The sequence below is a fragment of the Paraoerskovia marina DSM 21750 genome, assembly GCF_000701465.1.
In the GTDB taxonomy this organism is placed as follows: Bacteria; Actinomycetota; Actinomycetes; order Actinomycetales; family Cellulomonadaceae; genus Paraoerskovia; species Paraoerskovia marina.
Genome location: NZ_JNIY01000004.1, coordinates 167,833 through 225,503, shown reverse-complemented (window position 1 = coordinate 225,503; position 57,671 = coordinate 167,833). Strand labels below are relative to the sequence as shown.

The 57,671-nt window shown below is 72.3% G+C and carries 51 protein-coding genes (2 of these 51 only partly in view); 10 read left to right on the top strand and 41 right to left on the bottom strand.

The features are described from left to right. The 5 genes from pstA to Q343_RS0107155 form a co-directional block, all read right to left on the bottom strand. On the bottom strand, positions 1 to 421 hold the 5' end (the start) of the coding sequence (pstA, locus tag Q343_RS0107175; RefSeq protein WP_029252910.1) for a phosphate ABC transporter permease PstA. It extends 539 nt beyond the left edge of the window; 421 of the gene's 960 nt are visible here — the first part of the coding sequence; it begins with the start codon at positions 419 to 421; its stop codon lies beyond the left edge, outside the window. Between the two features lies 1 nt (position 422). Next, entirely contained in the window at positions 423 to 1,421 is a 999-nt protein-coding gene (gene pstC / locus Q343_RS0107170; RefSeq protein ID WP_052366977.1) for a phosphate ABC transporter permease subunit PstC, read from the bottom strand. A 123-nt stretch (positions 1,422 to 1,544) separates the two neighbouring features. Continuing rightward, positions 1,545 to 2,672: a phosphate ABC transporter substrate-binding protein PstS gene (gene pstS / locus Q343_RS0107165; RefSeq protein ID WP_081829691.1), complete on the bottom strand. Its 1,128-nt coding sequence runs from the start codon at positions 2,670 to 2,672 to the stop codon at positions 1,545 to 1,547. A 171-nt stretch (positions 2,673 to 2,843) separates the two neighbouring features. After that, positions 2,844 to 3,548, bottom strand: a complete 705-nt coding sequence (locus Q343_RS0107160; protein WP_029252907.1) for a response regulator transcription factor — start codon at positions 3,546 to 3,548, stop codon at positions 2,844 to 2,846. After that, positions 3,545 to 4,732, bottom strand: a complete 1,188-nt coding sequence (locus Q343_RS0107155) for a sensor histidine kinase (RefSeq protein ID WP_052366976.1) — start codon at positions 4,730 to 4,732, stop codon at positions 3,545 to 3,547. Before Q343_RS0107155 ends, Q343_RS0107160 begins: the two co-directional genes overlap by 4 nt. 214 nt (positions 4,733 to 4,946) lie before the next feature. Here Q343_RS0107155 and phoU point away from each other — a divergent pair, with 214 nt between their 5' ends. Beyond that, positions 4,947 to 5,612 (top strand): phosphate signaling complex protein PhoU, encoded by a 666-nt coding sequence (gene phoU / locus Q343_RS0107150; protein WP_029252905.1) that lies wholly within the window; start codon positions 4,947 to 4,949, stop codon positions 5,610 to 5,612. An 82-nt stretch (positions 5,613 to 5,694) separates the two neighbouring features. On the opposite strand, the gene Q343_RS0107145 is transcribed toward phoU, so the two are convergent. Then, positions 5,695 to 6,432: a phosphoglyceromutase gene (locus Q343_RS0107145; RefSeq protein WP_029252904.1), complete on the bottom strand. Its 738-nt coding sequence runs from the start codon at positions 6,430 to 6,432 to the stop codon at positions 5,695 to 5,697. A gap of 137 nt (positions 6,433 to 6,569) precedes the next feature. Here Q343_RS0107145 and Q343_RS0107140 point away from each other — a divergent pair, with 137 nt between their 5' ends. Then, positions 6,570 to 7,004: a nitroreductase family deazaflavin-dependent oxidoreductase gene (locus Q343_RS0107140; protein ID WP_029252903.1), complete on the top strand. Its 435-nt coding sequence runs from the start codon at positions 6,570 to 6,572 to the stop codon at positions 7,002 to 7,004. 134 nt (positions 7,005 to 7,138) lie between these two features. Here Q343_RS0107140 and mshA read toward each other — a convergent pair whose 3' ends face one another. The 21 genes from mshA to dacB form a co-directional block, all read right to left on the bottom strand. Continuing rightward, a complete protein-coding gene (gene mshA / locus Q343_RS0107135) occupies positions 7,139 to 8,428 on the bottom strand; it encodes a D-inositol-3-phosphate glycosyltransferase (protein ID WP_029252902.1) in 1,290 nt (429 codons plus the stop codon). A gap of 10 nt (positions 8,429 to 8,438) precedes the next feature. Beyond that, positions 8,439 to 9,554: a lactonase family protein gene (locus tag Q343_RS0107130; RefSeq protein ID WP_052366975.1), complete on the bottom strand. Its 1,116-nt coding sequence runs from the start codon at positions 9,552 to 9,554 to the stop codon at positions 8,439 to 8,441. Between the two features lie 91 nt (positions 9,555 to 9,645). Continuing rightward, positions 9,646 to 9,978 (bottom strand): histone-like nucleoid-structuring protein Lsr2, encoded by a 333-nt coding sequence (locus tag Q343_RS0107125; protein ID WP_029252900.1) that lies wholly within the window; start codon positions 9,976 to 9,978, stop codon positions 9,646 to 9,648. Positions 9,979 to 10,065: 87 nt separating this feature from the next. Continuing rightward, a complete protein-coding gene (locus Q343_RS15335; protein ID WP_169738965.1) occupies positions 10,066 to 10,242 on the bottom strand; it encodes a hypothetical protein in 177 nt (58 codons plus the stop codon). Positions 10,243 to 10,259: 17 nt separating this feature from the next. Next, positions 10,260 to 11,798: a lysine--tRNA ligase gene (gene lysS / locus Q343_RS0107120; protein WP_052366974.1), complete on the bottom strand. Its 1,539-nt coding sequence runs from the start codon at positions 11,796 to 11,798 to the stop codon at positions 10,260 to 10,262. Between the two features lie 65 nt (positions 11,799 to 11,863). Continuing rightward, positions 11,864 to 12,793: a carboxylating nicotinate-nucleotide diphosphorylase gene (gene nadC, locus Q343_RS0107115; RefSeq protein ID WP_029252898.1), complete on the bottom strand. Its 930-nt coding sequence runs from the start codon at positions 12,791 to 12,793 to the stop codon at positions 11,864 to 11,866. After that, complete coding sequence (locus tag Q343_RS0107110; protein ID WP_248616773.1) at positions 12,790 to 14,526, bottom strand: L-aspartate oxidase; 1,737 nt, start codon at positions 14,524 to 14,526, stop codon at positions 12,790 to 12,792. The genes nadC and Q343_RS0107110 overlap by 4 nt, the downstream gene beginning before the upstream one ends. Next, the gene (gene panD / locus Q343_RS0107105; protein ID WP_029252896.1) at positions 14,523 to 14,939 is read right to left on the bottom strand and encodes an aspartate 1-decarboxylase; all 417 of its coding nucleotides are present in this window, start codon (positions 14,937 to 14,939) and stop codon (positions 14,523 to 14,525) included. The genes Q343_RS0107110 and panD overlap by 4 nt, the downstream gene beginning before the upstream one ends. A gap of 32 nt (positions 14,940 to 14,971) precedes the next feature. Then, positions 14,972 to 15,850 carry a pantoate--beta-alanine ligase gene (gene panC, locus Q343_RS0107100; RefSeq protein WP_029252895.1) on the bottom strand — a complete coding sequence of 293 codons (879 nt, stop codon included), beginning with the start codon at positions 15,848 to 15,850 and terminating at the stop codon, positions 14,972 to 14,974. Further along, entirely contained in the window at positions 15,847 to 16,860 is a 1,014-nt protein-coding gene (locus Q343_RS0107095; protein WP_029252894.1) for a Rossmann-like and DUF2520 domain-containing protein, read from the bottom strand. The genes panC and Q343_RS0107095 overlap by 4 nt, the downstream gene beginning before the upstream one ends. Further along, complete coding sequence (locus tag Q343_RS0107090; protein ID WP_043109750.1) at positions 16,857 to 18,443, bottom strand: PH domain-containing protein; 1,587 nt, start codon at positions 18,441 to 18,443, stop codon at positions 16,857 to 16,859. Before Q343_RS0107090 ends, Q343_RS0107095 begins: the two co-directional genes overlap by 4 nt. Next, complete coding sequence (locus Q343_RS0107085; RefSeq protein ID WP_029252892.1) at positions 18,440 to 18,928, bottom strand: PH domain-containing protein; 489 nt, start codon at positions 18,926 to 18,928, stop codon at positions 18,440 to 18,442. Before Q343_RS0107085 ends, Q343_RS0107090 begins: the two co-directional genes overlap by 4 nt. Positions 18,929 to 18,946: 18 nt before the next feature. Then, on the bottom strand, positions 18,947 to 19,450 hold the full coding sequence (locus tag Q343_RS0107080; protein WP_043109748.1) for a DUF3180 domain-containing protein: 504 nt from the start codon (positions 19,448 to 19,450) through the stop codon (positions 18,947 to 18,949). Between the two features lie 8 nt (positions 19,451 to 19,458). After that, positions 19,459 to 21,273, bottom strand: coding sequence for a 2-amino-4-hydroxy-6-hydroxymethyldihydropteridine diphosphokinase (folK, locus tag Q343_RS14860; protein WP_248616772.1), 1,815 nt, complete (start codon positions 21,271 to 21,273; stop codon positions 19,459 to 19,461). Positions 21,274 to 21,381: 108 nt separating this feature from the next. Continuing rightward, positions 21,382 to 22,191 (bottom strand): dihydropteroate synthase, encoded by an 810-nt coding sequence (folP, locus tag Q343_RS0107070; RefSeq protein ID WP_052367047.1) that lies wholly within the window; start codon positions 22,189 to 22,191, stop codon positions 21,382 to 21,384. Positions 22,192 to 22,236: 45 nt separating this feature from the next. Continuing rightward, the gene (gene folE, locus Q343_RS0107065) at positions 22,237 to 22,854 is read right to left on the bottom strand and encodes a GTP cyclohydrolase I FolE (protein ID WP_052366972.1); all 618 of its coding nucleotides are present in this window, start codon (positions 22,852 to 22,854) and stop codon (positions 22,237 to 22,239) included. A 1-nt stretch (position 22,855) separates the two neighbouring features. Further along, entirely contained in the window at positions 22,856 to 24,943 is a 2,088-nt protein-coding gene (ftsH, locus tag Q343_RS0107060) for an ATP-dependent zinc metalloprotease FtsH (RefSeq protein ID WP_029252887.1), read from the bottom strand. 106 nt (positions 24,944 to 25,049) lie between these two features. Then, positions 25,050 to 25,604, bottom strand: coding sequence for a hypoxanthine phosphoribosyltransferase (gene hpt, locus Q343_RS0107055; RefSeq protein ID WP_029252886.1), 555 nt, complete (start codon positions 25,602 to 25,604; stop codon positions 25,050 to 25,052). Positions 25,605 to 25,633: 29 nt separating this feature from the next. Beyond that, positions 25,634 to 26,647, bottom strand: a complete 1,014-nt coding sequence (gene tilS, locus Q343_RS0107050; protein ID WP_029252885.1) for a tRNA lysidine(34) synthetase TilS — start codon at positions 26,645 to 26,647, stop codon at positions 25,634 to 25,636. Between the two features lies 1 nt (position 26,648). Further along, complete coding sequence (locus Q343_RS0107045; RefSeq protein WP_248616771.1) at positions 26,649 to 27,725, bottom strand: zinc-dependent metalloprotease; 1,077 nt, start codon at positions 27,723 to 27,725, stop codon at positions 26,649 to 26,651. Continuing rightward, complete coding sequence (gene dacB / locus Q343_RS0107040; RefSeq protein ID WP_248616770.1) at positions 27,722 to 29,155, bottom strand: D-alanyl-D-alanine carboxypeptidase/D-alanyl-D-alanine endopeptidase; 1,434 nt, start codon at positions 29,153 to 29,155, stop codon at positions 27,722 to 27,724. The genes Q343_RS0107045 and dacB overlap by 4 nt, the downstream gene beginning before the upstream one ends. A 180-nt stretch (positions 29,156 to 29,335) precedes the next feature. On the opposite strand from dacB, the gene Q343_RS0107035 reads away from it, so the two are divergent. Continuing rightward, on the top strand, positions 29,336 to 29,830 hold the full coding sequence (locus tag Q343_RS0107035; RefSeq protein WP_029252882.1) for an inorganic diphosphatase: 495 nt from the start codon (positions 29,336 to 29,338) through the stop codon (positions 29,828 to 29,830). Between the two features lie 165 nt (positions 29,831 to 29,995). On the opposite strand, the gene Q343_RS15690 is transcribed toward Q343_RS0107035, so the two are convergent. After that, a complete protein-coding gene (locus Q343_RS15690) occupies positions 29,996 to 30,124 on the bottom strand; it encodes a hypothetical protein (RefSeq protein WP_282706018.1) in 129 nt (42 codons plus the stop codon). Here Q343_RS15690 and Q343_RS0107030 point away from each other — a divergent pair. The 5 genes from Q343_RS0107030 (at position 30,123) to Q343_RS0107010 (ending at position 35,510) form a co-directional block, all read left to right on the top strand. Further along, positions 30,123 to 31,448: a bifunctional o-acetylhomoserine/o-acetylserine sulfhydrylase gene (locus Q343_RS0107030; protein ID WP_029252881.1), complete on the top strand. Its 1,326-nt coding sequence runs from the start codon at positions 30,123 to 30,125 to the stop codon at positions 31,446 to 31,448. The two genes, Q343_RS15690 and Q343_RS0107030, sit on opposite strands and share 2 nt — an antisense overlap. 106 nt (positions 31,449 to 31,554) lie before the next feature. Further along, entirely contained in the window at positions 31,555 to 32,775 is a 1,221-nt protein-coding gene (gene metX, locus Q343_RS0107025; RefSeq protein WP_248616769.1) for a homoserine O-acetyltransferase MetX, read from the top strand. Then, positions 32,772 to 33,476 carry a maleylpyruvate isomerase N-terminal domain-containing protein gene (locus Q343_RS0107020; protein WP_029252879.1) on the top strand — a complete coding sequence of 235 codons (705 nt, stop codon included), beginning with the start codon at positions 32,772 to 32,774 and terminating at the stop codon, positions 33,474 to 33,476. Before metX ends, Q343_RS0107020 begins: the two co-directional genes overlap by 4 nt. Before the next feature lie 37 nt (positions 33,477 to 33,513). Continuing rightward, on the top strand, positions 33,514 to 34,482 hold the full coding sequence (locus tag Q343_RS0107015) for a zinc-binding dehydrogenase (RefSeq protein ID WP_029252878.1): 969 nt from the start codon (positions 33,514 to 33,516) through the stop codon (positions 34,480 to 34,482). Continuing rightward, positions 34,479 to 35,510 carry an alpha/beta hydrolase gene (locus Q343_RS0107010; RefSeq protein WP_081829688.1) on the top strand — a complete coding sequence of 344 codons (1,032 nt, stop codon included), beginning with the start codon at positions 34,479 to 34,481 and terminating at the stop codon, positions 35,508 to 35,510. Before Q343_RS0107015 ends, Q343_RS0107010 begins: the two co-directional genes overlap by 4 nt. On the opposite strand, the gene Q343_RS14490 is transcribed toward Q343_RS0107010, so the two are convergent. The 6 genes from Q343_RS14490 to Q343_RS13910 form a co-directional block, all read right to left on the bottom strand. Next, positions 35,507 to 37,105, bottom strand: a complete 1,599-nt coding sequence (locus tag Q343_RS14490) for a restriction system modified-DNA reader domain-containing protein (RefSeq protein WP_029252876.1) — start codon at positions 37,103 to 37,105, stop codon at positions 35,507 to 35,509. The two genes, Q343_RS0107010 and Q343_RS14490, sit on opposite strands and share 4 nt — an antisense overlap. Positions 37,106 to 37,294: 189 nt before the next feature. Then, positions 37,295 to 37,597 carry a thiamine-binding protein gene (locus tag Q343_RS0107000; protein WP_029252875.1) on the bottom strand — a complete coding sequence of 101 codons (303 nt, stop codon included), beginning with the start codon at positions 37,595 to 37,597 and terminating at the stop codon, positions 37,295 to 37,297. Positions 37,598 to 37,607: 10 nt separating this feature from the next. After that, positions 37,608 to 38,246 (bottom strand): nitroreductase family protein, encoded by a 639-nt coding sequence (locus Q343_RS0106995; protein ID WP_052366970.1) that lies wholly within the window; start codon positions 38,244 to 38,246, stop codon positions 37,608 to 37,610. 23 nt (positions 38,247 to 38,269) lie between these two features. Continuing rightward, complete coding sequence (locus tag Q343_RS0106990; protein WP_029253246.1) at positions 38,270 to 41,155, bottom strand: FAD-binding and (Fe-S)-binding domain-containing protein; 2,886 nt, start codon at positions 41,153 to 41,155, stop codon at positions 38,270 to 38,272. A 210-nt stretch (positions 41,156 to 41,365) separates the two neighbouring features. Continuing rightward, positions 41,366 to 43,570 carry a YhgE/Pip domain-containing protein gene (locus tag Q343_RS0106980; RefSeq protein WP_029252873.1) on the bottom strand — a complete coding sequence of 735 codons (2,205 nt, stop codon included), beginning with the start codon at positions 43,568 to 43,570 and terminating at the stop codon, positions 41,366 to 41,368. Then, positions 43,567 to 44,277 carry an ABC transporter ATP-binding protein gene (locus Q343_RS13910; protein ID WP_155990668.1) on the bottom strand — a complete coding sequence of 237 codons (711 nt, stop codon included), beginning with the start codon at positions 44,275 to 44,277 and terminating at the stop codon, positions 43,567 to 43,569. Before Q343_RS13910 ends, Q343_RS0106980 begins: the two co-directional genes overlap by 4 nt. A gap of 81 nt (positions 44,278 to 44,358) precedes the next feature. On the opposite strand from Q343_RS13910, the gene Q343_RS0106970 reads away from it, so the two are divergent. Both Q343_RS0106970 and Q343_RS0106965 read left to right on the top strand, forming a co-directional pair. Further along, positions 44,359 to 45,030 (top strand): TetR/AcrR family transcriptional regulator, encoded by a 672-nt coding sequence (locus tag Q343_RS0106970; RefSeq protein WP_029252872.1) that lies wholly within the window; start codon positions 44,359 to 44,361, stop codon positions 45,028 to 45,030. A gap of 31 nt (positions 45,031 to 45,061) precedes the next feature. Continuing rightward, positions 45,062 to 46,174 carry an NAD-dependent epimerase/dehydratase family protein gene (locus Q343_RS0106965; protein ID WP_029252871.1) on the top strand — a complete coding sequence of 371 codons (1,113 nt, stop codon included), beginning with the start codon at positions 45,062 to 45,064 and terminating at the stop codon, positions 46,172 to 46,174. Positions 46,175 to 46,258: 84 nt separating this feature from the next. On the opposite strand, the gene Q343_RS0106960 is transcribed toward Q343_RS0106965, so the two are convergent. The 7 genes from Q343_RS0106960 to Q343_RS0106930 all read right to left on the bottom strand — a co-directional run. Next, positions 46,259 to 46,699: an OsmC family peroxiredoxin gene (locus tag Q343_RS0106960; protein WP_029252870.1), complete on the bottom strand. Its 441-nt coding sequence runs from the start codon at positions 46,697 to 46,699 to the stop codon at positions 46,259 to 46,261. A 66-nt stretch (positions 46,700 to 46,765) separates the two neighbouring features. After that, positions 46,766 to 47,362 (bottom strand): hypothetical protein, encoded by a 597-nt coding sequence (locus Q343_RS13905; protein ID WP_043109745.1) that lies wholly within the window; start codon positions 47,360 to 47,362, stop codon positions 46,766 to 46,768. Between the two features lie 67 nt (positions 47,363 to 47,429). Continuing rightward, the gene (locus Q343_RS0106950) at positions 47,430 to 47,996 is read right to left on the bottom strand and encodes a hypothetical protein (RefSeq protein ID WP_043109743.1); all 567 of its coding nucleotides are present in this window, start codon (positions 47,994 to 47,996) and stop codon (positions 47,430 to 47,432) included. Continuing rightward, complete coding sequence (locus tag Q343_RS0106945; protein ID WP_081829685.1) at positions 47,990 to 49,921, bottom strand: glycosyl hydrolase family 18 protein; 1,932 nt, start codon at positions 49,919 to 49,921, stop codon at positions 47,990 to 47,992. The genes Q343_RS0106950 and Q343_RS0106945 overlap by 7 nt, the downstream gene beginning before the upstream one ends. Positions 49,922 to 50,073: 152 nt before the next feature. Then, positions 50,074 to 52,788 (bottom strand): glycosyl hydrolase family 18 protein, encoded by a 2,715-nt coding sequence (locus Q343_RS0106940; RefSeq protein ID WP_248616768.1) that lies wholly within the window; start codon positions 52,786 to 52,788, stop codon positions 50,074 to 50,076. Positions 52,789 to 53,034: 246 nt separating this feature from the next. Next, entirely contained in the window at positions 53,035 to 55,665 is a 2,631-nt protein-coding gene (locus tag Q343_RS0106935; RefSeq protein WP_081829684.1) for a glycosyl hydrolase family 18 protein, read from the bottom strand. Between the two features lie 149 nt (positions 55,666 to 55,814). Then, positions 55,815 to 57,671 carry the 3' portion of a helix-turn-helix transcriptional regulator gene (locus Q343_RS0106930; RefSeq protein ID WP_029252865.1) on the bottom strand. The gene runs 918 nt beyond the window's last position, so only the last 1,857 of its 2,775 coding nucleotides appear in the window; its start codon lies off the right edge, out of view; the stop codon is at positions 55,815 to 55,817.

Sequence of the window (57,671 nt, the reverse complement as noted above, 5' to 3'; positions counted from 1 at the left end):
CCACGATCGACGGGATGCCCGTCATCACGTCGACGAAGAAGGTCACCCACTTCGCCAGCATCCCACCCCCGTACTCGACGAGGTAGATCGCCGTCAGGATCCCGATCGGCACCGAGATCAGGGTGGCGCCGAGGGTGATCTCGACCGTCCCGATGATCGCGTGGTAGATGCCGCCGGCGTCCATCCCGCCGAACACCCCGCGCATCGAGACGGTGAGGAAGTACCAGTCGAAGCGCTCGAGGCCGTTGGCGAGCACCGTCCAGATCAGCGAGACGAGCGGGATCATCGCGAGGACGAACGCGCCGTAGATGATCACGGTCATCACGCGGTCCTTGCGGTGCCGCCCGGGGTCGGCCTGGGCGAGCGCCGTGCGCACCGCGTCGGTGCGCTGCTCGGCGGTCAGGTCAGGAGTCGTCGTCATGTCAGTTGGCTCCCGAGAAGTCCTTGCGCCGTGCGACGACGGCGCGGGCGGCCATGTTCACGGCCATGGTGATCACGAAGAGGGCAAGACCCGTGGCGATCAGGGCACTGACGCCGAGCGGCGGTGCCTCTGGCTGCTGGGCCGCGATGTTGGCGGCGATCGTCTGCTGCTGACCGGCCTGGAAGATCGCGAACGAGTAGAGGAACCCGGGCGAGAGGATCATCAGGACGGCCATCGTCTCGCCGAGCGCTCGACCGAGGCCGAGCATCGCGCCGGAGATGATGCCGGAGCGGGCGAACGGCAGGACCGCGGTCTTGACGAGCTCCCAGCGCGTGGCACCCAGGGCCAGGGCGGCCTCCTCGTGCAGCTTGGGCGTCTGGAGGAAGACCTCGCGGCAGACCGCGGTGATGATCGGCAGGATCATCACCGCCAGCACGACGGCGACTGTCGCCATGACCCGGGGCGGGTCCGCGGCCGGGCCCTCGAACAGCGGGAACCAGCCGAGCGTCTCGGCGATGCCGTTCCAGACGGGGTACACGATCGGCGCGAACGCGAGGATGCCCCAGAGCCCGTAGACGACCGACGGGATCGCGGCGAGCAGGTCCACGAGGTATCCGAGGGCCTGGGCGAGCCGGCGCGGCGCGTAGTGGGAGATGAACAGGGCGACCCCGACGGCGAGCGGCGTCGCGAGAATCAGCGCCAGGAACGCGGCGAGCAACGTCCCGAAGATCAGGGGCCCGACGAACGTGATAATGCTCGTGTCCTCGGGGAACCAGCTGATCTGCTCGCCCAGCTCCTCGCCCCCGAGACTGATGGCGGGCCACGCCTCCAGCACGAGGAAGATCGCGACGGCCGCGAGCGTGGCGAGGATCAAGGCCCCCGACCACGTCGAGACGAGGCGGAAGATCCGGTTCATGCCCCGGTCACCGGCGCGGCCCGAGGCGCTGCGGCTCCGGGCCTTGCCGGTCGGCGGTGCGGTGGTACTCACGTGTGCTCCCATGCGGTGGGGTCGGGCGGTCGTCCGTCGTGCACTGCTCTGATCATGCCGCTGCCGGTGGGAGGACCGCGACTGCAGTCCTGCCACCGGCGGCGGTCGCGACCCCTGCCCGGGGCCGCGCGGGGGTCAGCCCTGGGCGCTGATCGCGTCGATCGCCTCGGTGGCGTCGGCGCGCAGGCTGTCCGAGATCGGCGCGGATCCGGCGGCCGAGGACGAGATCTCCTGGCCCTCCTCGCTCGCGACGTAGCCGAGGAACGCCTTGACGAGGTCGGCCGTCTCCTGGTCCTCGTACGTGGCGCACGCCAGGTGGTAGGAGACGAGGACGATCGGGTAGGCACCCGACTCGGTCGTGTCGCGCGCCAGCTCGAGCGCGTGGTCGTACGGACCGCGCCCCTCGATCTGCTCCGAGGCGTCGACGATCTTGGCCGCGGCCTCGGGCGAGTACGGCACGTACTCCTCGCCGACCTTGACCTCGGCGGTGCCGAGGCTGCCGGCCTGGGACGCGTCGGCGTAGCCGATCGTCCCGGACCCGCCCTGGACCGTCTGCACGACGCCCGAGGTGCCCTGCGCCGACTGGCCACCCTCGGTGGGCCAGTCGCCGGACGCCTCGTGCGGCCAGGCGTCGCCGCCCGCGGCCTCGAGGTACTCGGTGAAGTTCTCGGTGGTGCCCGACTCGTCGGAGCGGTGGACCGGGGTGATCGCCTCGGACGGCAGCTCGACGTCCGGGTTCTGGTCGACGATCGCGGGGTCGTCCCACGAGGTGATCTCGTCGTTGAAGATCCCGGCGATGGTGGCCGGGTCCAGCTTGAGCTGGTCGACGCCCTCGACGTTGAAGATCACGGCGATCGGGCTGATGTACATCGGCAGCTCGATCACCTCGCCGTCGAGGCAGCGCGCCTGTGCGTCGACGAGCTCCTCGTCGTCGAGCGCGGCGTCGGAGCCGGCGAAGGCAGTGCCGCCCTCGATGAAGTTGGTGCGTCCACCACCGGACCCGATCGGGTCGTAGTTGACGGTGACGTCGGGGTTCTCACCCTGGAAGCCGGCTCGCCACGCGTTCATCGCGGCTTCCTGCGAGCTGGCCCCGGCCCCGTTGAGCTGGCCGGAGAGATCGGACATCTCGGTGGTCGCAGAGTCCCCGTCGGCGGCCTGCGCCTCACCCACGGGGTCGTCGGATCCACATGCGGTGAGCGTGACGGCGAGCGCGCCAGCGGCCAGAGTGGCTGCACCTGCGCGGGAGAATCGGCTGAGCTTCACGTCCTGGTTCCATCCTTGTCCACGTCGTGGCCACCGACGAGATCGCCGGTGTCGAGGACGACGTTAAGGAGCCCGGGTGAAGGCGATGGACTTCTGCGGTGAACACGGGGTGAACGCTCACGGACCGTTTGCCACCGTGTCGTCCACCCCGTCGCACGTCACCCTCCGGGATCACGCACCGTCGTCGGAGATCTTGTACCCCAGGCCACGCACCGTCAGGAGGAAGCACGGTGAGGAAGGATCCTCCTCGATCTTCGCCCGGACCCGCTTGACGTGCACGTCAAGCGTCTTGGTGTCCCCCACGTAGTCCGACCCCCAGACGCGGTCGATCAGCTGCCCCCGGGTCAGCACCCGGCCGGCGTGGCGCAGCAGGTACTCGAGCAGGTCGAACTCCTTCAGGGGGAACGGGACGAGCTCGCCGTTCACGGTCACGGTGTGCCGGTCGACGTCCATCTGGACGCGCCCGACGGAGAGCAGCTCGTTCTCGGACTCCTCCGCCACCGGAGCATCCCCCGCCCCACGGCGACGCAGGACGGCGCGGACGCGGGCGAGCAGCTCGCGGAACGAGTACGGCTTGGTGACGTAGTCGTCGGCGCCGAGCTCGAGGCCGACCACCTTGTCGATCTCGGAGTCCTTGGCCGTCAGCATGATGACGGGGACGTCACCGCGCTGACGGAGCTCGCGGCAGACCTCCATCCCGCTGAGGCCGGGCAGCATCAGGTCGAGCAGGACGATGTCCGCCCCGCCCGCGTCGTACGCGGCGAGGCCCTCGTTCCCGTCGGCCGCGGCGACGACGTCGTACCCCTCCCGGGTGAGCTGGTACGTCAGCGGGTCGCGATACGACTCCTCGTCCTCAACTACCAGGATGCGCGTCACGCATCCACCTCCTCGTTGTCGGTCGAACCGTCGCTGTCCGCGACGGACGTGCGTGCCACGGGGATCCGCAGCGTGAAGGTCGAGCCCCGGCCCGGCTCGGACCACATGGTGACCTCGCCGCCGTGGTCGGCCGCGATGTGCTTGACGATGCTCAGCCCGAGGCCCGTGCCCCCGGTGTCGCGCGACCGCGCGGGGTCCACCCGGTAGAAGCGCTCGAACACCCGGTCCTGGGCGTCCGGGGCGATCCCGATGCCCTGGTCGACGACCGCGATCTCCACCAGGCCTGCCCCCTCCGCGATGCTCACGCCGACCCCCACCCGCGTCCCGCCGGGCGAGTACGAGACGGCGTTGTCGACGAGGTTGCGCAGCGCGGTCACGAGCAGGTTGTGGTCGCCGTAGACGGTCGCGTCCTGCGTCCCACCGGCGGTGATCGTGATCCCCTTCGCCGCCGCCGTGGTGCGGGCGCGGTCGATCGCCTCGCCGACGACGTCGCCGACCGGGACCACCCGGACCTCCTGGAGCGCCCCGGCCACCTGGAGGCGGGAGAGCTCGATGATCTCGTGGACGAGCGCGGACAGGCGCGTGGCCTCCGACTGCATGCGTCCGGCGAAGCGTCGGACGGCCACCGGGTCGTCCGCGGCGTCCTGCACGGTCTCGGCCAGCAGGGACAGCGCCCCGACAGGGGTCTTGAGCTCGTGGGAGACGTTGACGACGAAGTCGCGACGGATCGCCTCGACGCGTGCGGACTCGGTGCGGTCCTCGGCGAGGACGAGCAGGTGGTCGGGGCCGATCGCAGCCACCCGCACCTGGAGCAGAACCGTCCCGCGCCCGACCGGCCCGCGGGCGACCTCGAGCTCCTCGTCCCGGATCACCCCGTCCCGCCGGACCGCGTCGACGAGCTCGCGGATGGCCGGGTGCGCGATCACGTCGTCGCGCACCACGCCGAGCGCGTACGCCGGCGGACTCGCCCGCAGCACGTCGCCGTCGGTGTCGAGGACGACCGCCGCAGAGCGCAGCACCGCGAGCACGCGGACCAGCCCGTCCTGCAGCTCGGGCGGCTGCTCCGGCGGCGCATGGCGGTGCTCACGCTCGCTCCATCGGAACGCGAGAGCGGCGACCACACCGACCACGACGCCGATGACGCCCGCCACGAGCACTGTCGCCCCGTCGATTGCTCCGTCCACGACGCCAGCGTACGGGGCAGGGGTGCGCCGGGAGCGGCAACGGCGCACCCGGGCCGCCAGGACGTCGACTATTCACGCGGCCGTCGAGGGTTGTTCACCCTATCGACTGGTCTGGTGCGAGTGCCCGTGGAATGGTGAAGACTCACGAACCACACGTGTGCGCCCTTCGGCGCACCGAACGACGGGCCCCAGTGTGCCCGAGGAGAGGGCAGCCATGCGGGAGATCTTTGAGGCGGAGCTGCAGCAGGTCGGGGACGACCTGCAGGAGATGAGCGCGCTGGTCGCCGAGGCGATCGACCGCGCCGGCCGCGCCCTGATCGACGCCGACCACCAGCTCGCGCAGGAAGTGATCGTCGACGACCTGGCGATCGACACGATCGAGCGCGCGCTCGACGAGCGCTGCCTCTACATCCTGGCCCAGCAGGCACCGGTCGCCACGGACCTCCGGATCGTCGTCACCGCGCTGCGGATGAGCTCGACACTGGAGCGGATGGGCGACCTCGCCCGGCACATCGCGCAGATCGCCCGAGGCCGCTACCCCGACCGGGCCGTCCCCGTGCTCGAGCCGACCCTGCGCGAGATGCACGAGGCCGCCACGCGTGCGGCTCGGCGTGTCCAGGGCCTCCTCGAGAACCGCGACCTCGAGCTCGCCGCGCAGGTCAAGGCCGACGACGCGATCCTCGACCAGCTCCACCGCCAGACGTTCACCACGATGCTGGACGAGGGGTGGACCGAGGACGCGCAGCAGACCATCGACGCGACGCTCCTGAGCCGCTTCTACGAGCGGTTCGGCGACCACGCGGTGTCGATCGCGCGCCGCATCGAGTTCCTCGTGACCGGCGAGCTGGAAAGCGCGGCCCACAGCCACCACGACAACTGACGCACGCCGGGTCCGCCCGGACCGACGACGACGGCGCCGCACCCTGCGAGGGTGCGGCGCCGTCGTCGTACGGCTTGGGAGGTCAGCGACCCTGGTTCGCCACGGCCGCGATCGCGTCCTTGGCCGCCTCGGGGTCGAGGTAGGTCCCGCCCGGCGTGACAGGCTTGAAGTCCTCGTCCAGCTCGTAGAGGAGCGGGATGCCCGTCGGGACGTTCAGACCCGCGATGTCCTCGTCCGAGATGCCGTCGAGGTGCTTGATGATGGCGCGCAGGGAGTTGCCGTGCGCGGCAACGAGGACCGTCTTGCCGGCCTTGAGGTCGGGGATAATCTCACCCTCCCAGTACGGGAGTGCGCGCTCGAGGACGTCCTTGAGGCACTCGGTCCGCACCACCGGGGCGTCCGCGTAGCGCGGGTCCTGGTCCTGGGAGAACTCCGAGCCCAGCTCGATCTCCGGCGGCGGGGTGTCGTACGAGCGGCGCCACAGCATGAACTGCTCGTTGCCGTACTCGTCGAGCGTCTCCTTCTTGTTCTTGCCCTGCAGCGCGCCGTAGTGGCGCTCGTTCAGGCGCCAGTTGCGCTTGACCGGGATCCAGTGCCGGTCCGCCGCGTCCAGCGCGAGGTTCGCGGTCATGATCGCGCGGCGCAGGAGCGAGGTGTGCAGCACGTCGGGCGTGACGCCGGCGTCGGTCAGCAGCTGACCGCCGCGCCGAGCCTCCTCCACGCCCTTCTCCGACAGCGGGACGTCGACCCAGCCCGTGAAGAGGTTCTTGGCGTTCCATTCGCTCTCGCCGTGGCGAAGAAGCACGAGTGTGTAAGTCATGGGTCTATCGTGCCCTACGGTCACGTCGATGACACGATCGTCCCGTCTGGCGGTCCGTCGAGGGTCAACTCTTGGCCTCGACACGGCCGGAGCAGGCATGGCTGGCGTTCTGGAGCGCGGGAGCGTTGACTGGAGCCATGCCTCTGGACGCACCGTACTCCCCCAGTCCCGACGAGTTCGTCCGCAACCAGGTGGAGCTCTTCGAGTCTTCCGGCGGGACCCAGGGCAACACGATGCGCGACGTGCCGATCATCGTGCTCTGGACCCTGGGCGCCCGCTCGGGAGCACTCCGCAAGACGCCGCTGATGCGGGTCGAGCACGACGGCAGCTACGCCGTCGTCGCCTCCCAGGGCGGCGGGCCGAAGCACCCGGTCTGGTACCGGAACATCTGCGCCCACGACCTCGTCGAGCTGCAAGACGGCGCCGAGCGGCGCGACTACCGCGCCCGCGAGGTCACGGGCGAGGAGAAGGCCCTGTGGTGGGAGCGCGCCGTCGCGGTCTGGCCCGACTACGCCGAATACCAGACGCGCACCGAGCGCGAGATCCCCGTGATCGTGCTCGAGGCCGTGTAGCCCGACACGCCCGGTCTCGACAGGCTCGACCGACGGGGTGCCGCTCGACCGGTGGAGGCAGCGCTCGTCGAGCCCGTCGAGACGACATACCCGGTCTCGACAAGCTCGACCGACAGGGACGCTCGACCGACGGGTCAGCCCCGGACGAGCTCGAGCGAGGCGCGCGCGTCGAGGGCCGCGGAATAGGCGTCGAGCACGCCCTGCGCGGTCCGGTCCCACCCGAACTGCTGGGCGATCTGCACGGCTCCGGCCCCGAGACGGGCCCGCCGCTCGGGGTCACCGAGCAGCGCGCCGATCTCGGCCGCCCACGTGACGGGTTCGTGGTCGGGGACGAGGACACCGGAGACGTCGTCGACGACGATCGTCCGCAGCCCGCCGACGGACGCCGCGACCACGGGGGTGCCGCAGGCCGACGCCTCGGCGGCGACGAGGCCGAACGACTCGTTGTGCGACGGCACGGCGACGATGTCGGCCGCACGGAACCACGTGGCGAGCTCGGCCCGGTCCACGGGCGGCAGCACCACGACGCGGTCGGCCACCCCCTCGACCGCGGCCAGCGCCTCGAGCTCTCGCACCGCCGTCGGACGTCCCGACGCCCCGCCGAGAATGGCGAGGACGGGGACCGGCTCCCCCGCCGCCCGCATGACGCCGAGCGCGCGGACGAGGACGTCGGGTGCCTTGAGCGCCTGGACGCGACCGGCGAAGACCACGAGCCCCGCGTCGTCCACCTCGGCACCGCACGCGCCGAGGTGAGCCCGGACAGCCTCGCGGCCCGGCCCGACCGGGGCGAAGTTCTGCAGGTCCACGCCCGGGGGCACCACGTGCACCTGGGCCGGGTCGGCGTCGTACTCCCGCACGAGGTCGTCGGCCTCGGCGGCCGTCGAGGCGATCAGGGCGTCGGCCTCGGCGGTCACCTGCTCCTCGCCGATGATCCGGCCGGCCGGCTCCGGCACGTCGCCGGGAGCGAGGGCGGCGTTCTTGACCCGGGCCATCGTGTGCATGGTGTGCACCAGCGGGACGTCCCACCGGTCCGCGACGAGCCACCCGACCTCCCCGGACAGCCAGTAGTGGCTGTGCACGACGTCGTACCACCCGCGTTCGCGCCCCGCCTCGGCGCGCAGGAGCCCGGCTGCGAAGGCGCAGAGCTGGCCGGGCAGGTCGTTCTTGTCGAGTCCCTCGAACGGGCCGGCCGGGACGTGGCGCACGACGACGCCGGGCTCGACCTCGACGCACGGCGGCTGGCTCGACGAGGTGGCCCGGGTGAAGATCTCGACGGCGGCCCCGCGCGCGGCCAGCGCGCGGGCGAGCTCGAGCACGTAGACGTTCATGCCGCCCGCGTCCCCGCTCCCGGGCCGGTCCAGGGGGGACGTGTGCACGCAGATCATCGCGACGCGCACGGGGCGCCCGGGTGCGGCAAGGTCCATGCGACCAGTATCAGCCCTCGACGGAGTCGACGAGTACGCATCCGGGGGCGGGAAGGCTCACACTGCCGAGGACGCGTGCCCGGCCGGTGACGCGGTCGACGCGCAGGCTGGTCAGCTCGTCGCCGTTCTGCTGCGCGACGACGACGAGGTCGCCGTCGTCGTCCGCCGTCGGCCCGGCGACGACGGCGAAGTGGCGCGGCCAGGCCCCGCCGATCGGGCTCTCGGCGAGCGCACGCAGCGAGACCTCGGTGCCGGACGTCTCGACCGCGTAGGCCACGATCGTGTCGGCGCCGCGCACCGCGACGTACAGGCGCGAGCCGTCCTGAGACAGTGCGACGTGCGAGGGGTACGGGCGGGGCTCCGAGGTGGCCGACCCCAAAGGGTAGGTGTGCGTGACGGTGGGCTCGGCGGACTCCTCGTCACCCAGGGAGACCACGAACACGGCCGGGTCGAGCTCGCCGACGACGAGGACCGCTCCGGGGACGTGGACGAAGTGACGCGGCCCCGTCCCGGCGGGCATCTGCACAGCACCGATCACGGCACCGTCGGGCGTGTAGCGCACGAGCTGGTCCGTGCCGAGGTCCGCGGACCACACCTCGTCCCCGACCGGGGCCACGAAGTGCGCATGTGGGCCCCCCTGACGGTCGGCGTCCGGGCCGCTGCCCTCGTGCTGGTCGACCGACGACGTCGCGAGCGGGAGCCCGTCCTCGTCCACCGGGAATCGTGCGACCGAGCCGCCGCCGTAGTTGGCCAGCCAGACCGTGTCGGGCGTCGCCGAGACGTGGCACGGCGAGGGGCCGCCGGTCGGGACGGAGGTGACGGGCTCGAGCGACTCCCGCGCGGCGTCGACGGCGAGGACGACCGCGACTCCCGTGTCGGTCTCGGACGCGGCATAGAGCGTCCGGCCGGAGGGGTGCAGCGCGAGGAACGAGGGCGACGGTGCCGTGACCACCTGGACGGGAGCGGTGAACGCACCCGTGGCGGCGTCGACGTCGACACGCCAGACACCCTCGCCCCGATCGGGCTCGGTGCCCAGCCCTGCGGCCGGGAACGTGCCGATCCACAGCGGGACGGTGCCGACCCACAACGGGACGGACGGGGTGCGAGGGGTCGTCTCAGAGGTCATCTGCCGACCCTACCGAGGCGGGCCGCCCTCGTGCGCCCGCACGCCACAGGCCCCGCACCCCTGACGGGTGCGGGGCCTGTGGTCGGTGCGATCAGTGCGCGGCGTCGTACGCCTCCTGCAGCTCGGCCGAGATGCGCCCACGGTCGCTGACCGTGTGGCCGTTCTCGCGAGCCCACTCACGGACCTGCGTCGCGTTGGACGAGCGTCCAGCCGGGCGTGAAGAACGACGCCCCTGCTTTGCCGTACGGCCCCCGACCTTTCGGCCGTTGGCGATCCACTGCGCGAAGGAGTCACGAAGCTCGGCCGCATGCTCCGTGCTGAGGTCGATCTCGTACGAGACGCCGTCAAGCGCGAACGTGACGGTCTCGTCTGCATTACCGGAATCGATGTCGTCGATCAAAATGACTTGGACCTTCTGGGCCACGGGTGCCTACCTCACGTCAGGATTGAAGTGCAATTTCAACCTGAGAATCGCACGGATCGGCTTTCCCGTCAATATGGAAAGGGGAATTCAGCTCGCATCTTTCGAGCCGGCTGCGTCACGCGCGTCCTCTTCTGCTTCCATTCGCGCGACCGCGAGCCGCTCATTGCGGTCCGCGCGAATAACGGCACGCATTGCGAACCAGAAGAGGAGCCCGACGCCGATCGACGGGACGAGTGCGGCGAGTGCCGGCCAGAGGGAATCCACGACGCAATCCTACGCGCTCAGGCGATCGGCTTGACGAGCGGGAAGAGGATGGTCTCCCGGACGCCGTAGCCGGTCAGCGCCATCAGCAGGCGGTCGATCCCCATCCCCATGCCCCCCGACGGCGGCATGGCGTACTCCATCGCCGTGAGGAAGTCCTCGTCCAGCCGCATCGCCTCGGCGTCGCCCGCGGCGGCGAGCAGCGCCTGCGCCTCGAAGCGCTCGCGCTGCACGACAGGGTCGACCAGCTCCGAGTACGCCGTGCCGAGCTCGAAGCCGCGGACGTAGAGGTCCCACTTCTCGACGACGCCGTCGCGGCTGCGGTGCGCGCGGGTGAGCGGGGAGGTCTCCACCGGGAAGTCCCGGACGAACGTCGGCGCGTAGAGGTTGTCGCCGACCAGGTGCTCCCAGAGCTCTTCGACCAGCTTTCCGTGATTCGCCGACTTCGGGTCGACCGAGAGCTCGAAACGGTCGATCTTCTGCATGAGGTGGTCCACCGAGGTCTCGGGCGTAATTTCTTCGCCCAAGGCTTCGGATAGGGAGTGGTAGAGCGAAAGGTCGGCCCAGTCACCACCGAGGTCGTATTCCTCACCACCGGGAAGCGTGACCTTTGTGGTCCCGAACACATCTTCGGCGGACTTCTGCACGAGGTTCTTCGTCAGCTCGGCCATGGTGTTGTAGTCACCATAGGCCTCATACGCCTCGACCATCGCAAACTCCGGCGAATGCGTGGAATCCGCACCCTCGTTGCGGAAGTTGCGGTTGATCTCGAAGACCCGCTCGACACCGCCGACGACGGCGCGCTTGAGGAAGAGCTCCGGGGCGATGCGCAGATACAGGTCGATGTCGTAGGCGTTCATGTGCGTCATGAAGGGCCGCGCCGCCGCACCGCCGTGGATCGTCTGCAGCATCGGGGTCTCGACCTCGATGAACTCGCGCCCGTGGAAGTTGTCGCGCAGCGAGCGCATCACGCCGGAACGGACGCGCACCATGTCGCGGGCCGCCGGACGGGCGATCAGGTCGACGTACCGCTGACGGACACGCGCCTCCTCGGAGAGCTCGACGGCGGTGCCGTCCTCGCGCTCGTAGAGGTTGGGCAGCGGACGCAGCGCCTTGGCCGCGATCTTCCACTCGTCCGCGAAGACGCTGAGCTCCCCGCGCCGCGAGCTGATGACCCGGCCGTGGGCGAAGAGGTGGTCGCCGAGGTCGACGTCCGCCTTGAAGGCCGCGAGCGACTCCGGCCCGACCACGGCCTGGCTCAGCATCACCTGCAGGCGGGCACCCTCGCCGTCCTGCAGCGTGACGAAGCAGAGCTTGCCGGTGTTCCGCAGGAACACCACACGCCCGGCGACGCCGACCTCGTCCTCGGTCTCCTCGCCGGTCTCGAGGTGGCTCCACCCGGACCGGACCTGCGCGATCGTGTGCGTGCGCGGGACCCCCACGGGGTACGCCTCGCCACCCTCGGCGAGGATGCGCTCGCGCTTGTCGCGCCGCACGCGCACCTGCTCCGGGGTCTCGTCGGTCGCGTCGGGCACAGCGGGGATGTCAGAGGAAGTCACCCGGCAATCCTACCGACCGTGGTCCGGTCCCTGGTCGGCCCGGACGTACTCGGGGCCCGGTGTGATCAGGACCGCAGGTCGAGGGCGAGGTCGAGGATCGGCGCCGAGTGCGTCAGCGCCCCGACGGAGAGGTAGTCGACCCCGGTCTGCGCGACCTCGCGCGCCCGGTCGAGCGTCAGGTTGCCGGTGGCCTCGAGCTCGATCCGGCCGACCGTGGCCTCGCGGGCACGGACCGCGGCGACGGTCGCCTCCAGGACGGGCGTCGGCATGTTGTCGAGGAGCAGGAAGTCGGCACCGGCGTCGAGCGCCTCGTCGGCCTGCTCGGCCGTGTCGGCCTCGACCTGGATCAGCACGTCCGGGAAGCGTGAACGGACGGCCTCGATCGCGGCGCGCACCGAGCCGGCCGCGACCACGTGGTTGTCCTTGACCATCGCGACGTCGTGCAGACCCATGCGCTTGTTGGTGCCGCCACCCGCGCGGACGGCGTACTTCTCCAGCGCGCGGAGCCCGGGCGTCGTCTTGCGCGTGTCGAGCACCTGCGCACCGGTCCCGGCCAGGGCGTCGGCCCACGCACGGGTCGCCGTCGCCACGCCGGACGCGCGGCTCGCGAGGTTGAGCAGCGTCCGCTCGGCCGTCAGGAGCACCTGCGTGGGGCCGCTCAGGGTGGCCAGGACCTGTCCGCGCACGACGGCGTCCCCGTCCCGGGCGGAGAACGTCACCTCCGGTTCGGGCAGGCCGAAGCGCTGCGCGACCTGGCGGAGCGTCTCGGTGACGACGACGAGGCCGGCGACGACGCCCTCGGCGCGCGCGACGAGGTCGGCCACCCCGGTGTCCGACGGGTCGACCGTCGCCTGGGTCGTGACGTCCCGACCGGGCGCCGCGCCGAGGTCCTCGTCAAGCGCGGTCTCGACGGCGCGGGCGATCCACGCCGGTGCGAGCGGCGGGTCGACCAGGGACGGGACGGCGGACGGGACGGCGTCAGGCAGGGAGGTCACGGGAGAACGGTAGCGTCGGCGGCCCGGTCCGCACCGGCCGTGACCACGAGCTCCCCGTCGTCGGCCAGCGCCACGGTGACCCGTCGGGCCCATGCAGGGTCGAGGTCCGGGTGGTCGGCACGGTAGTGACCGCCGCGGCTCTCGGTCCGGGCGAGGGCCGCGGCCGTGAGCGCCGCGGCGATCTGGCGCAGGTTGGTGGTCTCCCACTCGGCCGTCTGGGGTGCGGCGAGGACGCTCGTCCCCGCGTGCCGCAGGTGCGCGTCCGTCGGCACGCCGGCCAGACGGGCGGCGGCGCGGCGCAGCCCGTCGTCGGTGCGGATCACCCCGGGGCCGGCAGCCGCCGTCGCCTGGATCTTGGCGCGCGCAGCGGCGGGGACCAGGGCCGAGGGACCGGGACGTCGGGCGGGGGTGCCGGGCCGGAGCTCACCGCGCGCGACCCGGTCGGCGATCGCGTGCGCGGCACGGTGGGCGAAGACGAGCCCCTCGAGCAGGGAGTTGGACGCGAGCCGGTTGGCTCCGTGCACGCCCGTGCACGCGACCTCGCCGACGGCGTAGAGGCCGTCGATCGTCGACCGGCCGTCGAGGTCCGTGACGACGCCGCCCGAGTGGTAGTGCTGCGCCGGGGCCACGGGGACGGGAACCTCGGTCCAGTCGATGCCCTGGTCCGCGAGCCGCGCGGTGATGGTGGGGAACCGCCGTCGGAGGAAGTCCGCGCCCAGGTGCCGGGCGTCGAGCAGGACGTGGTCCGTGCCGGTGGCGGCCATCCGGCGGACGATCGCGTGGGCGACGACGTCGCGCGGGGCGAGGTCGGCCATCGGGTGGACCCCCTGCATGAAGGGGACGCCGTCGACGTCGAGGAGCACCGCGCCCTCCCCGCGGACCGCCTCGGAGATCAGCGGCAGCTGCCCCTGGGCCGCGGACCCGAGCCAGAGCACCGTCGGGTGGAACTGGACGAACTCGAGATCACCGAGCTCGGCACCGGCACGCAGTGCGGCCGCGAGGCCGTCCGCCGTGGCCTGGGGCGGGTTGGTCGAGGAGCGGAAGACCTGCCCGATCCCGCCCGTGGCGAGCACGACGGCCCCCGCGAGCGCCTGTCCGACGCCGTCGCGCGACCCCTCGCCCCGCACGTGCAGGGTGACACCGCAGGCCCGGGAAGCACCGTCGTCGTGCGGGTCCGTGGTCAGGACGTCAAGGACGAGGGCGTTCTCGATCACCTCGATACCAGGGTCGTTGCGCACGGCCTCCAGCTGCGCGACGAGAGCGCGGGAGATCTCGGCCCCCGTCGCGTCGCCACCGGCGTGCGCGATCCGGTCGGCGCCGTGCCCACCCTCGCGGGTCAGGGCGATCTGGCCGCCGTCGTCGAGGTCGAACGTCGCGCCGCGGGCCACGAGCTCGCGCAGACGGTCGGGGCCCTCCGTGACCAGCACCTCGACGGCGGCCGGGTCGCAGACTCCCCCGCCGGCGGCCAGCGTGTCGGCCAGGTGCGCGGCCGGCGAGTCCGTCGGCGCGAGGGCCGCGGCGATGCCGCCCTGCGCCCAGACGGTCGATCCGGACCACAGCTGACCCTTGGTCACCAGCAGCACGCGCGGCACCCGCGTGCGCAGCTCGAGCGCGGCGGTGAGGCCGGCGATGCCGGAACCGACGACGATCACGTCGGCGCGGGTGGTCCACCCGGGGTCGGGGGCCGCGAGGGTCCGTGCCAGGTGCACCGGACCCAGGGGGCCGTCGGTCACGCCTGGAACTCGTGGATCGGGACGCCGGACGGCTCGAGGTCGTAGCCGTCGGGCACCTGGCCGGGCTCGTCGGAGATCTCGACGATCTTGTTCTTCTCGTCGACGAACACGACGTTCGGCAGGTGGTGCCGCGCGTCGGCGGAGCTCATCATCCCGTAGGCGATGAGGATCACGACGTCGCCCGGGCGTACGTGGTGGGCCGCGGCGCCGTTGATGCAGATCTCGCCGGCCCCGCGCTCGCCCGGGATGACGTAGGTCGTCAGGCGCGAGCCGTTGGTGACGTCGACGACGTCGACGCGCTGGCCCGGGTACAGGTCCGCCGCCTCGAGCAGGTCGACGTCCACGGTGATCGAGCCGACGTAGTGCAGGTCGGCCTGCGTCACGGTGGCACGGTGAATCTTGCCGATCATCATCGGACGCTGCAGGGACGCGGGCGCGGGGTTGCTCACGACGATCCTTCCTCGGGGAGAGCGGTCACTTCTACCGCAACGTTGTCGAGCAGCCGGGTAGTCCCGACTCGTCCTGCCACGAGCAGGAGCGCGCGTCCGCTGAAGGACGGGTCGACCTCCTCTACGGTAACCGGGTCGACGAGCGCGAGGTAGTCCACCCGGACCCCGGGGACGTCCGCGAGCACCGTGGAGGCGCTCGCGAGGACGGCTGACGCGCCCCGGGGACCGGCGGCACGGCCGGCGGCGAGCGCCCGCGAGAGAGCCAGTCCGTCGGTCCGCTGCCCCGCGCTCAGGTAGGCGTTGCGCGAGGACAGGGCGAGCCCGTCGTCGTCGCGTGCCGTGGGGACGCCGAGGATCTCGACGTCGTGCTCGAGGTCGAGGACGAGCCGCCGGACCGCGAGCAGCTGCTGCGCGTCCTTCTCGCCGAAGACCGCGACGTCGGGCCGCGTGAGCCGCAGCAGCTTGTGGACGACGGTGAGCACGCCGTCGAAGTGCCCGGGACGCTGCGCACCCTCGAGTATGGTGCCGAGGTGCCCGGCGCTGACGGTCACGCGCGGGTCGCCGCCCGGGTAGACGGTCTCCCGCTCGGGCGCGAAGACGACGTCGACGCCACGGCCGTGCAGCTTCTCGACGTCGCCCGGCAGGTCCCGCGGGTAGGCGTCCAGGTCCTCGTGGGGGCCGAACTGCAGGGGGTTGACGAAGATCGTCACGACCACCTGCCCCTGGGAGCCGACGGCGTCGCGCGCGGCGTCGACGAGCAGGAGGTGCCCCGAGTGCAGCGCTCCCATGGTCATCACGACGGCGCGACGGCCCGTGCCCGGATGCGCGTCGAGCGCGGCGGCGAGGTCCGTGCGCGTGTGCACGACGGCGGTCATTCGTCTTCCTCCAGTGCGTCCAGCAGGCCCTGGGCCTGGTGGCGGTCGATACGGGCCGTGGCGAGGGTACGCCTCGTCGCGGCCCGGGCGAGCTCCCGGTAGGACGCCGGGACGTCTGTCGCGCCCTGCGTGGTGGCCAGCTCCTCGAGCACGCGCAGGTGCTCGACGACGGTGCCGACGTCTCCCCGGGCCACCGGTCCGGTCAGCGCGGCGATCGCCCCCGGGGACCCCTCGCGCGCCGCCGGGAGATCGTCGGCGAGGTCGACCTCGCCGTCGGTCAGGGGCTCCAGGGGCTCCAGCGGCGCGGTCGTGCCCGAGTCCGCCGCGCGCAGCGCGCCGTCCAGCGCGGCCCCGAGCAGCGGCTCCAGCACCCGGCCGGGACGCTCCACCCCGGCGGCCGCGAGCGCCTGGGCGGCCTGGGCGACGAGCACCACCAGATGGTTCGCCCCGTGGGCGAGGCCCGCGTGATAGAGCCCCCGGGCGGCCTCGTCGACCACGACCGGCTCGCCGCCGATCTCGACGACCAGCGCCTGCCCGATCGGCAGCACCGGCCCGGGGGCGGTGACGGCGAACGTCGTCCCCTCGAGACGGGCCAGGTCGAGGGACGTCCCGGTGAACGTCATGGCCGGGTGCACCGCCAGCGGAATCGCACCGCGCTGCCGCGCGGGGTCGAGCACGCTCGCGCCGTACCGGCCCGAGGTGTGCAGGACGATCTGCCCGGGCTGCCAGGCCCCGGTCGTGGCGAGGCCCTCGACCACTGAGGCGAGTGCGTCGTCGGGAACGGCCAGGACCACCAGCTCCGCGCGTTCGACGACGTCCGGGACCTCGAGCACGGGGACCCCGGGCAGCAGCGTGTCGATGCGCTCGCGCGACGCCTCGGACACCCCGCTCGCCCCGACCACCACGTGGCCGGCGGCACGGAGAGCACTGCCGAGCACGGCGCCGACCCGACCGGCGCCGACGACCCCGACACCCAGGCGACCGGGGCGCGCACCGACCCCGGCGCTCACAGCACTCCCTCGCTGACCGTGCGCATCCACTGCTCAGGCGTCGCGTGCTCGCGCGCCTCGTGTGCCCGAGCCGCCTGCGCGACCGTCAGGGCCACGGCGTCCGACTCGTCGAGGTGCGGGCAGCCCGGCGAGACCGGCCCGGGCGTCGAGTGCACGGCGAACGTGACGACGCCCAGCCGCCGCTGCAACGGGCCCTGCTGCAGACCCAGCGACTGGGTGCGCTCGTGCGGGACGACGTCGAGCGTGCGGTGGAAGTACCCCGAGCGCAGGAGCAGCGCGCGGTCCGTGACCGACCAGCCGTTGCGGCGCCACGACCAGGGGTCCACCCAGCGGGCACGCCGCGGCGAGACGGTGGTCCGCTCGCTCGGTCCGACGCCGACGAGCCCCTCCGTCAGGACGGCCACGGGGTCGTCCGTGCCGAAGTCGGGCAGCACGAGCCAGACCGCGAGCAGCGCGTCCGCCCGGGTCCCCACGGGCAGCAGGACGCTCTCGGCGGCCGACTCCTTCGAGCCCCCGTACCCGGCGACGTTCACCTCGACGCGCCACCAGTCCCGCCGGCGCCAGAGCAGCGGCTGGTGCACGACCACGGCCTGCACCCGGCCCGGCGGGATGGTCTGACGGCGCGTCTCGAGCAGACCGCTGCGCAACCGGATCCCGTCGGGCGAGATCCCGGCCGCGAACCCGAACTCCCGGGTGAACCGCGAGACCGCGAACGCCCCGAACCCCAGCAGGCCCGGGAGCACGACGAACAGCAGGAACGGCTCACGCGTCCCGGCGACGACCCCGGCGAGCGCGAGGACCGCCACGACGAACGCGAGCAGCTCCCACGAGAGCAGGATCGACCCGACGAGGCGCCCCGCCGGGACGTCGAAGACCGGCCGCTCCGGTGCGGCGGTCGCCTCCAGGACGACGTCGGCGTCCGCGGGAGCTCCGGCGGAGGCACGGACTGGCACGCCGGGCACACCGGCCTCGTCGACCTCGACGGTGCCGAGCCCTTCGCCGTGCCCTTCGCCGTCCTCGGTCGCGGCCGTGCCCGTCGTCCCGGTCGGCAGGGCGTCCGACGCTCCGGGCTCCTGCCCCGCGGTCTCGGCCCGCTTGGCCTGCCGCACCCCGGCCGCACGCTCGAGCAGCTCGTTGCGCAGAGCCTCGGTCTCGGACAACGAGAGCATCCCGAGCTTGATCCCGGAGTCCGCGCCACCGGCGACCTCGAGCTTGAGCTCCGCCAGGCCGAAGATCCGGCCCAGCAGCGGCTGGACGACGTCGACTGCCTGCAGCCGGTCGAGCCGTGCGCGCCGCTGCTGCCGGAAGAGGATCCCGGAGTTGACCTGGACGGTGTCCTCGCCGATCGCGTACTTCATGTACCGCCACGACAGCGCGGCGAACCCGATCCCGAGGACCAGGACGACCACCAGGCCGACGATCGACCAGAGCAGGTCCCCGAATCCCGGGATGCCCCCGCCTGCGCCGATGTTGTCGATCTGGGTGTTGGCGACCACGACGAGCGCCGCCAGGAAGATCCCCCACCCGCGCACCAGCGGTGTCACCGGGTGGACGCGCCGCCAGCGGAGGTTCTCCTCGCTCACAGGCCGGCCAGCCGGGACTCGCCCCGCGCGGCCAGCTGGTCCCGCAGCCGGTCAGCCTCGTGCGGAGGCAGGCCCGGGATCGTCGCGTCGGTGCTCGTGCTCGCGGTGTGCAGCTGGAGGGTGGCGATCTTGAGCCGGTGGTCCAACGGGCCGGCCTGCACGTCGACGTACTGCATCCGGCCGTACGGCACCACGACAAGGGTGCGGAAGAGGATGCCCCGGCGGATCAGCAGGTCGTCGTCGCGCTCGGCGTACCCGATGGCCGCGACCTGGCGGGGAATGACCACGATCGACTCCAGGAGCACCACCGCGGCACCGCCACCGAGGAACCACCACCACGGCGAGAGCGTCAGCGCGAGGACGACTCCCACCACCAGGGGTACGGCGAGCGTCAGGCCCGCGGTGATCAGCCGGGCGTGCACCAGGCGCGTCGAGACACGCGTCCACGTGATGCCGTCAGGGTCGAACGGTCCGCTCGAAGTCATGGATGCATTGTGGCACCGTCAGGCGTGCGCGCCCGCTTCTCCGGACTCCTCCTCCGGCCCGCGTGTGCTCTGCTCGTCGTCCTGGTCGGACGGCGGCACGCGGCACCAGTGCTCGGCGACGAGGCCGGCCCCGACGAGACCCACCGCGCACAGCGTCGCGACCCCGGCAGCCACGGCCTTGTCGGCCCGCGCCTCGATCCCGAACTGGCCGGCGACGAGCAGGACCTGTGAGCCGTACCAGCCCGTGAGCAGCGACCCGGCCAACGAGGCCGCCTTCGCGAGGATCAGGGTCCGCCCGGCCCGGACACCGCTCAACGAGGGACGGTCGCCCGCGATGTACTGGCGCACCGTCCACCCGGCCCAGAGCACGCCCAGGGCGAGCACGACGAGCGCCGCGTCCACGATCCACGGGACCGGCGAGACGTACGCACCGGTGCTCTCGACCACCCGCAGCACCGTCCACGCCACGGCGGCCGTGACGAGCACGACGAGGACGAGCGTGCGCAGTGACGTCCGCTGCACGATCCGGCTCAGCTCGTGGTGTCGTCAGGCGGACCGAGGACGCGACGGCGCTGCGGCGCGGACGGCGTCCAGGACTCCGGGGTCGAGGGCACGTTCGGCTGCTGCCCCGTCACCTGGGCGGGCAGGCCCTGCGAGTCGACGGGCCGTGGGCCCACGGGCTGCGGACGCGCCGGGAAGTCGGGGCGCTCGACGTCACGCTCGGCGGGACGGCCGTACCCCACGGGCTGGAAGCTCTCGGGGGGTGCCCACGGGGCCGGGGTGGGCGGCGCGGTCGACGCCGCCGCGACCGGCACCGGCTGCTGGGCGGGTGCGGGACGCTCGTCGTGCACCGGGGCCGGATCCGCTGGAGGCGCGACCGCCGGTGCGGGCGCGGGTGCCTGTGCGGGCGCGGGTGCCTCCTGCACCTCCGCCGGTGCGACGGTCTCCTGGGGTCCCGACATCGGCGCGTCGGTCAACCAGTCGAGCGCCATCCATCGGATCCCGCCGGCGTCCGGCGCCGTACCCGCGAGGGCCGCCACCGGGCCGCCACCGAGGCCGAGCAGCACTGCGTCGGGGTCGATCTGGGCCCACGGCTCCAGGACAAACGCCCTCTCCCGAGCCCGAGGGTGCGGGAGCGTCAGGTCACGGGTCTCGTCGACGATCGACCCGTAGCTCACGATGTCGACGTCCAGCGTGCGCGGACCCCAGCGCTCGGCCCGTTCGCGTCCGTGCGCGGTCTCGACCGCCTGGCACTCGTGCAGCAGCGACCGCGGCGAGAGCGTCGTGCGGGCGATGACGACGGTGTTCAGGTAGTCGTCCTGGTCGGGGCCACCGACCGCCTCCGTCCGCGCGAGCGGCGCGACCTCACGCAGCTCGAGCCCCTGGATCCGGTCCAGGTCGGTGACGGCGTCGCGCAGCGACTGCTTCGAGTCCCCGACGTTCGACCCGAGAGCGAGCACCACGTCGACGAACTTCTCGGGGACCATGTCCATGACGTCGCCGGCCGCGGCCGCCGGTACCGCAGGCTCAGGCTCGGGCTCGGGCTCGGGTTCCGTCGGGGCGATGATCTCGTCGACGGCGACCGGGCCCGTCCCCGCGTCGTCGGGCTCGACGGGCGCCTCACCCTCGCCGACGGTGTGCACGTCGCTCTCGTCGACCGCGAGCGGGGCAGCGGCGGCCGTCGGCTCGAAGGACGGCGCGTCGATGACGTACGCCGGCTCGGCGGGCGCGGGCTCGGCGGCCGCGGGCTCGGCGGCCATCGCTTCCGCGGGCACAGCGTCGGCGGGAATGGCGCCGGCGGGAACAGCTGCCGCGGGTGCCTCCGCCGGCGGCGGGGGAACAGGTGCGGCTGCCGGGACGGTCGCGGCCGCGCCGTCGTCAGGCAGTCGCACGTGGCCGACGACGACCGGGGCGGGCGGGAGGTTCTCGAGCGCGGACTCCTCCGCGGATCCGCCGATCGGCACGGGCGCGACGGCGGGTCGGCGCACCACCCGGTCGCGACGGATCGAGACGGCGGCGTCGTCGAACGGGACCGGGATGGGGGCCTCGGGCTTGTGCACGGTGACGTCGACGCCGTGGACGCCCGGGTTGGTCAGGACGGTCGCGGCGATGCGCTCGGCGACCGTCTCGATCAGGTCCGCGGACGGCCCCGTGACGATGTCGACGACGTCGGCCGCGACGTCGGCGTAACTCGTGGTCGCGGAGAGCTCGTCCCCCGCGGCGGCCGCGCGCGTGTCCACGTGCAGCGTGACGTCGACGCCGAACTCCTGGCCGTCGCGCTTCTCGTGGTCGAGCACCCCGTGATACCCGGTCGCGCGGATCCCCACCAGACGAATGGTGTCCAAGGGAAATCCATCGGGCCCCAGAAGCCCTCCGGGAAACTGGCTCACGTCGTCCTCCTGCATCGTTCGTTCACGGTCCGTGGCGCTCTGTGAAGACCGCCCTGAACCTTCTCACACCTTCCCTGCAGACTCCGCCTCTCCCCAGGCGGCAGCAACTCGGACGGCGTCGGCGCTGGGACGGACGTCGTGGACGCGGACGCACCACGCCCCGGAGGCGGCCGCCAGAGCGCTGAGCGCGGCCGTGGCGTGATCCCGCCGCTCCGGGGGCGCGGGGGTGCCGTCGTCGTCGGCGAGCAGGTGCCCGAGGAACCTCTTGCGGGAGGCGCCGACGAGGACGGGGAGGCCCAGGTCGAGCTCGGGCAGGCGGGCGAGCAGAGGCCAGTTGGCCGCTCCTGCCTTGGAGAACCCGAGGCCGGGGTCGACGACGAGGTCCGACCGGTCGACGCCCGCGGCACAGGCGGCCTCGACCCGTCGGGCGAGCTCTTCGCGCACGTCGAGCACGACGTCGTCGTACGCCTCGAGGTCGTCCATGACGTCCGAGGGGCCGCGCCAGTGCATCAGGACGTAGACGACGCCGAGGCGCGCGACCGTCTCGTACATCCGGGCGTCGGCGAGGCCGCCGGAGACGTCGTTGACGATTAGCGCCCCCGCCTCGACGGCCTTCTCGGCCACGACCGCGCGGGTGGTGTCGACGCTGACGACGGCGCCGAGCCCCGTGAGGGCCTCGACGACGGGCAGCACACGGGCGAGCTCGTCGTCGACGCTCACGCGCCCGGCTCCCGGTCGGGTCGACTCACCGCCGACGTCGAGGATGTCCGCGCCCTCGGCCAGGAGTGCCCGGCCGTGCGCGACGGCGGCGTCGGGGGTGAACCAGCGGCCGCCGTCCGAGAAGGAGTCGGGTGTGACGTTGACGACGCCCATGACGAGCGTGCGGTCGACGGCAAGGCGGTCGGGCAGCACGGCCGGCTACCGCCCGAGGACGAGACTCATGGCCTCGGCGCGGGTCGTGCCGTCGCGCATCTGCCCGCGCACCGCGGACGTGACGGTCCGCGCGCCCGGCTTCCGGACTCCGCGCATCGCCATGCACAGGTGCTCGCACTCGATCACGACGATGACCCCGCGGGGGTCTAGGTGCTCGACGAGGGCGTCGGCGATCTGCGTGGTGAGCCGCTCCTGGACCTGCGGGCGACGGGCGTAGACCTCCACCAGACGCGCGAGCTTCGACAGGCCCGTGATGCGGCCGTCGGCGCTGGGGATGTACCCCACGTGCGCGACGCCGTGGAACGGGACGAGGTGGTGCTCGCAGGTCGAGTACACCTCGATGTCCTTGACGAGCACCATCTCCTGGTGGCCGATGTCGAACGTGGTGGTCAGGACGTCCGCGGGCTCCTGACGCAGCCCCGCGAAGATCTCGCGGTACGCGCGGGCCACCCGGTCCGGGGTCTCGACCAGACCCTCGCGGTCGGGGTCCTCCCCGACCGCGAGCAACAGTTCGCGCACCGCGGCGCGCGCCCGAGCCTCGTCATAGGGCGGGACGACGTCGGGGCCGGGCAGGTCTGCTCCGACGTCCGGGGTCTCGCCCACGTCAGTCGCGATCCGGGGTCGACTCGCCGTCGGCCTGACGCTCCACGGGGCTGTCGACCGCACTGCTCGGAGGCACCTCGCCGATGTGCTCGGCGGGCAGCTCGTCCGCGGCGGCCGCCGCCTCGTCCTGCGGGACGACCTCGCCCTTCTGCTCGGCCTGCTCGGCCGGCGTCAGGACGGGTCCGCGGGTCTGCACGGTCCGCTGCTCCGAGGAGAGCCAGACGTCGCGCGGCTCGCGCTTGACCACCGGGGCGAAGACCTCGGCGAGCTCCGCCTGGTTGAGCGTCTCCTTCTCAAGGAGCGCGAGGACGAGCGCGTCGAGCACGTCGCGGTACTCGGTGAGCACCGACCACGCCTCGTCGTGCGCCGCCTCGACGAGCTTGCGCACCTCGTGGTCCACGGTGCCGGCGACCGACTCGGAGTAGTCGCGCTGATGGCCCATGTCGCGTCCCATGAAGGGCTCGCCGCCGGACGTGCCGAGGCGGATCGCGCCGACCCGGTCGCTCATGCCGTACTCGGTGACCATCTTGCGCGCGATCGACGACGCCTTCTCGATGTCGTTGCTCGCGCCCGTGGTCGGGTCGTGGAAGACGATCTCCTCGGCGACGCGGCCGCCCATCGCGTACGCGAGCTGGTCGAGCAGCTCGTTGCGCGTCGTGGAGTACTTGTCCTCCATCGGCATGACCATGGTGTAGCCGAGGGCCCGGCCGCGCGGCAGGATCGTCACCTTGGTGACGGGGTCCGTGTAGCGCATCGCGGCGGCGACGAGCGCGTGGCCACCCTCGTGGTACGCGGTGACCTTCTGCTCCTTGACGTTCATCACGCGGGTCCGCTTCTGCGGTCCGGCGATGACACGGTCGATGGCCTCGTCGAGCGCCCGGTCGTCGATCAGCTGGGCTCCCGAGCGGGCGGTGAGCAGCGCGGCCTCGTTGAGGACGTTCGCGAGGTCGGCACCGGTGAACCCGGGGGTCCGGCGGGCGACGGCGTTCAGGTCGATGTCCGGGACGATCGGCTTGCCCGCGGCGTGCACGCGCAGGATCGCCTCGCGGCCCTTGAGGTCGGGGGCCTCGACGGCGATCTGGCGGTCGAAGCGTCCCGGGCGCAGGAGCGCCGGGTCGAGGATGTCGGGACGGTTGGTCGCCGCGATGAGGATGACGTTCGTCTTGACGTCGAACCCGTCCATCTCGACGAGCAGCTGGTTGAGGGTCTGCTCCCGCTCGTCGTGGCCGCCGCCCATGCCGGCACCGCGGTGTCGCCCGACGGCGTCGATCTCGTCGACGAAGATGATCGCCGGAGAGTTCTCCTTGGCCTGCGTGAACAGGTCACGCACACGGCTGGCGCCCACACCGACGAACATCTCGACGAAGTCGGAGCCGGAGATCGAGTAGAACGGGACGCCCGCCTCCCCCGCGACGGCGCGGGCGAGCAGGGTCTTGCCGGTTCCGGGAGGTCCGTAGAGCAGGACGCCCTTGGGGATCTTGGCGCCGACGGCCTGGAACTTCTCGGGCTCGGAGAGGAACTCCTTGATCTCGTAGAGCTCCTCGACGGCCTCCTCCGCACCCGCGACGTCGGAGAACGTCACCTGCGGGGTGTCCTTCGAGGCCAGCTTGGCCTTGGACTTGCCGAAGCCCATGACCTTGGAACCGCCGCCCTGCATCCGCGAGAGCAGGAACCAGAAGACGACGCCGATGATCAGGAACGGGATGATGAACGACAGCATCGACCCGAGGAACGACGGCTGCGGGACCTCGGAGTCGTACCCGTCCGCCAGGTCCGCGGACTCGATCGCGGCGACGACCGAGTCGCCCTGCGGCTGGACGTAGTAGAACTGGACCGTCGTGCCCTTGTTCTGCTCCTCGCCGTCCTCGTCCTCGTACGTGAAGTCCTCGGAGAGCTCCAGCTGGACGCGCTGGTCGCCGTCGACGATCAGCGCGCTCTCGACGGTGTCACCGGCGAGGAGCTCGAGTCCCTGCGAAGTCTCGACGGGCTGCGTGCTCGGTGTGCGAAGGGTCGCGAACGCGATCCACAGCAGCAGCAATCCGAGGACGATCCATACGTACGGACCACTGAAGATTTTCTTGGCGTTCATCGGCGGCGGGGCACTACCCCCGGATCCCTCCAGTCGCACAACGGTTGGCCTGCGAAACTACACGGAAACTCTGAGCGTTCGCTGGGCTGTTCGCCCAGAGCGTGGCTCAGCTCGAGTAGACGTGCGGGGCGAGCGTGCCGACGAACGGCAGATTCCGGTACTTCTCGGCGAAGTCGAGTCCGTAGCCCACGACGAACTCGTTCGGGATGTCGTACCCGGTGTACCGGACGTCGACCTCGACCTTCGCGGCGTCGGGCTTGCGCAGCATCGTCGCGATCTCGACGGAGGCCGGGCCACGGCTGCGCAGGTTGGAGACGAGCCACGAGAGCGTCAGGCCGGAGTCGATGATGTCCTCGACGATCAGCACGTGGCGGCCGGTGAGGTCGGCGTCCAGGTCCTTGAGGATCCGCACCACGCCGGAGGACTTGGTCCCCGAGCCGTACGAGGAGACGGCCATCCAGTCCATGTGCACGGGGTGGTGCAGGCGGCGCGAGAGGTCCGCCATCACCATGACCGCGCCCTTGAGCACGCCCACGAGCAGCAGGTCCTTGCCCGCGTAGTCCTCGTCGATCTTCTGCGCCATCTCGTCGAGACGTGATTCGAGCTGTTCCTGGGTGAGCAGAACTCGTGCCAGGTCGGTTCCGAGGTCGGACGGTTCCACGTGTGCTCCCAAGGGCGAGAAGTCAACGGTCAGGCCCGAGGCGGGCCAAGCACAAGCGTGCCACACCTGCGGGCGACGGCCACGCCTCCGGGGAGGTCGAGCGGCTTCTGCCCGTGCCAGTCCACGACCAGGTCGTCCATGGCCTCGACGTGCCGCAGGGAGAGCGAACCTGCAGGGCATCCGGCACGACGAGCCGCCGCGCGCAGGACGCGACGCCGCAGCGGGCGGGGCGCCTCCGCGAGCGCGGCCGTGTCGAGCGCCACACCACCGGGGAGGTCGGTGGGCCGCTCGGCCCGGCTGCCGAGCGCGTCCGCGAGCGTGTCCAGGAGGTCGGCGTCGTCGCGCAGGAGGTCGGCGCTGCGCGCGAGTGCGTCGACGGCACCGGGGCCGAGGACGTCCTCGAGCACCGGCACGACGACGTGGCGCACCTGGGTCCGGCGCGGCACCCCGGCGCGCGGCCCGGCGGGCAGGAGGTTGGTCGGGTCGGTCCACGGGTCCAGACCGCGTGCGGCACAGACGGCCTCGGTGTCACGCCGGCGCAGGCCCAGGATCGGACGGCGCCACGGTCCACGACGGGGCGCCATGCCCGCGAGCGACCGCGCGCCCGAGCCACGGCCGAGCCCCAGCAGGACGGTCTCGGCCTGGTCGTCGCGCGTGTGGCCCAGCAGCACCGCCTGCGCCCCGAGGTCGCGTGCCGCGCGCTCGAGCGCGTCGTAGCGGGCGGTCCGGGCCGCCGCCTCCGGGCCACCGGCGGTGCCGACCCGGACGCGCTCGACGACGACGGGGTCGAGCCCGAGGTCCTGGCACTGTCTCGCTGCGCGCCCCGCGACGTCGTCCGACCCGGCCTGGAGGGCGTGGTCGACCACGACGGCACCGGCCCGCAGCCCGCGCCGTGGTGCGACGAACGCCAGCCCCGCGGCGAGCGCCAACGAGTCGGCCCCGCCGGAGCAGGCGACGAGGACGAGCGCGTCGTCGTCGAGGTCGGCGAGCGAGTCCCGGACGGCGCGGCGGAGCGCGGCCTCCGCGGGGTGCGGGCCAACCATCTCAGGGACGGACCCGGCGGACCCACGCGTCGGGGTCGCGGATCTCGGCTGCCGTCGGGAGCGTCTCGACGCTGGTCCAGACCGTGTTGAGCCGGTCGCGCCCGACCACCGCCTCGACGCCTCGGACGAACCGGGCACCGTCGCGGTACTGCGCGAGCTTGGCGTCCATCCCCAGCACCCTGCGCAGGATGCTGTCGACGGGACTCTGCCCGGCGCCGTCGCGGCGTTGCTCGAAGCGGCGGCGGATGGCTGCGACCGTGGGGACGATGCTCGGGCCGACGGCGTCCATCATCACGTCGGCATGCCCCTCGAGCAGCGCCATCACGGCGGTGATCTCGGACAGCTCGTCCTGCTGCTCCGGTGTCATGATCCCGCCGGTGACTCCCTGCCCGCGCGCGACCCCGACCACGGCCCGGCCCGCGGTCCGCAGCCTCTGCGACACGGGAGCGCCGGCGCCGGTGCGCGCGCCCTCGGTCACGGAGCCGAGCAACGAGTGCGTCCGTGCGCGCAGGTGCTCGGCCAGCCAGGGCGCCGCCGCGAACTGCAGCGCGTGCGTCTGCTCGTGCAGGCACACCCAGAGCCGGAAGTCGCGGGCCCGGACGCGCAGGGCCCGCTCGACGGAGAGCACGTTGGGGGCGACGAGCAGGAGCCGTCCCAGGCCGGCCTGGCCGTAGGGGTCGAACTGCCCGAGCACACGGCTCGACAGTGCTGCGAGGACTCCCCCGACCTCGACGGCTCCCATGACGGCGACGGCGGGCCGGGCGAGACCCGCCCGCTCCGCCTCGGTCAGCCCGTCGCCGAGCCCCTGGGTCATCGCGCTCATGACGCGGGCGTTCGCGCGCGCCCACCCCGGGCGGTCCACGACGAGGACCTCCGAGAGCCGGTCGCTCGTCGCCTCGGACTCGGGGGCTGGGCGCATCCCCGTGACGTCGAGGACGGCGGGAACGGCACGGCGCGCCGCGGCGCGGAGCCCGTCGACGAGCGCCTCGCGCTGCGGCCGCGTGGCGTCGGGGCCGGGGCGGGCGAGCCGACCGGCGATCGTCGCCGCGCTCGGCCAGTCGATGACCTCGACACTCACCCCGTGCACCCGCAGGACGCGAGCTCGTCGACGAAGTCGTCGATGATGAACGGCGCACCCCAGGCGTTCTCGTCCGGGATCTTGTCCGCGAGGACCGCGAACGCGAGCATCCGGCCGTCGTCGGTGACGGTGGTGCCGGACAGCGAGCGGACGTTCGACAGGCTGCCAGTCTTCGCCCGGGTGACCCCGGCGCCCGGGTCACCGACGAACCGGTCGTCGAGCGTGCCCGTGAGACCGGCGATCGGCATCTGCACCGCGGCGGGCCGCAGGCGGGGCTGCTCCGGGTCCGTGATCAGCTCGACGACGTCGGTCAGCTGCGTCGGGCTCAGGTCGGAGCCCTCGCCGAGGCCCGAGCAGTCGACGAGCTCCGCTCCTGTGAGGTCGACGCCGAGCCGCTCGACCGCGGTGGTGACCGCGCTCGTCGCCCCGTCGAACGAGCCCTCGCGTCCTGCCTGGAGGGCCACGAGACGTCCGACCGCCTCGGTGACGGAGTTGTCGGAGTGCTCGAGGAAGTAGCCCACGATGTCCTCGACGGGCGCCGACTGCACCGCACCGACCAGCGGCGACGCCTCGACCGTGGCGCGCTTCACGTCGCCGTCCACCGTGATCCCCCGGTCGGCGAGGGCCTCCGCGAAGATCTCCCCGGCGGCCAGGCTCGGGTCGTCGGCGCGCGGGGCGTACTCGTCGTCCTCCAGGCGTGCGCCGTCGACCGCGAGCGCCGTCACGGCCGACGCGTACCCGTCGGTGACGAAGCCCGGGTCCCACGTGGGGCTGACGGAGGGTCCGGTGAACAGCGAGTCGTCGACGCGCAGCGTGACGCTGGTGTCCCCGGTCAACGTGAGCTCGCCCGCCACCTGGTCCGCGAGGTCACCGAGTCCGGCGTGCCCGTTGACGGCGTCGGGGTCGCCCGCGCCGGCCGCGAGCAGGGTGTCCCCGCCGCCGCGCAGGACGAGGAGGCCGTCACCGGCATGCTCGACGGTGGTCGGGAACCGGGTCCCCGGCGTGATCGTGCTGAGGGCCGCGACGGCGGTGAGAAGCTTCTGCGTGGAGGCGGGCACGAAGCTCGCGTCGGGTGCGTGCGTGCCGAGGGTCTCCCCCGACGCCGCGTCGACGACGGAGACGCCCACGCGGGTGCCGAGCCGGTCGTCGTCCGCGAGATCGTCCACGAGCGACTGGACGCTGGCGGCGGCGGGCACGGGTGCGTCCTCGCCGAGCATGACGGTCACGAGCTCGGGGGGCTCACCGGCGACAGCCCCCGGCGAGTCGGGGAACGGGGCGGCGGGCGCGGGTGCCGGTTCCGTGGTGAGCAGGCCGGGGACGACGTCGTACGCGTCGAGCGTGAGGTAGACGCCCGTCAGCAGCAGCACCGCAGCGACCGTGCTGCCTGCCTTGGCTCCCCAGCCCATCGCCGTCCCTCGTCGTCGTCGCACGCCTGTCGGACAATCATGACGGGTTCCGGCGCACCGTGGCGCCCGTTCTCGCATGATGGTGCAGTACGCGTGTCACACTAGTCCAGCACACACCGACGTGGTCCGGGGACGAATCCTCCGCACCACGCACATGACCTGCACGGGGCCTGGAGCGCACCGGTGGGACCGACTGGAGGAACAGTGGAGTTCGACGTCACGATCGAGATCCCGAAGGGTCAGCGCAACAAGTACGAGGTTGATCACGAGACCGGTCGGATTCGTCTTGACCGGATGCTCTTCACCTCGACGCGCTACCCCGACGACTACGGCTTCATCGAGGGCACCCTCGGCGAGGACGGCGACCCGCTGGACGCCCTGGTGCTGCTCGAGGAGCCGACGTTCCCCGGCTGCCTGATCAAGTGCCGCGCGCTCGGCATGTTCCGCATGCGCGACGAGGCCGGCGGCGACGACAAGGTGCTCTGCGTGCCGACCGCCGACCAGCGGGCCGCGTGGCGTCAGGACATCGACGACGTGTCCGACTTCCACCGTCTCGAGATCCAGCACTTCTTCGAGGTCTACAAGGACCTGGAGCCCGGCAAGAGCGTCGAGGGCGCGCACTGGGTCGGCCGCGACGAGGCCCAGGTCGAGATCGAGCGCTCGTTCCAGCGCGCGAAGGACTCCGGCTACCACCACTGATCTGCCTGCCCGACGCCGTCGGGCCCCGACGACCCCCGCCCTGCACCGAGCAGGACGGGGGTCGTCGTCGTTGTGGAGACCCGCTGTCCACATCGTGAAATCAGCCTTTCGCACTGCGAGACGTTGACCTAGCGTCGACCCCATGACCCGCCGAATGTGCTGCCGCTAGCCCCAGCGCACGTTCGCCTGCCCGCGTCCGGCACCTCTGAGCCGACGCCGGTCCCGGCCGTAGGGGCACGTGCGCTCCGGCAGGACCCGCCCGGCACGCCGCCCCCACTCGCAGGAGAAGCTCATGACCGCACACTTCGAGACCCGCCAGATCCACGCGGGCCAGACCCCTGACCCCACGACGGGCGCCCGCGCCCTGCCGATCTTCCAGACGACGTCGTTCGTCTTCCCGGACGCCCAGGCCGCCGCGGACCGGTTCGCGCTCAAGGACCTGAACCCGATCTACACCCGCATCGGCAACCCGACCACCGACGTCGTCGAGGCCAGGATCGCCGACCTCGAGGGCGGCGTCGGAGCCCTCCTCGTCTCGGCCGGCCAGGCGGCCACGACGCTCGCGATCCTCAACCTCGCCGAGGCGGGCGACCACGTGGTCGCCTCCGGATCCCTCTACGGCGGCACCTACAACCTGCTGCGCCACACGCTCAGCAAGCTCGGGATCACCACGACGTTCGTCGAGGACGCCTCGAACGCCCAGGAGTGGCGCGACGCCGTCCGGCCCGAGACCAAGGCGTTCTTCGCCGAGTCCATCCCCAACCCCAAGGCGGACGTCCTCGACATCGAGCTCGTCGCGGGCGTCGCGCACGAGAACGGCGTGCCCCTGCTCGTGGACAACACCGTCGCGACCCCGTACCTCGTCCGGCCGTTCGAGCACGGTGCCGACATCGTCATCCACTCCGCCACCAAGTTCCTCGGCGGCCACGGCACCGCGATCGGCGGCGTGATCGTCGACTCCGGGAACTTCGACTTCGGCGCGAGCCCCGAGCGGTTCGTCGGGTTCAACACGCCGGACCCGTCGTACAACGGCATCGTCTACGCACGCGACCTGGGCGTGGACGGGATCCTCGGCGCCAACCTGGCCTACGTCCTCAAGGCCCGCGTGCAGCTGCTGCGCGACCTCGGCACGGCGATCTCGCCGTTCAACGCGTTCCTCATCGCCCAGGGCATCGAGACCCTGTCGCTGCGCATGGAGCGCCACGTCGCCAATGCGCAGAAGGTCGCCGAGTGGCTCGACGCCCGCGACGACGTCAACCTGGTGCGCTACGCCGGGCTCCCCTCCAGCCCCGCGTACGCGACGGCGCAGAAGTACCTCCCCCGCGGAGCGGGCGCGGTCCTGGCGTTCGACCTGGCGGGCGGCAGCGAGGCCGGGCAGGCGTTCGTCTCGGCGCTCGAGCTGCACTCGAACGTCGCGAACATCGGCGACGTGCGCTCGCTCGTCATCCACCCCGCGTCGACGACGCACAGCCAGCTGAACGAGGACGAGCGCGCCGTCTCGGGCATCACTCCGGGGCTGGTGCGCCTGTCCGTGGGGATCGAGAACGTCGAGGACATCCTCGCGGACCTCGAGCTCGGGTTCGCCGCCGCCCGGGCCGTGACGGCGGCCACCGCCTGACGGACCGCTCGCCCCGCGCCGGGACCCGGCGCGGGGCGGGTCCGACCTCGGACCGATGACGAGCCCCGCCGACATGCCCGCGACCCTCCCCGTACGATGGGACCCAGTGAACGACGCAGAGAACCGACGCAACCCGACGGCCCGGCAGGCCGCCGGACGTCGCGCTGCGCGCGGGCCGGCCCCCGTCACCGCCGCCTGGCGCGAGAACGATCCCGTCGGCGACCGCAGGTTCGCCGACGTCGGCACGTTCGACCTCGAGTCCGGCGCCCGGCTCCCCGGTGTCCGGGTCGCGTACGAGACCTGGGGCGAGCTGAACGAGGACGGCTCCAACGCCGTCCTGCTCCTGCACGCCCTGACCGGGGACTCGCACGTCACCGGTGACGCCGGTCCCGGCCACCTCACCCCCGGCTGGTGGGAGGCGATGGTCGGCCCCGGCGCCCCGGTCGACACCGACCGCTACTTCGTGGTCGCGCCCAACGTGCTCGGCGGCTGTCAGGGCACCACCGGCCCGGCCTCGCTCGCCCCCGACGGCAAGCCCTGGGGCAGCCGGTTCCCCCGCGTCACGCCCCGTGACCAGGTCGCCGTCGAGATCGAGCTCGCCCGGACGCTCGGGATCACCTCCTGGCACGCCGTCGTCGGGGCCTCGATGGGAGGGCACCGCGTCCTGGAGTGGGCGGTGCTCGGCCCCGAGGCCGGGATCTCCGTCGACTCGATCGTCCCGATCGTCACCTGTGCCCAGACCACCGGCGACCAGATCGCCTGGGCGCACTCCCAGCTCGCCGCGATCCGCGCCGACCCGGCGTTCCGCGGCGGCGACTACTACGACGCACCCGACGGCGCCGGTCCACACGTGGGTCTCTCGATCGCCCGGTCGATCGCGCACACCACGTACCGCACGGCGCTCGAGCTCGACACGCGGTTCGGCCGCATCCCCCAGGGCGGGGAGGACCCGCTGACCGACGGGCGCTTCGCGGTGCAGTCCTACCTGGAGCACCACGGCGAGAAGATCGCCCATCGGTTCGACGCCAACAGCTACGTCCGGCTCACCGAGTCCATGCTGACCCACGACCTCGGCCGTGACCGCGGCGGCGTCGAGCAGGCGCTGAGCACGATCACCGCCGAGGCGCTCGTCATCACGGTCGACTCCGACCGGCTCTTCCCTCCCGCGCACTCCGAGCGGATCGTCGCCGGGATCCCCGGCGCGCTCCCGCTGCACGTCATCCACTCCGACTTCGGCCACGACGGCTTCCTCGTCGAGTCCGACGAGGTCGGTGCCGCCGTCTCCGCGTTCCTCGCGGACCGCGCCACGCTGAGGGAGGACCGATGACCGACCTCGCCACGGCCGAGGGCATCCTGCGCACCCAGTGGGACAGCCTCGTGGAATGGCTCGAGGACGCCGACCTCGACGACGACGCCTACGCGACCGCGAGCCAGGTCGACGGGTGGACCATCGGCGAGCTCGTCAGCCACCTCGGTCGCGCGATGGACGCGCTCGCCGTCGCGGACACCGTCCCGGCGGGCACCGTGCCGCTCAGCCTCGCCGAGTACCTGGGCACCTACCCCGGCCGCGCCGACGAGATCACCGCGGTGACCCGCGAGCTCGACGGCGAGATCCGGGCCGACCGCCTCGCCGGCATCCGCGCCAAGGGCGACCGCGCGCTCGCCCAGGTCGACGCGCTCGCCGGGAACGAGATCGTCCAGGCCCGCCGCGGACCCATCAGCCTGCGCGACATGGTGATCTCCCGGCTCCTCGAGCTCGTCGTCCACGGAGACGACCTCGCCCGCTCCCTGCCGTACATCGCCGGGGACCCCCTGAACCGCGAAGCCGTCGACCTCGCGGCGGACGAGCTGCTGAAGATCGTCGTGGCGCGCGGCGGCTGGCACATCGAGGTCGAGGACCCCCGCCTGTGGATCCGGCTCGCCGCCGGGCGACGGCCGTACGACGTCGACGACCTCGCCCGAGCACTGCGCCCCACCTTCACCGCGGGCGGCGTCCCTGACCTCGGACGTCTGCTCCCGCTGCTCTGACACGCCACGAGGGCGCCGACGCGTCTACCGTGGAGGCATGCTCGCCGCCTACGCCGCACGCCTCGACCCGAACGACCCCGCCTCAGCCCTGGACGTGGGTGAGCGCCCCGACCCCGTCGACCGGGAGAACTGGTCCACGGTGGAGGTCCGGGCCGCCAGCATCAACCACCACGACGTCTGGGCGCTGCGCGGTGTCGGACTCCCAGAGAAGGCTCTGCCCATGGTGCTCGGCACCGACGCCGCGGGCGTCGCGCCGGACGGTACCGACGTCGTCGTGCACGGCGTCGTCGGCCAGGACGGCCACGGCGTCGGTCCTCGTGAACCGCGGACCCTGCTGAGCGAGAAGTACCCCGGGACGCTCGCGGAGCGCGTCTCCGTGCCGACGGCCAACCTGATCCCCAAGCCGCCCGAGCTCAGCTTTGAGGAAGCCGCCTGCCTGCCCACGGCGTGGCTCACCGCCTACCGGATGCTCTTCGGTGCCGGCGAGCTCTCGCCCGGTGACCGGGTGCTCGTCCAGGGGGCGGGCGGCGGCCTGACCAGTGCCGCGATCATCCTCGGTGCGGCCGCTGGGCTCGAGGTCTACGCGACCTCCCGCAGCGCCGAGAAGCGCGAGCGAGCACTCTCCCTGGGCGCGTTCGCGGCGCTCGAGCCCGGGGAACGCCTCCCGACCCGCGTCGACGCCGTCGTCGAGTCCGTCGGCCGCGCGACGTGGAAGCACTCGGTGTCCTCGGTGCGCGCGGGCGGCGTCATCACGGTCGCCGGGCTCACCTCGGGCGACCCGGAGCCGGCCGAGCTGACGCGGGTGTTCTTCCAGGACCTGCGCATCCACGGCGTCACGATGGGCACGCGGGACGACCTCGCGGCGCTCCTGCGCTTCCTCGTGCGTACCGGCGTCCGCCCGACCATCGACTCGACCGTCCCCCTCGACCGCGCACGCGACGGCGTCGCGCGCGTCGTCTCCGGCGACCACTTCGGCAAGGTCGTCGTGACACCGGCGACGCCATGAGCGACAACGTCGTCGTCGGCACCGGGGTGGCGGGAAGCACCGACGAGGTCTTCCCCACCTCCGACGAGGGGTGGGTGACCGACCTCCTCGGCCCCGACTACCAGCGCCTCACGTTGGACCTGGGCACCGACGACGAGGGGGACGTCGTCGCGACCCTGGTGCGGTACCGGCCCAAGACCGACGAGCCCGTCCGACCGGCACGTGCCGTGCTGTACCTGCACGGGTGGTCGGACTACTTCTTCCAGACCGGCCTTGCGGAGTACTGGCACGGCCAGGGCGTCGCGTTCTACGCCCTGGACCTGCGCAAGTACGGCCGCAGCCTCCGGCCGGGGAACACCCCGGGGTACGTCGAGAACCTCGAGACGTACGACGACGACCTCGACGCCGCGTTCGCGGTGATCCGGGCAGAGCTCGGGCGGCACGCCTCCGTGATGCTCGTCGCCCACTCCACCGGCGGGCTCACCGGCGTCCTCTGGGCGGAGCGACGCCCGGGCGTGGTGAGCGGCATCGTCCTGAACTCCCCTTGGATCGAGATGCAGGGCTCGTCCGTGGTCCGCACCGTCTCGACCCCGGCGATTCGCCAGATCGCACGCTTCCAGCCACGAGCCCCGCTCCCGAACATCGACCCCGGGTACTTCGGCCGGACCATGCACGTCAGCACCGGCGGGTCCTGGGACTACGACCTGCGCTGGCGCCCGACTCCGACGTTCCCCGTGCGCGGTGGGTGGCTCAACGCGATCATCGACGGCCAGGCCCGGGTCGCCCGCGGCCTCCACATCGACGTCCCGATCGTCGTGCTGATCGCCGGGCAGAGCCTGATCAGCCCGCGCTGGAGCGAGGACATGCGGTCGGCGGACATCGTCCTCGACGTCGACGCGCTCGCGCACCGCGCGCCCAACCTCGGCCGGGTGGTCACGCTGGTCCGGGTTCCGGGCGGGGTCCACGACCTCGCGCTCTCGATGCCGGCCGCCCGAGCGACGTTCTACGAGGAGATCACGCGCTGGAGCGCGGCGTACGGCTGGCGCTAGCTGAAGCGGAGGCGGAACTCGTCCATGAGCGACGGCCCACCGTCGCCGAAGCGCCAGACGCTCCAACCGTCCGCGGTCGAGGCACCCGAGGCGGCCATCGCTGCGGCGTCCGGGTTCGAGTAGCAGGAGCCGTCCATCAACTCGATCTGGCCGTCGACGTGGAGCACCGCCTCGAAGCGCTGACCGCGGCGGGGACGTACCCAGATCAGGCCAGCCGAGAAGCCGATGTTCTGGGCGAGCGCGATCAGGTCCGGGTCGACCTCGTCGACGTCCGGGTCGAGCGTCGGCGTGACCGACGGCGCCGGCGCCGGGTCCGGGTCCGGGCGAGCGTACGACGGCGTCGCGGGGGCCTCGTAGGAGGGGGCCGACGGCGGCTCGTACGCCGGCACCGTCGGTGCGTCGTATGAGCGGCTCGTCGGGGTGTCGTAGGTCGACGGCACCGTCCTCGAGGTCAGCGGGTCGGCGAGCGCGTCGGCGCGGTAGAAGTCGTAGTCCGCCGGCGGCTCGTACGGGACGTACTCCTCGCGCGGCAGCGGCTGAGGCTCGGGCTCGGGCGTGCGGGTGCGCTGGCTCCGACGGGTGGGGGGCGAGTCGGGCACGCGGCGGGAGACGACCGACGGGGAGGCCGTCGGCTCGGGCGGCGCGGGTCGCGCGGGCGGCTCGGGTTGCTCGGACCGGGACGGGGTCTGGGACCGCGTCTCGGTGCGCGTGCGGGTGGGCTCGGGATCCGGCGTGCTCGCCGATGCCTCGGCGGCAGCCCGTGCCCGACGCTCGGCACGGGTCAACGGTCGGCTCGTGGGCGGTGCGACCGGCGCAGCCTGCGCAACCGGCTCGGGCGACGGCTCGGGCGAAGGCGCGGGGGCGGGGGCAGGGGCTGCTGGCTCTGCTGCACGCGTCGGGGATGCACCGGACCGACGCGTCCCCGTCGGACGGCTCGACGTGACCGGTCGCGGGGCCTCCGGCTCGGGGGTGACGACCTGGAGGGGAGCCTCGGGCTCCTCGATCGTGCGCTGCACCGGCTCGGCCGCGCGCAGGTGCTCGGTCACCAGGGGCGAGACGTCGACGAACCGGCGACCGTCGTCGGAGGTCACGACCGACGCGCGGAGCACGGACGCCCGTGCGCCGGGCTTGCGGAGGAAGTCGACGGCGTCGAGGACATCCTCGCGGGCGGCCGAGCAGATGACGACGAGCCGGGCACCGGCCCCCGGGGTCGGGTCGGCGACGGCACCGAAGGGGAGGTCGTCGCGGAACCGCTGGAGATCCCGCTCGAAGGCCTCGGGGCCGCGGCTGTAGCGGTTGGCGAGCTGGGCGCGGGTGAGCCGGCCGGCGGCACCGGCGAACCGCATGGCCCGGGTCAGGACGTGCTCGTCGAGGCTCGCGACGACCTCGATGACCACCGGGGAGCCGGCGGCGTCGATGGCCAGCATGTACGGCTCGTGCTCGGTACGCCGCTCCGAGACGGGGAAGATCTGCTCGCCGAGGAGGGAGTCGATCTGCCCGTCCACCACACGCTGCGCGGTGGTGGCGAGGTTGGCCCCGTCCTGCTGCTGCGCGACCAGCACAGCACGGTCCGGATCGACCTCGAACAGCGGCATCCCATCTCCTCCACGGTGGTGGCGGACCCCTCGTCACGGGCTCTGCGCGCCTACTCTACGTGGCACTTCTGTGAAGACCGAATACCCGTAGTAGCACATACCGCGCAGACGCCGTGAAACTCTCGCAATCGGCCCGTGACGCCCCGATGCCGCGCGCTCGACGTGGGTCACGGGCCGGGCACGGGGCCGTCAGGACTCGTCGGCGAGCCGTCGCTCGACGCGCTCGACCTTGCCGTCGAGCTCGCCCGTACGGCCCGGACGGATGTCGGCCTTGATCACGAGCGAGACCCGGTGGCCCTCCGCGCCGGCGGCCTCGGTCGCCCGCTGGATCACGGGCATCACCTCGTCCCACGACCCCTCGATCTCGGTGAACATCGAGGTGGTGCGGTTGGGCAGGCCCGACTCGCGGACGATGCGGACGGCCTCGCTCACGGGGCCGGTGACGGACTCGCCCGCGCCGAGCGGGGCGACGGAGAACGCGAAGATAGCCATGCGGCGGATGCTACGCGCCGCCGTCCGCGCCGTCTTCCGTCCTGCCACCCCAGCGCCCGCGGTGCACGACGTCGTCCCACGGCTTCCGCGAGCGCCGCGCCACCGATCCGCGCGCCGTCCCGGTGGGGTCCGGGTGTCCGACGGTGACGGCACCGGTGGGTGCGTACGTCTCGGGCACGCCGAAGGCCTCGCGGAACGCGGGGACCTGCGCGGGCGGGACGCCGAAGAAGCAGGCGCCGAGGCCTTCGTCGACGGCGGTCTGCAGGATCAGCAGGGCGGCCATCCCGGCGTCGACGTGCCAGTAGGGGGCGCTCCACCGCTGCTCGGCGCGGTCGTCCCAGCCCTTGTCGGGCTCGGCGTACCGGTCCAGGTAGGCGTCCTTGGAGGCGAGGACCACGATCACCACCGGTGCGGTCCGCATGCCACGCGCCCACGACGACGGCTCGCCCGTCCCGGGTGAGGTCACGTCCCAGAAGCGCGCGACGTCGTCGGCGGTGTCCAGGACGAGGAACGACCAGCCCTGCGTGAAGCCGGCGCTCGGGGCCCGGACGGCGTGACGCAGCATCCGGTCGACGGCAGCCGGGTCGACGCGCTCGTCGGTGTAGCGCCGCACCATCCGGCGCCGGCGCACGACCTCCTCGAACTCCACGGCGTCAGCCTGTCACGGACGCGTCAGAGCCGGTCGGCGAGCAGCTGCGCGAGGCTCGTTCCCTGCACGCCGGCGAGGTCGTCGGCCTGGGTGCGGCAGCTGAACCCGTCCGCGAGGTAGACCGACCCCGCGGGGGCGTCGCGCAGCGCGGGCAGGAGCGAGTTCTCCGCGACGGCCACCGAGACCTCGTAGTGGCCCTTCTGCATGCCGAAGTTCCCGGCCAGGCCGCAGCAGCCGGACAACGTCTGGATGGTGGCCCCGGCGTCGCGCAGCAGCGCCTCCTCGGCGCGGAAGCCCATCACCGCGTGCTGGTGGCAGTGCGGCTGCACGACGGCGGTCACGTCCGAGAGGTCGGGGATCGTCCAGCCGGCCTCGGGGCGCGGCGCGGTCGCCGGGCCGGTCAGCAGCTGGGCGAGCGTGTGCGTGGCCTCGCCGACGGCGTGCGCCCGCGGGTCGTCCGGGAAGAGGTCCTGCAGGTCCGAGCGCAGGACGGCGGTGCAGGACGGCTCGAGCCCGACGATCGGGATGCCGTTGACGGCGTACGGGCCGAGCACCGACAGGAGCGTCGAGAGGCGCTTGCGCGCGCCGTCGAGCTGGCCGGTGCTGATCCACGTCAGCCCGCAGCAGACGTCCTGGTCGGGAACGATCACGTCGTACCCGGCGGCACGGAGCACCTCGAGCGCGGCCTGCGGCACGCCGGGGTCGAACGAGTCCGAGAACGAGTCGGTCCAGAGCACCACCCGGGGGCGCTCCTCCGCGGCGGCAGGACGCCCGGGGACCTGTCCGGGCGCGAGCCCCGGCACACCGCTCGACGCACCACCGCGACGCCACCACGTGCGGAACGGCGTCTCGGCGAACCGCGGGATGCTGCGGCGCGTGTCCATGCCTCCGGCCCACAGGACGGTCTTGGCGAGGGGACGGATCGACAACATTCTGTTGGCGAACCGCGACATCCCGCCGGCCAGGCGCGCCCAGCGTGGGAGCCAGCCGAGCGTGTAGTGGTCGACAGGACGCAGCCGGCCCTTGTAGGTGCGGTGCAGCGACTCGGACTTGTACTGGGCGATGTCGACGCCGGCCGGGCAGTCCGAGGAGCACGCCTTGCAGCTCAGGCAGAGGTCGAGCGAGTCCTTGACCTCGGGCGCGGCGAGCCCGCCGACGAGCGTGCCGTTCATCGCCTCCTGCAGGACGCGCGCACGGCCCCGGGTGACGTCCTTCTCGTCCTTCGTGGCCTGGTAGCTCGGGCACATGAACCCGCCGGACGCGGCGTTGTCCGCGCGGCACTTGCCGACGCCGACGCAGCGGTGGACCGCCGTCGACATGTCGTGGTGGTCGTGCGCGAACGAGAAGCCCGTGTACCCGGCGGTCTGCGCGATGCCCTTGACGTCACGGGTGACGGGCGACGGCAGCGGGGACGCCATCGGGCGTCGCAGGTCCTCGTCCATCCCGCGCGGGTCGACGATCACGCCCGGGTTGAGCAGGTTCTGGGGGTCGAACAGCGCCTTGACCTCGGCCATCAGCGCCAGGGCCTCCGCGGAGTACATCAGCGGGAGCAGCTCGGACCGGGCGCGTCCGTCGCCGTGCTCGCCCGACAGCGACCCGCCGTACTTCGCGACGAGCATCGCGGCGTCGGTGATGAAGGTCCGCAGGACGGAGCCGTTCTCCTCGAGCGGGATGTCGATGCGCAGGTGGATGCAGCCGTCGCCGAAGTGCCCGTACGGCAGGCCGTCGACGCCGTAGCGCTCCATCAGCGCGTCGAGGTCCCGCAGGTAGTCGCCCAGCTTCTCCGGGGGGACCGCCGAGTCCTCCCAGCCGGGCCACGCCTGCTCGCCCGCGGGCGTGCGGCCGGCCAGGCCCGCACCGTCCGCCCGGATCTGCCACATCGACGTCGCCTCGGGCCCGGCCGGGTAGATCGCGGTCGCCGGGCTCGCCGAGGCGGCCACGACGGCCTCGGCGTTGGCCAGGGCCTCCTCCGGCGTCTCGCCGCCCACCTCGACCATCAGCCACCCGGCGCCCGGGGGCAGCGGCGGCACGGCGGCGTCGCCCTTGTGGTGCCGGACGACGTCGACGAGCCGGGCGTCGAGCCCCTCGATCGCGAGCGGCCCGAGCGGCAGCAGCGCGGGGACGTCGTCGGCGGCCGCCGGCATGTCCTCGTACGCCAGGACGACGAGCGTCGGCTTGCTCGGCATCGGCACGAGCTCGACCGTGGCCTCGAGCAGGGTCACGAGCGTGCCCTCGGTGCCGACGAGGAACCGTGCGAGGTCCGAGCCGTTCTCCGGCAGCAGGTGCTCCAGGGAGTAGCCCGAGACCTGGCGCCCGAACCGACCGAACTCGGTGCGGATCAGGGCGAGGTTGTCCCGGACGAGGTCGGCGAGGCCCGGCACCGCGGCGAAGGTGGCGTCCCCGCGTCCTGCGACGAACCTGCGCCCGCGCCCGTCGACGACGTCGAGCTCGCGGACGTTGTCCGCCGTCCGCCCGTACGCCACCGCGTGGGGGCCGCAGGCGTTGTTGCCGATCATCCCGCCGAGCGTCGCGCGGTTCTGCGTCGAGGGGTCCGGACCGAACCGCAGACCGTGCGGTGCCGCCGCCTTCTGGAGCGTGGACATCACCACACCCGGCTCGACGCGTGCGACCCGCTCCTCGGCGTCGATCGAGAGCACGGCGTTCATGTGCCGGGACGTGTCGAGGACGAGGCCCTCGCCGATCGAGTTCCCGGCGATGGAGGTCCCGCCGCCGCGCAGGGTCAGCGGCACCCTGACCTCGCGGGCCATGTCCGCGAGCGCCACGACGTCGTCGACCCCGCGGGGGAACGCGACCGCGTCGGGCACCACGCGGTAGTTGGAGGCGTCGGTCGAGTACTCGGCACGACGTCGCACGGTGATGTCGACGTCGGCGGTGGTCACCGCGCGCAGGGCGACGGCGAGCGCCTCGCGGGCCTCGTCCGCGGCCTTCTCGGCCTCGCGTCTCGCCTCCTCGACGCGCTGCTCGGGCGACTCCGCAGGCTGCGGGGTCGCGGCGGTCGCGGTGGCGGCTCGACTGTCAGGCACGCCTGGATTGTCGCACCACCCGACGGCGAGGTCACCCCCTGTCCGGGAGGTGGCTCGCCGTCGGGCGGCGCGCCGTCAGAGGACGAGCTCGGGCTCGAGCCGCGTGATCGTCCACATCCGCTGGCGCACGGCCGCATAGGTCGTCGCGGCGAGGGCGACCACCAGGAACCCGGCGAGGACCGCGACGTCGCGCGCGACGGTGGAGGCGCTCCCGCCGTACATGAGCTGGCGCAGCCCCTCGACGGCGTAGGTCATGGGCAGCAGCTGGTGCAGGGAGCGCAGCGGCTCGGGGATCGTCTGCCAGGGGAACGTCCCGCCGGCGGTCACCAGCTGGACGAGCATCAGCACGAGCCCGAGGAACTGCCCGGCCGCCCCGAGGTAGACGTTGAGCGTCTGGACGATCGCGACGTACGTCGCCGAGACCAGGATCATGAACAGCACGGTCCCCAGACCGTGGGCGATGTCGATGTGCAGGGCGAAGAACGTCACGGCGAGCATCGCGACCACCTGGACGACGCCGAGCAGGAACGGCGTGAGCCACCCGCCGAGCGCGGCCCCGAGCGCCGAGCGGCCCGAGGCGAGCGCCCGGGTCGAGAGCGGGCGGACGAGCAGGAACAGCACGTAGGCGCCGATCCAGGTCGCCAGGCTAAGGAAGAACGGTGCGAGCCCCGCGCCGTACGTCCCGGCGCTCGAGAGCGAGTCCGCGTCCACCGCGACCGGGTCGCCGATGGTCTCGGCCGTCTCCGTGCGGGTCTCGTCGTCGAGGTCGGGGACGTCGTCGAGGCCGTCGGCGAGCCCGTCGTGCAGGTCCCCCGTGCCGGTGAGCAGATCTCCGGCACCCGCAGCGAGGGAGCCGGTACCGGCGGCGAGGGTCTGCGCCCCGGCATCGAGGTCGGCGGTGCCGTCGGCAAGGTCCGAGGCACCGACGGCGAGCGCCCCGGCCGCGGAGTCGAGCTGCTGCGCGCCGTCGTCGAGGTCTCCGGCACCGTCGGCGGCGGTCGCGGCACCGTCGGCCAGGTCCGCGGCGCCGTCGGCGAGGTCGGCGCCACCGTCCGCGGCGGTCGCCACCCCGGCCCGGAGGTCGTCGGCGCCCGCGGCGAGCGACGTCGCACCGTCCGAGACCTGTGCGGCCCCGTCGGCGAGGTCGTCGAGCTGCCCGGCCGCGCCCTGAACCTTCTCGGCCGCGTCCTCGACGGGCGCCCGGCCCTCGTCGAGCGTCGCGAGGATCGTGTCGATCTCGTCCTGCGGCACGCCCTGGTCGACGAGCGTCTGCTCGACGTCGTCCCGCCAGGCGTCGAGGCTGTCGACGACGTCGGTGGCAGCCGCGGCGGCCTGGTCGCCATAGCCTGCGACCTCGGCGTTGCCGTCCGCGACCTGCTGTGCACCGTCGGCGAGCGCCTGCGCCTGGTCGGGCAGGTCCGCCGTCGCGCCGCGCAGGTCCTCGAGGCCGGCCGACAGGTCCGATGCGCCGGACGAGAGCGACTGCGCCCCGGTGGCGAGCGTGCCCGTGCCCGCGGCGAGGTCGTCCGCTCCCGCGACGAGGTCACCCGTCCCGGCGGAGAGCTGCTGCGCGCCGTCGGCGAGGGTGGCCGCGCCGTCGGCGGCCGTCCCCGCACCGGCACTGAGGTCCGTGGCGCCGTCCGCGAGGTCGTGGGCGCCGTCGTCCAGGTCGGCCGCGCCGTCCTGCAGGTCACCGGCGCCGTCGACGGCGTCGGCCAGGTTGGTGTGGATCTCGTCGAAGCCGTCGAGGAACTCGGTGGCGGCCTCGGTCCCGACCTCCGCGGCGATCGCGTCGCGCACCTCTCCCACGATCGTCTCCGCGATCGTGGTGGCGAGATAGTTGTTGGCGTCGTTGGTGACCAGGCGCAGGCTCGCCTGGTGCGGCTCGAACTCCCCGCTCGAGACGAGGTCGGCCGAGAACTCCGGCCCGACGACGAGCGCGGCGTCGTAGCGGCCCGTCCGCACGCCCGACTCGGCGTCCGCCTCGTCGGTCTCGACCCACGTGAAGCCGCCGTCCTCCACGAGCTGGTCGGCGACGTCGTCGCCGTAGTTCGCGGTCGTGGTCTCCCCGGTGCTCGCATCCGTCGTGGTCGCGCCCTCGTCCTGGACGACGAGCGCTGCCGGGATCTCGTCCAGCCGGTCGTACGGGTCGTGGTTCGCCCACAGGTACAGCCCGGCGTACAGGGTCGGGATCAGCGCCATCGCGAGGATCGCGAGACGTGGCATGCGCCCGGAGGTGAGTCGGCGCAGCTCGGAGACGGACAGTCGGAACGCGCTCACGCGAGGTCCTCCGCAGGGGTGTTCGAGACGGACGGGGTCGGAGTCTCGGTCGCGACGACGACGGGCGGGGCGTGCCAGGCGTCGTCGTCGCGCGCGGACTCGAGGTGGTGGCCGAGGAGGCGCACCGACGAGCGGGCGGCCGTCACGAGCACGCCGTACCCGGCCTCGGCGTACCTGACGGCGAGGTCCCACCAGCCGGCCGGGTTGCCGCCGTGCCGGTCCGGGGCGACCACCACGAGGACGCGGACACGCGGGTCGGTCACCGCGAGCGCCGTCATCAGGGCGGTCCGGTCGGTGCCGAGCAGTGCGTCGACCCGCGAGCGGCGGTCGAGACCGGGCATGGTCTCGGCGAGCCACCGGGTGACGTCCACGGGCCAGGACCTGCGCCCGGCCAGCGACAGCCCCTCGGCGACGACGTCCGCGACGGTCAGCGCGTCGTCGGGCTCGCTGATCCCGCTCGCGTCGACGACGGCGGAGGCGTCGCGCAGGTCGGCCGGGTCGGCGGAGACGAGGTCCTCGGACTGGAACGTGACCGTGCCCTCGTCGGGGCGCAGTCGCCCGGTCGCGACGAGGGCGAGCGCGGTGTGGCCGTGCCCGGGCTCGGCGGCCACGAGGACGACGCTGCCTGTCGCGAGGGTCAGGTCGATCGTCTCGAGCATGGGCTCGCGTCGACCGTCGACCCGCACGTGGTCGAGCGTGATCTGCATCCGTCCTCCTGTGTTGACCTTGAGTCAACAACGGTACGACCACTATTGACCTCGGGTCAACACGTCTGGTAGACCAGTCGCATGACCCAGGCCACGCCCGCCCGCCGCGGACCGGACGACCGCCGTCGCGAGCTCCTTGCCGCCGCCGTCGCCGACGCCGACGAGAACGGTCTCCGGGCGGTCACCGCGGCGACCGTCGCCCAGCGCGCGGGCCGCTCCAAGGCCCTCGTCTTCCACTACTTCGGCTCGGCGCACGGACTGCACGGCGCCGTGGCGCGCATCGCGATCGAGGAGCTCGACGCGGCGCTGCGCGCACCGGAGTCCGTGCCCCCTGCCGAGCGCCCCACGCGGATCGCCCACGCCTACCTCGACGCCGTGGCCGAGCACGAGGCGATCTGGCGGGACCTGTGGGGCGGCGCCCTCGTCGACGTCGACACCGACGAGATGCTCACCGCCGTGCGCGAGTCGCTCGTGGGGCGCATGAGCCTCTCGGCCACCTCCATCGGCTTCACCCCCACGCCCCGTCTCGCCGCCCTCGCGCGCGGATGGGTGGCGCTCGCCGAGAACCTCACCGCGACGTGGCTCACCCACGACGGCGGGAGCGCAGCAGGCCGTCTGACGCGCGACGACGTCGAGTCGCTGCTCGTCGCGAGCATGTCCGTGCTGCTCCCCGAGCTCCCCGACCCGCCGAGGTCGACCCTGGCAGGCATCACCGGCGCCGTTGGACGAGCAGAGGACGGCTCCGCGGGCTAGCGTCGAGACACCTACGGAGAAGGAGTCGGCCGTGCACGTCGTCGTCGTCGGAGCCAGTGGAAACGTCGGAACCGCGGTGCTCGCCGCCCTCGCGAACGAGCCAGTGGTGACCCAGCTCGTCGGGATCGCACGCCGGGTCCCGCGCACGGAGGGCGCGAGCACCGTCGAGTTCCCGCACGACGCGGCGCAGTGGGTGCGCCTCGACCTCGCCGCCCGGGACCCCCGCCCGGGCCACGGCCCGACGGTCACGGACCGGCTCGCCGACGTCCTCGCCGGCGCCGACACCGTGATTCATGTCGCCCGCACGCCCCGCGCCGACGTCGGCAGCCGGGTCCGCCGGGACACAGACCTCCTCGTCGCCCAGCGGGTCTTCGACGCCGCCGCCCAGGCGCACGTGCGGCACGTGGTCGCGGCCTCCTGCACGGGCGCGTACTCCCCGAGCGACGACGACTCCCCACGGACCGAGTCCTGGCCCGTCCGCGGCGGGGACGAGACCGCGAGCGCCCCGTGGGCACGGATCAACACGACGACGGGCGCGGCCGCGGCGGCCGACCGCCCCATGACGACGACCGCGCGGGTCGAGCGGCTGCTCGTCGCCCTCTCCCAGAACAGCGACACCATCGTGACGTCGATGCGCACGCCCATCGTCCTGCACCGCCGGGTCGCCGGGCAGCTGGTCCGCGACGTCGTCGGGAGCCTTCCGTCGCGCCCCCTCCGCAAGGACGGCACCGTCCCGACCGTGCTGTGGCCCGACGGCCTGCGCATCCAGGTGATCCACGCCGACGACCTCGGCGAGGCCTACCGCAAGGTCGTGATCCAGCGGCAGCCGGGGGCGTTCAACCTCGCGGCGGCGGACGTGCTCTCCGGGCAGGACTTCGCCGACGTCGTCTCCAACGGGCAGATGCGCACCATCACCGACACGCAGGCCCGCCAGGCGCTCGGTGCGGCGTCACGCCTGGGCGTGGCCCCCGTCGACCCGCGGTGGCTCGCGACGCTGTTCGACTCCCCCGTCCTCGACACGACCCTCGCGCGCGAGCTGCTGCGCTGGGCTCCCGAGCACGACGCACGCTCGACGCTCCGGGAGGCCGTGGAGGGGATCCGCGACGGTGCCGGTGCTCAGACGCCGCCGCTGCTGCCCGCGTAGTCCGCCGGACCGGCAGGGCTCCCCCGACGCAGCAGGACCCGCACCCTCCGGGGTGCGGGTCCTGCTGCGAGCCTGCCTCGTGCGTCAGACGCCGTAGGTGATCTCCAGCGTGATCTCCGGGCCGGCGAGCGCCTTGGAGACCGGGCACGTCGCCTTCGCCTCGTCGGCGATCGAGCGGAACTGGTCGGAGTCGATGCCGCTCGCCTCACCACGGACGCGCAGCGCGATCGAGGGGATCCGGAACCCGCCCGCCGGGTCCGGGCCGAGCGAGACGTCCGCGGCGACGTCCAGCGAGATGCCGGTGGCCCCCGCCGCGCCCAGAAGTGCGGAGAACTGCATCGCGAAGCACGTCGAGTGCGCCGCGGCGATCAGCTCCTCCGGGCTCGTCACGCCCTCGGCGTCGTCGGCCGAGCGACGCGGGAACGACACGTCGTACGTGCCGAGCTGGGAGCTGGTCAGCGCGACGGTGCCGGAACCCTCCTCGAGGGTTCCCTTCCACGAGGTCTGTGCGGAGCGTACGGGCATGATGCTCTCCTTCATGATCGGGGTTCGTTCGACGGGACTACGGTCGACCGGGCGGGCACGGACCCTTCATCCGGCCGCCCATGCCACGTCACCAGGTCCGGCGTCCACCGGCAACTCGACGGTGACGAACTCGTCCGAACCGGATGCCGTGGCGACGTGGAACGTGAGGGCCGCCTCGGGGTCCACCCCGGACGGGAGCGCGACGACGCTCGTGAACGGCCGGAAGTCCATCGTGCACGGGGTCGCGGGCGGGATCTCGACCTTCGCGACGAACAAGGACCCGTCGTCCTCGGCCACCGCCGTCGACTCGACGACCGGCGGGCAGGAGCTCGAGCCGGCCGTGAAGACGTGGACGAGTCCGGGCTCCGAGGTCCGCGCCACGCCCGTGCCGCCCGCCGCCCGCATCTCCTGGCCGGCCTCGACCCCCGCCGGATAGCCGGTGCCGTAGACCCCCGGCAGCAGAGGGATGTCCGTCGCCTCCGCGTCGACCACCGGCACCTGCGGGGTCGACGTCTCGCCCGAGGGGGTCGTCGACGGATCGGGCGTGGACGTGTCCGCGCCGGAGGTCGCCGGGTCGGACCCGGCGGGCGTGTCCGTCGCGCACGACGTCAGGACGGCGACGCTCAGCACGGCGACGGTGATCGACAGGAGCGGGTGCCTCATCACTCCAGCATGCCAACGGCGGGCCCGGAGCGAAAGCCCCGGACCCGCCGTCGTCGTACCGTCCGGACTACGCCTTCGACGCGACCGTCGCAGACGCCAGGCGCTCGTCGAGCCCCTCGAACGCCCAGCGGTCGACGACGAGAACCTTGGGGGCCTCCTCCGTGAACCACTGGCGCTGCTCGGCCGTGCGGACCTCGTCCCCCGCGTCGTCGACGCAGGAGAGCTGCACGACCATCAGCGTCGCCGAGGACCCCGCCACCGTGGCGTCCGAGGACTCCACGGAGTCCGTGGCCGTCGCCGACAGGCCCTCCGACCCCGGGCAGGTCGCACCCTCCGGGACGTAGGGCTGCGAGACGTCGACCTCCTCGATCGCATCACGCTCGAGAATCTGGAACTCCGGGCACGCGTCCTCGTCCGGGCAACCGCCCACACGGACCGTCGTCACCCCGGGGTCACCCGGGGTGACCGACCAGTACTCGGCGGGCTCGATGTTGAAAGACCCCACCTGCACCTGGCCGTCGGCCTCGACGCTCTCGGACTCGGCGGCCGGAGCAGGCCCGTCCCCGGAGCAGCCGGCGGCGAGAGCCACCACTGCGAGAACCGGGAGCGCCCTGCGCACGAACTTCGTCAGCAAGCGCCGAGCTCCTTCCACGGACCCCAGGTGCTGGCACCCGGCTTGTCGTTCGTGTTCCACCACTTGGCCTCGTACTGGACGCCGTTGACGGTGACCTTCTGTCCACCGGTGTAGACCTTCGACGCGTCCCACGCAGCGGCACACGTGGTCGGGGTCGTCGTCGGGGTCGTCGTCGGAGTCGTCGTCGGCGTGGCCGTCGGGGTCGTGGTGGGGGTGGTCGTCGGAGTCGACGTCCCGCACGAGCCGGCCTCGGCCCACGGGGCTCCGGCGGATCCGGGAACGTCGCCCTGGGTCCACCACTTGGCCGTGTACTTCTTGCCGTTGTACGAGACCGCGGCACCACCCGAGTAGGCCTTCGAGGAGTCCCAGGCCGCCACGGTGCAGTCACCGGGCGTGGTCGGGGTCGTCGTCGGGTCCGTCGTGGGATCCGTGGTCGGGTCCGTCGTGGGATCCGTGGTCGGGTCCGGGTCGGGAACGGTGCCGCCGCCGACGACCGGGCCGGCCGCGCCGGTCCCGAGCTTCGAGAACAGCGTGTCGATCAGCGAGCCGTCGCGGTTGCCCGAGAGGTCCCACCACATGCCGCCACCGAGGCCCTTGGAACGGATGTAGTCGGCCTTCGCGGTGATCGACTTGGTGTCGTCGAACGACCACCACTGGTTGCCGTCGTAGCGCCACGAGGAGATCGTCTCGGGGTCGTAGTAGCCCTGGCCGAGGTTCTTCAGCTTGTCGTAGTCCTCGTTGCCAGGCTCCCAGGTGCCCGGTCCGGCACCCGTCGCGGTGCCCCACGGCTCCGCCTGGTCGGCGCCCTTCCAGCCGCGGCCGAACATCGCGAGGCCGAGACCGATCTGCGCCGGGTCGATGCCCGCGTCGAGGTACAGCGAGAGCGACTCGTCGATGTTGAACTGACGGCTCGGCTCACGCGGGTCGTTCGGGTCCTTGTAGACGTTGCCCTGGTGGCCCGTCAGGTCCGGGTCCCAGGCACCGTGCAGGTCGTAGCCCTGCAGGTTCCCGTAGTCGAGGTAGTTCCAGATGCGCGGGTCGTTCCAGCCACCGGCCTCGATGTCCTCCTGGTTCGCCGGGAGGTAGGCCGACAGGAGGTAGTCCTTGCCGGTCTCGGCCCCGTAGGCGTCGAGCTGCTCGCGGAACTCCTTGAGAAGGAGACGGTAGTTCTCCTTGTCGTTGGCCTCGTCGACGATGTTGCCCTCGAGACCGTTGTTGGTCCCGGGCCACTCCCAGTCGATGTCGATGCCGTCGAAGATCCCGGCTGCGGCCCCCGGGCCCCCACGACCGTCGATGACGGGCAGGTTGCCCTTGAGGTAGACGTCGATGCAGGAGGAGACGAGCGTCTTGCGACCCTGGTCGGTCGCGGCCACCTTCGAGAAGTACTTCGAGAAGGTCCAGCCACCGATCGAGATCATCGGGCGGATCTGCGGGTGCTTCTCCTTCAGCTGCTTGAGCTGGTTGAAGGAGCCTGCGAGCGGCTGGTCCCACGTGTCGGCGACACCGGAGACCGAGTTGGCCGCCGTGTACGTCATCCCGTAGTCGGCCCAGGCGTCGCCCGCGCCGTCGGCGCCGTTCGGGCCCTCGGTGACGGCCTTGTTCGCGATGAAGCACTTACCCGTCGTCGGGTGGATGTTCGCGAACGAGTAGTTGATGTGCGTGAGCTTGTCGGCCGAGCCGGAGGTGTGCAGGTCCGGGATCTGGAAGTCGCGGCCGTACACCCCCCACTGGGCGAAGTAGCCGACGCTGCGGTAGCCGTTGATCGCGGAGTCACCCGTCTCGACGGTGGCCGCGGTCTGCACGGCCTGCTCCGTCGATGCGGAAGCGACGGACGTGACGGCCGCCGTTCCTGCGAGCGCCAACGACGTCGCCAGCGCGCCGACACGGGCCCACCGGGCCGTGCCGCGTGTGGTGGTCGTTCTCATCAGAGTGTTTCCTCTCTGGTCACGGTGCCGCATCGATGCAGCACCTCGGCCGTCGGTGACGGCCTGGTCTGGTGTCCACCGGTCGCCCGGTGGACGGTCGGGTGGAGGGTGCCCTCCACCCGACCCGGTCACGGCGCTCTCGCGCCGCCGTCTCAGCAGGCGCCGGCGTCGGCCCACGGCCCGTAGGCCGTCGCCGTGCTCGGCGTGTTGCCCTGCGTCCAGTAGCGGGCGGTCCACTCACGACCGTCGCTGCTCACCGTGGCGCCACCCGTGTAGGCGGTGCTCGCGTTCCAGGCGGGAGCTGAGCAGACGCCGTCTCCGCCGCCCGTCGTCCCGCCGGATCCGCCGGTTCCGCCGGTTCCGCCCGTGCCGCCACCGGCAGCGACGTCCACGACCGTGGCGCCTCGCGGCCAGTCGTAGGTGGTCGCGTAGTCGACCCCCTCGATCGTCACGACCACGTTCGAGAACTGCGCGATCGGGAGCGTCCACTTCATGTTGTTGGTGATCGAGCCACCCGCCGGGATCCCACCCGTCGGGACCGTGAACTCGGCGTCGTGGAAGTCGCCCGTGATACCGCCGACGTTGGCGCCGGTGTGCCCCTGCTTCGTGGTCGTCGTCTTGTAGCCCGACCAGTCGCTCATCTCGCCGAGGTCGCTCGTGCCGTACTGGAAGGACACGGTCGAGCCGGCCGGGATGTCGGTCGCGCCGTTGTTCGTGAACACGACCTTCGGGGCGATCGGGTAGTTGTTGTCGCCGAGCGCGAACTCGGTGTAGTCGATGCTCAGGTCGAGCGCCTTGCTCGGCATCGTGCGGTCCGCGTTCGCCTTCGACGCGCCGTACGGCGTCGCCGCGCTGAACTTCGAGTGCATGAGGTCGACCATGTCCTGGCCGATCTCGTACTGCCCCTTGGCCGCGTCGTACCCGTAGTCACCGGCGAACTCCCAGATCATGATGCCGCCCAGGCCCTGGTCGACGACGTAGTCGGCCTTGTCGCCGATCGCCTGCGTCGTGTCGCCGGACAGGAACGTCTTGGTCTGCGCGTTCCACCACCACTCGTTCTTGGTGACGGGGTCGAAGTGACGCTCGTAGCTGCCCTCGATCGTCGTCGGGACGCCGTAGGCCTCCGCGTAGTCGCCGACCACGCCGTTCTCGAGGTTCAGCACGTGCCAGATCGGGTTGGCGCCGGCCGGGATGGCGATCCCCTGCGGGTCGGTGTCGAACCACAGGTTGTCGATGCCGTCGGCCCCGTAGCCGCACTTGCCGCTCGTGCCCGCCGGGCAGTTGAAGCCCGCCGGTGCCGGAGCCCGGCCGCCCATGCCGTTGGTGCCGCCCTGGACGTTCTGGAACCCACGGGTGTAGAAGCCGACGCCGAGGTTGATGCGCCCCTCCTGCATCGCGCCGCGGAAGTAGTGCGCGGCCCAGTCACCGTTGAGGTAGCCCATGCCGTCGTACGCCGTGTAGACGCCGGCCGCCGCGAGCTCGGGGTCGTTCCCGCCGTCGAAGAGCGGCGAGTTGCCGCCGACGTACTCGTTCCACGCACCGTGCAGGTCGTAGGACATCAGGTTGACGTAGTCGAGGTACTGGACGACCTGGTGGACCTCCATGCCGCGCAGGAGCCATCCGGACGACGGCGAGGCGGTGGTGAGCATGTAGTACTCGCCGTCCTCGGCGCCCGCGACGTCGAGCTTTTCGCGGAGAGTCTTCATCAGGTCGACGTAGCCGGCGAAGAGGTCGCCACGACGTGCGTCGGAGAACGCGAAGTCGTCCGGGTTGCCGGCGTTCGCGTTCGACGTGGGGTACTCGTAGTCGATGTCGATGCCGTCGACGCCGTAGGTCCGGATGAAGTCGACCACCGAGTCGGCGAACGTGTCGATCTTCGCCTGCGACTCGGTCATCGTGTAGAAGCCACCGGAGGCGACACGGTTGCCCTCGCCGTCGAAGTACCCGCCGGTCTCGGCCCAGCCGCCGACCGCCGGGATCACCTTGACGCCCGGGTTCTCCTTCTTGTACTTGGCGAGCAGGTTGAAGTGCCCGGTGAACGGGAGCGACGGGTCCATCTCGGCCCCGGCGACGCCCGGCCACGTCATGTCGGTCGCGGAGTTGCCCGGCACGTCGGCGTTCACCGAGACCTTGTTGTCCGAGCCCACGTGCGCGAAGGCGTAGTTGACGTGCGAGACCTTGTCCCACGGGATGTCGCTGGCCAGGTACTGCGGCTGGTCGGCGACGCCGGTGCGCCAGTTCGTGAAGTAGCCGATCACGCGGCGGTCGAGGTTGTTGGGCAGGATCTCCCGCCCGTTCTCGTCGTAGACGTCGCAGTACTGGGTGTCCACCCCGGGCGTCGGGATCATGCCGTCAGGCCGGCAGACGTCGTCCGGATTCGAGGAGATCGGCGTCCCGGTCGACGGGTCCGTCGTCGGGTCCGTCGTGGGATCGGTGGTCGGATCGGTCGTCGGGTCCGTGGTCGGATCCGTCGTCGGGTCCGTCGTCGGATCGGTCGTCGGGTCCGTCGTCGGCTCGGTCGTCGGGTCCGTCGTCGGGTCCGTCGTCGGGTCCGTCGTCGGGTCCGTCGTCGGGTCTGCACCACAGGCGCCGAGGTTCTCCCACGGTCCCCACGGTGTGGCTCCGGGCTTATCGCCCTGGCTCCACCACTTGGCCCGGTAGTTGGTCGCGTCGACGGAGACGAGCGCGCCTCCGACGTACGTGGACGACGAGCTCCACGCGGGTTCGCACTCCGCGACGGTGGCCGTCGAGACCGCAGCGGGCGCCTGTGCCCACGCTCCGGCCGACGAGACCATGGATGCGCCGACGAGGGCCGCAGCTGCGGCGAGTGCCGCACCTCTGCGTGATCGCCTCGAGATGGGGAGCATGGTTCCTGCCTCTCCTGGATATGGCGCCCGTCGCATCGACATCGAATGCGCCGGGCGGGACTACCAGAGAACGCTACGAACCACCAGTGGAAAGTTGAATCAGCGTTTCCCACACCGTTCAGCGCTCAACCACTCGTACGGGTAGGGGTAACTACGTACAGCGGTGCGGAGATCTGACAGACCTGCGCACAGAGGTGGCGCCCGGGACCGTTCGTCGCGTCCCGGGCACCGCCTCACCTCACCGAGTCAGCACGCGCCGGCGTCCAGCCACGGACCCCACTGACCGGCCCCGCCCGGGGCTTCTCCCTGGGTCCAGTAGCGGGCGGTCCAGTAGTGCCCGTCGTGCGAGACGCGAGCTCCGCCGTTGTACGCCGTCTGCGGCGACCAGGCCGCACCCGAGCACGCTCCCGGCGGCCCCGTCGTCGGATCCGTCCCGGGGTCGGTACCCGGCCCCGGGCTGACGACCGTGACCCCGCGCGGGTGGTCGTAGGTCGTCGCGTAGGTCTTTCCGCCGAACGACACCGTCACGTTCGAGAACTGCGCGGCGGGAAGCCGCCACGAGACCTTGGACGCGGACGACGCCCCGGGGGCGATGCCGGAGGACGGCACCGTCATCTCGACCGTGTGGAAACGCCCGTCGAGACCGCCGATGTTGTCACCGGTGTGCCCGCGGGCGACGACCCTGGTGCCCCATCTACCCTGTCCGCTCATGTCCCCGGGGGCGGACGTCCCGTACTGGAAGGAGATCTTCGCCCCGCCCGGGATCGCCGTCGGACCGTTGTTCGTGAAACGCACGGACGGGTTGATCGGATAGTTGTTGTCCCCGAGCGCAAAGCCCTCGTACGAGATGTCGACGTCGAGCGCCTCCGTCGGCGCCGCGCCGGTTGCCTTCGTCGCCCCGTAGGGAGAGGTACCCGAGAACCGCTGGTGGAGCAGGTCGATCATCGTGTGCCCCTGCTCGTACTGACCGGCCGCCTCGTCCCACGCGTAGTCGCCGGCCAGCTCCCAGATCATGATCCCGCCGAGCTCCTGGTCGATCACGTAGTCGGCCTTCTCGCCGACGGCCTGCTCGCTGTCGCCGGTGATCAGGGTCTTGGTGGTGCTGTTCCACCACCACTCGTTCTTCGTCACGGGATCGAAGTGGTGGCTGAACGAGCCGGTGATCGTCGTCGGGATGCCGAACGACTCGGCGTAGTCGCCCACGACCCCGTTCTCGAGGTTCAACGCGTGCCAGATCGGGTTGAAGCCCGCCGGTTCCGGCGTCCCGTCCTCCCCGAGGTCGTACCAGAGGTTCGCGACGCCGGCGGCGCCGGAACCACAGCTGCCCTCGGTCCCCGGTGGGCAGTCGTAGCCCCAGGGGGCGCGGGCCGAGCCGCCCATCCCGTTGGTCCCGCCCGTCACACCGTCCCATCCGCGGGTGTAGAACGGGACACCGATGTTGATGCGGCCTACCTGCATCGCACCGCCGAAGTAGTGCGCCGCCCAGTCCGTGTTGAGATAGCCGATGTTGTCGTACGCGCCGTAGACGTTCGCGGCCGCGAGCTCGGGGTCCTTGCCGTCGTCGTACAACGGGGCGAGCCCACCCACGTACTCGTTCCACGCCCCGTGCAGGTCGTAGGACATGATGTTGACGAAGTCGAGGTGCTCGACGACCTGCGAGACCTCCATGCCACGCAGCAGCCAGCCCGAACCCGGGAGCGCTGCCGTCAGCTGGTAGTACTCGCCGTCCTCGGCACCGGCCTCGTCCAGCGTGACCCGCAGCGTCTTCATCAGCTTCTCGTAGTTCGCCCAGAGCTGCCCCCGCTGGGCGTTGGCGATCGCGAAGTCGTCAGGGTTCCCGGCATCCGCGTTCGACGTCGGGTACTCGTAGTCGATGTCGATGCCGTCGAAGTCGTACTCGCGGATGAAGTCGACCACCGAGTCGGCGAACGTGTCGATCCCCGCCTGCGTCTTCGTCATCTCGTAGAAGCCGCCGGAGGCCACCCTGGTGCCGTCAGCGTCGAAGTAGCCGCCCGTCTCGGCCCAACCGCCGACCGAGGGCAGGATCTTCACCCCCGGGTTCTGCTCCTTGTACTGGTGCAGCAGGTTGAAGTGCCCGGTGTAGGGCAGGGACGGATCCATCTCCGCGCCGGGGACCCCCGGCCACGTCATGTCCGTCGCCTCGTTGTCCGGGACGTCCGCGTTCACCGAGACCTTGTTGTCCGGTCCGATGTGCGCGAAGGCGTAGTGGATCGTCGAGAGCTTGTCCCAGGGGATGTCGTTCGCCAGGTACGCGGGCTGCCGCTTCTCCCCCGTGCGCCAGCTCGTGAAGTAGCCGATCACGCGCCTGTCCAGCCCGTTCGGCAGGATCTCCCGGCCGTTCTCGTCGTACACGTCGCAGTAGGGCGTGTCGACACCCGCGGTCGGCTCCATCCCGTCCGGTCGGCAGACCTCGTCGGGGTTGCCCGACGGCGGTGTCGTGGGATCGGTGGTCGGGTCCGTCGTGGGATCCGTCGTCGGATCGGTGGTCGGGTCCGTCGTCGGGTCGGTCGTGGGGTCCGTCGTCGGGTCGGTCGTGGGGTCCGTCGTCGGGTCGGTCGTGGGATCCGTCGTCGGGTCCGGGTCCGGCTCGCCACAGTCGGCGACCACGGCCCACGGGCCCCACGGGCTGGCACCCGGCTTCTCGCCGAGGGTCCACCACTTCGCCCGGTAGTTCACCCCGCCCGACGACGTGACGTCGCCGCCCGTATAGGTTGTCGTCGCGCTCCACGCGGGTGCGCACTCGACGACGACCGCGGCCGGCGTCTGCGCCCAGGCCGCGGTGCTCAAGGATGTTCCGACGAGGGCCGTCGCCGTCGTGAGGGCCGCGACCAGGCGGGCCCGCTTCGAGACATGCATGTGCATCCTCCCCTGCTCCACAGGTCCGCCCCGTTGCGGACCCGTTCACGCCGTGACGCTAGCGACGCGGGGGCGTCGTCAAATCAGGGAAACCCACAGGATCGTGACCTATATCACGGCGGGAGGTACGGGCGATCCCGTACCTCGCACTACCCGCCGTGAGCGAGGACCGTCAGCTCCACGCGACTGCGGACGTCGAGCTTGCGGAACACCCGCCCCAGGTGGACCTCGACGGTGCGCACGGAGAGGAAGAGCCTCTCCGCGACCTCGCGGTTCGAGAGCCCGCGGACCACGAGCCGGGCCACGTCCCTCTCTCGCTCGGTCAGGGGCTCCATCCACTCCTCGGTCGACACCGCCGTCGCCTCGGGCGCGGAGACCCCGACCGGCAGAGGGTCACCGGCGCCGTCGGACTCCTGCGCGGGCGCACGGCTCGCGGTCAGCCCCGCCAGCGCGTGTGCGGCAACCTCGACGCAGGCCGGCGCGCCGGCCTCCTCGAAGAGCTCCTGGGCCGCGCGCAGATGGCCGTGCGCCTCGGCCGTCCGGCCGTCACGGATCGCCACCCGACCCACGGTCATCTCTGTCCGGGCACGCTCGAACGCGGAGTCCAGCGCCCAGGACGACGCGACGGCACGCTCGCACGCCGCGGGAGACTCCTCCGGGAGGGCCACCGCCGCCGCGGAACGGTCCCGGACTGCCTGACGCAGCTCCGGGGGCAGGCACCGGGTGGTCGTCTCCAGCCGCTCGTACGCAGCGACCGCCGCCTCGCGTCGACCGACAAGTGCCCACGTCTCGGCCTCGTCGAGCCCTGCGAGCGGGAGCGCGCGCACCTCGTCCCGCCGTTCCCTCTCGGCCGCAAGCTGGAGCAGCGTCGCCGCCTCGCCGTACCGCCCCAGGAACGCGGCCGAGAGCGCGCGGTCGACGAGCCCGCCGATCCGCATCGGCGGGGCGCTCGTCCCCGCGCTGGTCGACTCGAGGGACTCGGCCAGGACACCGACGGCGCCGCTGCGCAGCAGGTCGAGCCGCCGCGCAAGCGCGGACGCCGTCCCCGCCCAGACCAGCCCGACGGGCAGCCGAAAGGCCGCGTTCGCCAAGATCGTGGCGGCGCGCCGCAGGTCGCCCGACCAGAACTCGACGAGCGCCTGGGCGATGCGCAGGTGCGCCTCCACGATCGGCGTCACGGACCTCTGCGGCCCGTCGAGCCACCGCTCGTCGGAACGCACGGGTGCGAGCTCGGCGATGAACGACGCCAGCATGCGGGACGCCGCGCCGCAGTCACCCGTCCTGGCCACCGCGACCGCGCGCGCGGCGCACAGGAGTCCCTCGTGATCCGGCGGGCCGCCGCTCGACCGGGGCAGGTCCGCGTCGTCCACCTGGTAGGCAGCCATCCACGTCTGCGCCAGCTGCAGGCCCGAGTCCCACCCCTCACCGGGGCAGAGGCGCTCCGCCTCGCCCATGAGCTCGCGGGCGGTCGTCGCACTGCCCCGCTCGACGTGCAGGGCCGCGGCCATGGTCAGGCCGCGGGCGATCGCGAACCTGTCGCCGTCGGTCACCCGGCCGTCCTGGGCCTCGGCGAGCCCTCGGGTGACGACGTCGTCCGGGACCTGGTCGTCGGCGAGGGTCAGAGCGGACGTCAGCGGCATCAGCGTGCGGGAGCGGACCTGGACGTCGCCGGTGCGTGCGGCACGCCGCAGCCACGACACGGCGTCGACGACGTGCCCGGCACAGTGCGCCGCAGCACCGGCGAGCTCGTAGGCGTGGGGCCGCTCCGCGTCGGAGGCGTGGTTGATCGCCTCACGCGCGACCTCGTGCGCCCACGTCGCCTCACCCTGCCGCAGGTGCTGGACCGCCAGGTCCAGGAGCGGCCTGACGACGGTGGGGTCGCCCTCGAGGGACGAGAGCGCCCGGTGCCACGCCGACAGAAGGTCGTCCCCGGCCGCGGCGTGCGCAGCAGCGAGGGCGGCGTGCGCCGCAGTCCGGGCCTGCAGCGGGGCAAGGCTGTGCGCGAG

What these genes read in the sequence shown, in the direction of transcription:
- pstC (WP_052366977.1), bottom strand. Translation starts at nt 1,421, where the DNA reads ATGGGAGCACACGTGAGTACCACCGCACCGCCGACCGGCAAGGCCCGG.
- phoU (WP_029252905.1), top strand. Translation starts at nt 4,947, where the DNA reads ATGCGGGAGATCTTTGAGGCGGAGCTGCAGCAGGTCGGGGACGACCTG.
- Q343_RS0107145 (WP_029252904.1), bottom strand. Translation starts at nt 6,432, where the DNA reads ATGACTTACACACTCGTGCTTCTTCGCCACGGCGAGAGCGAATGGAAC.
- Q343_RS0107140 (WP_029252903.1), top strand. Translation starts at nt 6,570, where the DNA reads ATGCCTCTGGACGCACCGTACTCCCCCAGTCCCGACGAGTTCGTCCGC.
- mshA (WP_029252902.1), bottom strand. Translation starts at nt 8,428, where the DNA reads ATGGACCTTGCCGCACCCGGGCGCCCCGTGCGCGTCGCGATGATCTGC.
- Q343_RS0107130 (WP_052366975.1), bottom strand. Translation starts at nt 9,554, where the DNA reads ATGACCTCTGAGACGACCCCTCGCACCCCGTCCGTCCCGTTGTGGGTC.
- panD (WP_029252896.1), bottom strand. Translation starts at nt 14,939, where the DNA reads ATGATGATCGGCAAGATTCACCGTGCCACCGTGACGCAGGCCGACCTG.
- panC (WP_029252895.1), bottom strand. Translation starts at nt 15,850, where the DNA reads ATGACCGCCGTCGTGCACACGCGCACGGACCTCGCCGCCGCGCTCGAC.
- Q343_RS0107085 (WP_029252892.1), bottom strand. Translation starts at nt 18,928, where the DNA reads ATGACTTCGAGCGGACCGTTCGACCCTGACGGCATCACGTGGACGCGT.
- folP (WP_052367047.1), bottom strand. Translation starts at nt 22,191, where the DNA reads ATGGGCGTCGTCAACGTCACACCCGACTCCTTCTCGGACGGCGGCCGC.
- ftsH (WP_029252887.1), bottom strand. Translation starts at nt 24,943, where the DNA reads ATGAACGCCAAGAAAATCTTCAGTGGTCCGTACGTATGGATCGTCCTC.
- tilS (WP_029252885.1), bottom strand. Translation starts at nt 26,647, where the DNA reads ATGGTTGGCCCGCACCCCGCGGAGGCCGCGCTCCGCCGCGCCGTCCGG.
- Q343_RS0107030 (WP_029252881.1), top strand. Translation starts at nt 30,123, where the DNA reads ATGACCGCACACTTCGAGACCCGCCAGATCCACGCGGGCCAGACCCCT.
- Q343_RS15690 (WP_282706018.1), bottom strand. Translation starts at nt 30,124, where the DNA reads ATGAGCTTCTCCTGCGAGTGGGGGCGGCGTGCCGGGCGGGTCCTGCCG.
- Q343_RS0107020 (WP_029252879.1), top strand. Translation starts at nt 32,772, where the DNA reads ATGACCGACCTCGCCACGGCCGAGGGCATCCTGCGCACCCAGTGGGAC.
- Q343_RS0107015 (WP_029252878.1), top strand. Translation starts at nt 33,514, where the DNA reads ATGCTCGCCGCCTACGCCGCACGCCTCGACCCGAACGACCCCGCCTCA.
- Q343_RS0107010 (WP_081829688.1), top strand. Translation starts at nt 34,479, where the DNA reads ATGAGCGACAACGTCGTCGTCGGCACCGGGGTGGCGGGAAGCACCGAC.
- Q343_RS14490 (WP_029252876.1), bottom strand. Translation starts at nt 37,105, where the DNA reads ATGCCGCTGTTCGAGGTCGATCCGGACCGTGCTGTGCTGGTCGCGCAG.
- Q343_RS0107000 (WP_029252875.1), bottom strand. Translation starts at nt 37,597, where the DNA reads ATGGCTATCTTCGCGTTCTCCGTCGCCCCGCTCGGCGCGGGCGAGTCC.
- Q343_RS13910 (WP_155990668.1), bottom strand. Translation starts at nt 44,277, where the DNA reads ATGCAGATCACGCTCGACCACGTGCGGGTCGACGGTCGACGCGAGCCC.
- Q343_RS0106970 (WP_029252872.1), top strand. Translation starts at nt 44,359, where the DNA reads ATGACCCAGGCCACGCCCGCCCGCCGCGGACCGGACGACCGCCGTCGC.
- Q343_RS0106960 (WP_029252870.1), bottom strand. Translation starts at nt 46,699, where the DNA reads ATGCCCGTACGCTCCGCACAGACCTCGTGGAAGGGAACCCTCGAGGAG.
- Q343_RS13905 (WP_043109745.1), bottom strand. Translation starts at nt 47,362, where the DNA reads ATGAGGCACCCGCTCCTGTCGATCACCGTCGCCGTGCTGAGCGTCGCC.
- Q343_RS0106945 (WP_081829685.1), bottom strand. Translation starts at nt 49,921, where the DNA reads ATGAGAACGACCACCACACGCGGCACGGCCCGGTGGGCCCGTGTCGGC.
- Q343_RS0106940 (WP_248616768.1), bottom strand. Translation starts at nt 52,788, where the DNA reads ATGCTCCCCATCTCGAGGCGATCACGCAGAGGTGCGGCACTCGCCGCA.
- Q343_RS0106935 (WP_081829684.1), bottom strand. Translation starts at nt 55,665, where the DNA reads ATGCATGTCTCGAAGCGGGCCCGCCTGGTCGCGGCCCTCACGACGGCG.